53 protein-coding genes, 1 tRNA gene and 1 riboswitch (2 of these 55 running past the window's edge) are annotated in these 56682 nt (G+C 56.3%); of the genes, 34 read left to right on the top strand and 20 right to left on the bottom strand.

Translation table 11 applies throughout. From position 1 onward, the window contains the following. The 7 genes from ACO6TI_RS13735 to ACO6TI_RS13705 form a co-directional block, all read left to right on the top strand. On the top strand, positions 1–1597 hold the 3' portion of the coding sequence (locus ACO6TI_RS13735) for an acyl-CoA dehydrogenase C-terminal domain-containing protein (protein ID WP_196877700.1). It extends 200 nt beyond the left edge of the window; the window shows 1597 of its 1797 coding nt (coding positions 201–1797); its start codon lies beyond the left edge, outside the window; the stop codon is at positions 1595–1597. A gap of 105 nt (positions 1598–1702) precedes the next feature. Then, positions 1703–2341, top strand: a complete 639-nt coding sequence (locus ACO6TI_RS13730; RefSeq protein WP_055111551.1) for a glutathione S-transferase family protein — start codon at positions 1703–1705, stop codon at positions 2339–2341. A gap of 23 nt (positions 2342–2364) precedes the next feature. Beyond that, positions 2365–3573 carry an acetyl-CoA C-acetyltransferase gene (locus ACO6TI_RS13725; RefSeq protein WP_055111549.1) on the top strand — a complete coding sequence of 403 codons (1209 nt, stop codon included), beginning with the start codon at positions 2365–2367 and terminating at the stop codon, positions 3571–3573. A 3-nt stretch (positions 3574–3576) separates the two neighbouring features. Continuing rightward, positions 3577–3975, top strand: coding sequence for a cupin domain-containing protein (locus tag ACO6TI_RS13720; protein ID WP_282044631.1), 399 nt, complete (start codon positions 3577–3579; stop codon positions 3973–3975). Positions 3976–3992: 17 nt separating this feature from the next. Then, positions 3993–6203 carry a 3-hydroxyacyl-CoA dehydrogenase NAD-binding domain-containing protein gene (locus tag ACO6TI_RS13715; protein WP_281926487.1) on the top strand — a complete coding sequence of 737 codons (2211 nt, stop codon included), beginning with the start codon at positions 3993–3995 and terminating at the stop codon, positions 6201–6203. Between the two features lie 144 nt (positions 6204–6347). Next, positions 6348–7481, top strand: a complete 1134-nt coding sequence (locus ACO6TI_RS13710; protein WP_082442734.1) for an AraC family transcriptional regulator — start codon at positions 6348–6350, stop codon at positions 7479–7481. Positions 7482–8012: 531 nt separating this feature from the next. Then, the gene (locus ACO6TI_RS13705) at positions 8013–8288 is read left to right on the top strand and encodes a DUF6460 domain-containing protein (protein WP_055111543.1); all 276 of its coding nucleotides are present in this window, start codon (positions 8013–8015) and stop codon (positions 8286–8288) included. 15 nt (positions 8289–8303) lie between these two features. On the opposite strand, the gene ACO6TI_RS13700 is transcribed toward ACO6TI_RS13705, so the two are convergent. Both ACO6TI_RS13700 and ACO6TI_RS13695 read right to left on the bottom strand, forming a co-directional pair. Further along, the gene (locus tag ACO6TI_RS13700; protein ID WP_104703529.1) at positions 8304–9221 is read right to left on the bottom strand and encodes a histone deacetylase; all 918 of its coding nucleotides are present in this window, start codon (positions 9219–9221) and stop codon (positions 8304–8306) included. Between the two features lie 79 nt (positions 9222–9300). Further along, positions 9301–10038: a hypothetical protein gene (locus ACO6TI_RS13695; RefSeq protein ID WP_422385113.1), complete on the bottom strand. Its 738-nt coding sequence runs from the start codon at positions 10036–10038 to the stop codon at positions 9301–9303. 88 nt (positions 10039–10126) lie between these two features. Between ACO6TI_RS13695 and ACO6TI_RS13690 the strand changes: the two genes are divergently transcribed. Both ACO6TI_RS13690 and ACO6TI_RS13685 read left to right on the top strand, forming a co-directional pair. After that, complete coding sequence (locus tag ACO6TI_RS13690; protein WP_055111537.1) at positions 10127–10468, top strand: winged helix-turn-helix transcriptional regulator; 342 nt, start codon at positions 10127–10129, stop codon at positions 10466–10468. 52 nt (positions 10469–10520) lie between these two features. After that, positions 10521–11873 (top strand): MATE family efflux transporter, encoded by a 1353-nt coding sequence (locus ACO6TI_RS13685; RefSeq protein ID WP_104703400.1) that lies wholly within the window; start codon positions 10521–10523, stop codon positions 11871–11873. On the opposite strand, the gene ACO6TI_RS13680 is transcribed toward ACO6TI_RS13685, so the two are convergent. Next, positions 11870–12964 (bottom strand): quinone-dependent dihydroorotate dehydrogenase, encoded by a 1095-nt coding sequence (locus ACO6TI_RS13680; RefSeq protein WP_422385112.1) that lies wholly within the window; start codon positions 12962–12964, stop codon positions 11870–11872. The genes ACO6TI_RS13685 and ACO6TI_RS13680 overlap by 4 nt on opposite strands. Beyond that, positions 12961–13305, bottom strand: a complete 345-nt coding sequence (locus tag ACO6TI_RS13675) for a DUF952 domain-containing protein (protein WP_196915590.1) — start codon at positions 13303–13305, stop codon at positions 12961–12963. Before ACO6TI_RS13675 ends, ACO6TI_RS13680 begins: the two co-directional genes overlap by 4 nt. A 227-nt stretch (positions 13306–13532) precedes the next feature. Between ACO6TI_RS13675 and ACO6TI_RS13670 the strand changes: the two genes are divergently transcribed. Continuing rightward, positions 13533–14438, top strand: coding sequence for a thermonuclease family protein (locus tag ACO6TI_RS13670; RefSeq protein ID WP_422385111.1), 906 nt, complete (start codon positions 13533–13535; stop codon positions 14436–14438). A 150-nt stretch (positions 14439–14588) separates the two neighbouring features. Next, positions 14589–15392 (top strand): pyrroline-5-carboxylate reductase family protein, encoded by an 804-nt coding sequence (locus ACO6TI_RS13665; RefSeq protein ID WP_422385110.1) that lies wholly within the window; start codon positions 14589–14591, stop codon positions 15390–15392. A gap of 47 nt (positions 15393–15439) precedes the next feature. On the opposite strand, the gene ACO6TI_RS13660 is transcribed toward ACO6TI_RS13665, so the two are convergent. Continuing rightward, positions 15440–17098, bottom strand: a complete 1659-nt coding sequence (locus ACO6TI_RS13660) for a lysine--tRNA ligase (RefSeq protein ID WP_422385109.1) — start codon at positions 17096–17098, stop codon at positions 15440–15442. A 254-nt stretch (positions 17099–17352) separates the two neighbouring features. On the opposite strand from ACO6TI_RS13660, the gene ACO6TI_RS13655 reads away from it, so the two are divergent. Continuing rightward, positions 17353–17724, top strand: a complete 372-nt coding sequence (locus tag ACO6TI_RS13655; protein WP_055112654.1) for a tellurite resistance TerB family protein — start codon at positions 17353–17355, stop codon at positions 17722–17724. 73 nt (positions 17725–17797) lie between these two features. Here ACO6TI_RS13655 and apaG read toward each other — a convergent pair whose 3' ends face one another. Then, entirely contained in the window at positions 17798–18199 is a 402-nt protein-coding gene (gene apaG, locus ACO6TI_RS13650) for a Co2+/Mg2+ efflux protein ApaG (protein ID WP_029063944.1), read from the bottom strand. Between the two features lie 149 nt (positions 18200–18348). On the opposite strand from apaG, the gene ACO6TI_RS13645 reads away from it, so the two are divergent. Then, entirely contained in the window at positions 18349–18957 is a 609-nt protein-coding gene (locus ACO6TI_RS13645) for a CDP-alcohol phosphatidyltransferase family protein (RefSeq protein ID WP_104703405.1), read from the top strand. A 33-nt stretch (positions 18958–18990) separates the two neighbouring features. Here the strand turns inward: ACO6TI_RS13645 and ACO6TI_RS13640 are convergent, their stop codons facing one another. Then, positions 18991–19884: a LysR family transcriptional regulator gene (locus ACO6TI_RS13640; protein WP_108874544.1), complete on the bottom strand. Its 894-nt coding sequence runs from the start codon at positions 19882–19884 to the stop codon at positions 18991–18993. Between the two features lie 86 nt (positions 19885–19970). On the opposite strand from ACO6TI_RS13640, the gene ACO6TI_RS13635 reads away from it, so the two are divergent. After that, a complete protein-coding gene (locus ACO6TI_RS13635) occupies positions 19971–20591 on the top strand; it encodes a LysE family translocator (protein ID WP_196877690.1) in 621 nt (206 codons plus the stop codon). 5 nt (positions 20592–20596) lie between these two features. On the opposite strand, the gene ACO6TI_RS13630 is transcribed toward ACO6TI_RS13635, so the two are convergent. Both ACO6TI_RS13630 and mddA read right to left on the bottom strand, forming a co-directional pair. Beyond that, positions 20597–21394 carry a Stf0 family sulfotransferase gene (locus tag ACO6TI_RS13630; protein ID WP_209016542.1) on the bottom strand — a complete coding sequence of 266 codons (798 nt, stop codon included), beginning with the start codon at positions 21392–21394 and terminating at the stop codon, positions 20597–20599. A gap of 278 nt (positions 21395–21672) precedes the next feature. Further along, positions 21673–22431: a methanethiol S-methyltransferase gene (gene mddA / locus ACO6TI_RS13625; RefSeq protein ID WP_196890915.1), complete on the bottom strand. Its 759-nt coding sequence runs from the start codon at positions 22429–22431 to the stop codon at positions 21673–21675. A gap of 184 nt (positions 22432–22615) precedes the next feature. Between mddA and ACO6TI_RS13620 the strand changes: the two genes are divergently transcribed. Continuing rightward, positions 22616–23311 (top strand): winged helix-turn-helix transcriptional regulator, encoded by a 696-nt coding sequence (locus tag ACO6TI_RS13620; RefSeq protein ID WP_422385108.1) that lies wholly within the window; start codon positions 22616–22618, stop codon positions 23309–23311. Positions 23312–23474: 163 nt separating this feature from the next. Here the strand turns inward: ACO6TI_RS13620 and ACO6TI_RS13615 are convergent, their stop codons facing one another. Next, positions 23475–24674 carry an O-succinylhomoserine sulfhydrylase gene (locus tag ACO6TI_RS13615; protein ID WP_055112650.1) on the bottom strand — a complete coding sequence of 400 codons (1200 nt, stop codon included), beginning with the start codon at positions 24672–24674 and terminating at the stop codon, positions 23475–23477. A gap of 44 nt (positions 24675–24718) precedes the next feature. Then, positions 24719–24798, bottom strand: a riboswitch (SAM riboswitch). 128 nt (positions 24799–24926) lie between these two features. Here ACO6TI_RS13615 and ACO6TI_RS13610 point away from each other — a divergent pair. Together ACO6TI_RS13610 and ACO6TI_RS13605 are read left to right on the top strand one after the other, a co-directional pair. Continuing rightward, on the top strand, positions 24927–26063 hold the full coding sequence (locus tag ACO6TI_RS13610) for a 2'-deoxycytidine 5'-triphosphate deaminase (RefSeq protein ID WP_422385107.1): 1137 nt from the start codon (positions 24927–24929) through the stop codon (positions 26061–26063). A gap of 6 nt (positions 26064–26069) precedes the next feature. Then, on the top strand, positions 26070–26618 hold the full coding sequence (locus tag ACO6TI_RS13605; RefSeq protein WP_422385106.1) for an IMPACT family protein: 549 nt from the start codon (positions 26070–26072) through the stop codon (positions 26616–26618). A gap of 138 nt (positions 26619–26756) precedes the next feature. On the opposite strand, the gene ACO6TI_RS13600 is transcribed toward ACO6TI_RS13605, so the two are convergent. After that, positions 26757–27254 (bottom strand): hypothetical protein, encoded by a 498-nt coding sequence (locus tag ACO6TI_RS13600; protein WP_422385105.1) that lies wholly within the window; start codon positions 27252–27254, stop codon positions 26757–26759. A gap of 270 nt (positions 27255–27524) precedes the next feature. On the opposite strand from ACO6TI_RS13600, the gene ACO6TI_RS13595 reads away from it, so the two are divergent. Both ACO6TI_RS13595 and ACO6TI_RS13590 read left to right on the top strand, forming a co-directional pair. Further along, a complete protein-coding gene (locus ACO6TI_RS13595; RefSeq protein WP_035899561.1) occupies positions 27525–28007 on the top strand; it encodes a DUF992 domain-containing protein in 483 nt (160 codons plus the stop codon). A 162-nt stretch (positions 28008–28169) separates the two neighbouring features. Continuing rightward, positions 28170–30092: a hypothetical protein gene (locus tag ACO6TI_RS13590; RefSeq protein ID WP_422385104.1), complete on the top strand. Its 1923-nt coding sequence runs from the start codon at positions 28170–28172 to the stop codon at positions 30090–30092. A gap of 89 nt (positions 30093–30181) precedes the next feature. On the opposite strand, the gene ACO6TI_RS13585 is transcribed toward ACO6TI_RS13590, so the two are convergent. Continuing rightward, complete coding sequence (locus ACO6TI_RS13585) at positions 30182–31636, bottom strand: gamma-glutamyltransferase (protein ID WP_422385103.1); 1455 nt, start codon at positions 31634–31636, stop codon at positions 30182–30184. 56 nt (positions 31637–31692) lie between these two features. Next, a complete protein-coding gene (locus tag ACO6TI_RS13580; RefSeq protein WP_055111504.1) occupies positions 31693–32493 on the bottom strand; it encodes an ion transporter in 801 nt (266 codons plus the stop codon). A gap of 163 nt (positions 32494–32656) precedes the next feature. Between ACO6TI_RS13580 and ACO6TI_RS13575 the strand changes: the two genes are divergently transcribed. Then, positions 32657–32730: transfer RNA gene (locus ACO6TI_RS13575), tRNA-Gly, on the top strand. Positions 32731–33352: 622 nt separating this feature from the next. Here the strand turns inward: ACO6TI_RS13575 and ACO6TI_RS13570 are convergent. Both ACO6TI_RS13570 and ACO6TI_RS13565 read right to left on the bottom strand, forming a co-directional pair. Then, positions 33353–34975 (bottom strand): GMC family oxidoreductase N-terminal domain-containing protein, encoded by a 1623-nt coding sequence (locus tag ACO6TI_RS13570; protein ID WP_104703415.1) that lies wholly within the window; start codon positions 34973–34975, stop codon positions 33353–33355. Then, the gene (locus tag ACO6TI_RS13565; protein ID WP_422385102.1) at positions 34972–35685 is read right to left on the bottom strand and encodes an FCD domain-containing protein; all 714 of its coding nucleotides are present in this window, start codon (positions 35683–35685) and stop codon (positions 34972–34974) included. The genes ACO6TI_RS13570 and ACO6TI_RS13565 overlap by 4 nt, the downstream gene beginning before the upstream one ends. A gap of 225 nt (positions 35686–35910) precedes the next feature. Here ACO6TI_RS13565 and ACO6TI_RS13560 point away from each other — a divergent pair, with 225 nt between their 5' ends. The 8 genes from ACO6TI_RS13560 to ACO6TI_RS13525 all read left to right on the top strand — a co-directional run bounded on the left by ACO6TI_RS13560 (position 35911) and on the right by ACO6TI_RS13525 (position 44880). Next, complete coding sequence (locus tag ACO6TI_RS13560) at positions 35911–37380, top strand: aldehyde dehydrogenase family protein (protein WP_422385101.1); 1470 nt, start codon at positions 35911–35913, stop codon at positions 37378–37380. 52 nt (positions 37381–37432) lie between these two features. After that, entirely contained in the window at positions 37433–38407 is a 975-nt protein-coding gene (locus tag ACO6TI_RS13555) for an ABC transporter substrate-binding protein (RefSeq protein WP_055112645.1), read from the top strand. A 62-nt stretch (positions 38408–38469) separates the two neighbouring features. After that, positions 38470–39990, top strand: a complete 1521-nt coding sequence (locus ACO6TI_RS13550; RefSeq protein WP_422385100.1) for a sugar ABC transporter ATP-binding protein — start codon at positions 38470–38472, stop codon at positions 39988–39990. Then, the gene (locus tag ACO6TI_RS13545) at positions 39987–40970 is read left to right on the top strand and encodes an ABC transporter permease (protein ID WP_055111499.1); all 984 of its coding nucleotides are present in this window, start codon (positions 39987–39989) and stop codon (positions 40968–40970) included. The genes ACO6TI_RS13550 and ACO6TI_RS13545 overlap by 4 nt, the downstream gene beginning before the upstream one ends. A 28-nt stretch (positions 40971–40998) precedes the next feature. Then, positions 40999–41976, top strand: a complete 978-nt coding sequence (locus ACO6TI_RS13540) for an ABC transporter permease (protein ID WP_055111497.1) — start codon at positions 40999–41001, stop codon at positions 41974–41976. After that, positions 41973–43070: a mandelate racemase/muconate lactonizing enzyme family protein gene (locus ACO6TI_RS13535; protein WP_055111495.1), complete on the top strand. Its 1098-nt coding sequence runs from the start codon at positions 41973–41975 to the stop codon at positions 43068–43070. The genes ACO6TI_RS13540 and ACO6TI_RS13535 overlap by 4 nt, the downstream gene beginning before the upstream one ends. Positions 43071–43078: 8 nt before the next feature. Beyond that, entirely contained in the window at positions 43079–44113 is a 1035-nt protein-coding gene (locus ACO6TI_RS13530; RefSeq protein ID WP_281926471.1) for a zinc-dependent alcohol dehydrogenase, read from the top strand. Next, positions 44110–44880: an SDR family NAD(P)-dependent oxidoreductase gene (locus ACO6TI_RS13525; protein ID WP_055111491.1), complete on the top strand. Its 771-nt coding sequence runs from the start codon at positions 44110–44112 to the stop codon at positions 44878–44880. The genes ACO6TI_RS13530 and ACO6TI_RS13525 overlap by 4 nt, the downstream gene beginning before the upstream one ends. 284 nt (positions 44881–45164) lie before the next feature. Here the strand turns inward: ACO6TI_RS13525 and ACO6TI_RS13520 are convergent, their stop codons facing one another. Then, a complete protein-coding gene (locus tag ACO6TI_RS13520; protein WP_422385099.1) occupies positions 45165–46013 on the bottom strand; it encodes a PfkB family carbohydrate kinase in 849 nt (282 codons plus the stop codon). Between the two features lie 90 nt (positions 46014–46103). Here ACO6TI_RS13520 and ACO6TI_RS13515 point away from each other — a divergent pair, with 90 nt between their 5' ends. The 6 genes from ACO6TI_RS13515 (at position 46104) to ACO6TI_RS13490 (ending at position 51774) form a co-directional block, all read left to right on the top strand. Continuing rightward, positions 46104–46970 carry a dihydrodipicolinate synthase family protein gene (locus ACO6TI_RS13515; protein ID WP_282044648.1) on the top strand — a complete coding sequence of 289 codons (867 nt, stop codon included), beginning with the start codon at positions 46104–46106 and terminating at the stop codon, positions 46968–46970. Further along, positions 46967–47620 carry a GntR family transcriptional regulator gene (locus ACO6TI_RS13510; protein WP_422385098.1) on the top strand — a complete coding sequence of 218 codons (654 nt, stop codon included), beginning with the start codon at positions 46967–46969 and terminating at the stop codon, positions 47618–47620. The genes ACO6TI_RS13515 and ACO6TI_RS13510 overlap by 4 nt, the downstream gene beginning before the upstream one ends. A gap of 43 nt (positions 47621–47663) precedes the next feature. After that, positions 47664–48659, top strand: coding sequence for a TRAP transporter substrate-binding protein DctP (gene dctP, locus ACO6TI_RS13505; protein WP_055111483.1), 996 nt, complete (start codon positions 47664–47666; stop codon positions 48657–48659). Positions 48660–48714: 55 nt separating this feature from the next. Beyond that, on the top strand, positions 48715–49278 hold the full coding sequence (locus ACO6TI_RS13500) for a TRAP transporter small permease (protein ID WP_422385097.1): 564 nt from the start codon (positions 48715–48717) through the stop codon (positions 49276–49278). After that, positions 49275–50570: a TRAP transporter large permease gene (locus ACO6TI_RS13495; RefSeq protein WP_055111479.1), complete on the top strand. Its 1296-nt coding sequence runs from the start codon at positions 49275–49277 to the stop codon at positions 50568–50570. The genes ACO6TI_RS13500 and ACO6TI_RS13495 overlap by 4 nt, the downstream gene beginning before the upstream one ends. A gap of 298 nt (positions 50571–50868) precedes the next feature. Further along, positions 50869–51774 carry a sterol desaturase family protein gene (locus tag ACO6TI_RS13490; RefSeq protein ID WP_196999169.1) on the top strand — a complete coding sequence of 302 codons (906 nt, stop codon included), beginning with the start codon at positions 50869–50871 and terminating at the stop codon, positions 51772–51774. 145 nt (positions 51775–51919) lie between these two features. On the opposite strand, the gene ACO6TI_RS13485 is transcribed toward ACO6TI_RS13490, so the two are convergent. The 4 genes from ACO6TI_RS13485 to ACO6TI_RS13470 form a co-directional block, all read right to left on the bottom strand. Next, positions 51920–52819 (bottom strand): hypothetical protein, encoded by a 900-nt coding sequence (locus tag ACO6TI_RS13485; RefSeq protein WP_196877681.1) that lies wholly within the window; start codon positions 52817–52819, stop codon positions 51920–51922. 356 nt (positions 52820–53175) lie between these two features. Next, positions 53176–55320, bottom strand: coding sequence for a hypothetical protein (locus tag ACO6TI_RS13480; RefSeq protein WP_422385096.1), 2145 nt, complete (start codon positions 55318–55320; stop codon positions 53176–53178). A gap of 17 nt (positions 55321–55337) precedes the next feature. Further along, positions 55338–56462, bottom strand: a complete 1125-nt coding sequence (locus tag ACO6TI_RS13475; RefSeq protein ID WP_196890939.1) for a phosphatase PAP2 family protein — start codon at positions 56460–56462, stop codon at positions 55338–55340. A 23-nt stretch (positions 56463–56485) separates the two neighbouring features. Beyond that, positions 56486–56682, bottom strand: the final stretch of a protein-coding gene (locus ACO6TI_RS13470) for a hypothetical protein (protein WP_055111470.1). 1444 nt of this gene lie beyond the right edge of the window; only the last 197 of its 1641 coding nucleotides appear in the window; its start codon lies beyond the right edge, outside the window — the gene reads right to left on this strand; it ends in the stop codon at positions 56486–56488.

The raw sequence follows: 56682 nt of genomic DNA, 5'->3' as shown, positions 1-56682 counted from the left end.
CCACGAAGACGGAACCGTGACGACGCCAACAGGTTTCCTGGAGGCCTACAAGGCGTTTTGTGAAAACGGATGGGGGACATTGTCTGCGGATCCAGACCATGGTGGCCAGGGTCTTCCCCATACGCTTGCGACCATTTTCAACGAATTTGCGTCCTCGGCGAACATGGCCTTTTCCATGTATCCGGGCCTGACTGCCGGAGCCGTCGCTGCGCTTACAATTCACGGAACCGAAGAGCAGAAACAGACTTACCTGCCCAACATGATCGCCGGGACCTGGACCGGAACCATGAACCTGACCGAGCCGCACTGCGGAACCGATCTCGGCCTGATCCGTACAAAGGCCGTGTCACAGGCGGACGGGTCCTACAAGATCAGCGGAACCAAGATATTCATCTCGGCCGGCGAACATGACATGTCGGACAACATCATCCATCTTGTTCTTGCCCGCATCGAGGGGGCTCCGGAGGGTGTCAAAGGCATTTCGCTGTTCGTGGTCCCCCGCAACACAATCAATGAAGACGGATCGGTGGGCGACAACAACGGCGTCTCATGCGGGTCGATCGAACACAAGATGGGCATTCACGGCAACGCGACCTGCGTGATGAACTATGACGAGGCCACCGGCTGGCTCGTCGGCGAAGAGAGCAAGGGCCTGAAGGCCATGTTCGTCATGATGAACGAAGCCCGCCTCGGAGTTGCGGTACAGGGATTGTCCCAGTCCGAAGTCGCCTATCAAAACGCGGTAACCTATGCAAAAGACCGCTTGCAGGGCCGCTCGCTGACGGGTCCGAAGGCTCCGGACAAGGCTGCAGACCCGATCATCGTGCATCCGGATGTACGCCGCACCCTGATGTCCATCCGCGCCTTCAACGAGGCAGCACGGGCGCTTGTCATCTGGACCGCGCTTCATGGCGACAACTCACATCGCTCGGACGATGAAAAAGACAGGCAATATTCCGACGACATGATGGGTTTGATGACCCCGGTGCTCAAAGGCGTCCTGAGCGATACCGGTTTCGCCAATGCGGTCAACGCGCAGCAGATGTATGGCGGTCACGGCTATATCGCAGAGTGGGGCATGGACCAGTTTGTGCGCGATGCACGTATCGCCATGATCTATGAAGGGGCGAACGGCATCCAGGCACTTGACCTTGTGGGCCGCAAGTTACCGGCGAACGGCGGCCGAGCCGTCATGAGTTTCTTCAACGAAGTCAATACGTTCCTGAAGGACAACAAGGACAACGAAGACCTGGCAGCGTTCACGGCCCCGTTGAAAAAAGGAGCGGACGACCTGCAGGCCGCGACCATGTGGTTCATGAACAATGCCATGAAGAATCCGGACAATGCGGGCGCGGGCGCTGTCGACTACATGCACCTGTTCGGTCTTGTCGCGCTTGGCTACATGTGGGCCAAGATGGCCAAGACCATCAGGGATCAGCTCGCAGAAGGCGCTGGTGACAAAGCCGACTGGCTGCAAAACAAACTGGCCTTCGGCACCTTCTTCATGGAGCGTACCCTGCCGGAAACGGCCGCTCATCTTGCCCGGATCTCCTCTGGCTCGGAAACGATCATGTCTATGGACGCAGACGCATTCTAGGACCGACCGGTCCGGACTCGCCGGACCGGAACTTCACCCGCGCGAATCCGCAGTCGCCGGTGTAGGCTCTCAGCCGACAAGATTTGCCAGGGAGATGAAACAGGTATGGCCGAACACGTTCTTTATTGCATGGCCCAGTCAGGCCACTCTTACAAGGCGGCCCTTATGCTGGAATTGTGCGGCGCCGACTGGGAACCCAAATGGGTAGACTTTTTCGGCGGCGAGACGCGCACGGATACATTCCGCAAAACCGTGAACGAGATGGGAGAAGTTCCCGTTCTGGTTCATGGCTCGCGATCCCTGTCACAGTCCGGTGTCATTCTGGACTATCTCACGGACGTTTTTGGCAAGTTCGGCGGGGCGGATGACGATGAGCGCCGCGAAATCCTGCGCTGGACCATTTTCGACAACCAGAAGGTTTCGGGTGTGGCCGGCCCGCTGAGATACATGCGCACCCTCGTCAAGACCGGTGAAAACGACGTTACCAAATTCCTAGACGGCCGGCTGAAGGGAGCGCTCGCCATTCTTGAAAAGCACTTTGAAAGTCACGCGTTCGCCATCGGTGACAAGCCGACCACCGCCGATTTTTCACTGTGTGGATACCTTTATGTCCGGGACGAAATCGGGACCGATTTTGCACCCTACCCCAATGTCATTGCCTGGCTTGAGCGGATCAAGGCACTGCCCGGCTGGAAACATCCCTATGATCTGATGCCCGGCCACCCCATGCCGGATGCCAGGTAAGTAACCGTCCGAAGGAGGACCAGATGGCTGAAGCCTATATCTTCGATCACGTGCGGACCCCGCGGGGCCGCGGCAAGAAGGACGGCGCACTCCATGAAGTGCCGTCGGTGCGGCTGGCCGCAACCGCATTGGAGGCAGTCCGGGACAGGAACGGTCTCGACACGGCCAAGGTTGACGACGTCGTTCTGGGCTGCGTCGACCCGGTCGGGGAAGCAGGTGGCGACGTCGCCCGCGCCGCAGTGTTTGCAGCCGGATACGCTACCTCCGTTCCCGGCATGCAGATCAACCGCTTCTGCGCCTCTGGCCTCGATGCAGTCAATATGGCGTCAGCCCAGGTCATGTCCGGCCAGCACAAGCTGGTTATTGCCGGTGGGGTGGAGAGTATGAGCCGGGTCGGCATCGGCGCTTCCGGGGGAGCTTGGCCCATTGAGCCCCAGGTGGCCGTGCCGTCCTATTTTATGCCCCAGGGCGTGTCGGCGGATCTGATCGCTACCAAATACGGTTTCAATCGTGACGACTGCGATTCCTATGCCGTCGAAAGCCAGAAACGTGCCGGCAAATCCTGGGAAGAAGGCCGGTTTTCGAAGTCTGTCATTCCAGTCCGGGACATAAACGGCATTACAATTCTCGACCGGGACGAACACATGCGGCCGGAAACAGACATGCAGTCTCTCGCCGCACTCAATCCTTCCTTCGAGTTGATGGGCAATATGGGCGGATTCGATGCAGTCGGCATTCAGGCCCATCCGGAAATCGAGGCCGTCAAACACGTGCACCATGCAGGAAACTCTTCCGGCATTGTAGATGGCGCTGCGGCTGTCCTGATCGGCTCCAGCACGGCCGGCCGATCCTCGGGCCTCAAGCCTCGTGCCCGGATCAAGGCATTTGCCAACATCGGATCTGAACCCGCGCTCATGCTTACAGGCCCGGTCGACGTCACCGAGAAACTCTTGAAAAACGCCAAGATGGACATGAAGGACATGGATCTCATCGAGATCAACGAAGCCTTCGCCTCCGTGGTGCTGCGCTATCAGCAGGCGTTCGATCTGGATCCGGACATCGTCAACGTCAATGGCGGTGCTATTGCCATGGGGCACCCGCTGGGCGCGACCGGCGCGATGATCCTCGGCACCGTGCTCGATGAACTCGAACGCCGCGACCTCAACACGGCTCTGGTCACGCTTTGCATTGGTGCAGGCATGGGTACCGCCACCATCATTGAACGGGTCTGAGTGATGATCAGCAACATTGACGCGGAATTCGCAGAGATCACCGAATACTGGTCGCCGCGCGTGGTTGCGGATGTGAATGACCAGAGTGTCAAACTCGCAAAGCTGAAAGGCGAATTTGTCTGGCACGACCATGAGGATGAGGACGAGTTGTTCTTCATCGTGAAGGGCAGCCTGACCATTCGCTACCACGACAGGGAAAATGCGGTTCTCACCGCCGGTGATATCCATGTCGTACCCAAGGGTATCCAGCACAATCCGATCGCAGAAAGTGAGTGCTGGGTGATGCTTTTCGAACCGGCAGAAACGAAACACACGGGCGATGTTGTCGCCGAAGGCACCAGGTCGGCCGCGCAGCAGCGCGCCCATTTGCAGTCGAACGATCTGCATTCGAACGGTGTCTGAATCGAGGAGATATTCCCATGAGCTACAAGAATTTCACGATAGAGACAGACGACGACGGCATCGCTCTCATCACCTGGGACATGCCCCAGAAATCCATGAACGTCATAGACCTGTCGGTCATGGACGAACTCGAGGCGATCGTTGATCAGGTTGCAGGAGACGTCGCAATCAAGGGCGCCATTATTCAATCCGGCAAGGCGGCCTTTTCGGGTGGCGCGGATCTGACAATGATGGAAGGTCTTCTGAAAGACTTCCACGTGAAGCGCGGAAATGATCCTGAAGGCGCTGCCAAGGCACTTTATGAAGGCTCTCGCAAACTCACGCTGGTCTATCGAAAGCTTGAAACCTGCGGCAAACCCTTTGTGGCCGCCGTTTGCGGCACATGCATGGGTGGCGGTACGGAACTGGCTCTGGCCTGTCACGCACGCATTGTTGACGAAGGCCTGAAGATGGGACTTCCCGAAGTCAAGGTCGGACTGTTTCCAGGTGCTGGCGGAACGCAGCGCGTCATGCGCATGACCGACGGCCAGCAGGGCATGCAATTCCTCCTGCAGGGAAGAACCCTGCGCGCACCGCAAGCAAAACAAATGAAGCTGGTTGACGAGGTCACGGGCACCAAAAAGCTTGTTGCAGCAGCCAGAAAACTGCTGAATGCCGGGCTCGACCCGGTCAAGGACTGGGACAAGAAGGGTTACAGGCTGCCCAACGGTAAAGTGTATTCCCCGGCAGGGTTCCAGTTCTGGCCGGCAGCCAACGCGATTTACCGACGCGAAACCCATGACAACTATCCAGGTGCACGCTACCTGCTTCATGCCGTGGTCGAAGGCCTTCAGTTGCCGATGGACCTCGCCCTTCAGGTCGAGAGCCGCTATTTTGCCAAGGTGCTTCAGACGCCAGAAGCTGCCAACATGATCCGCTCCCTGTTCGTTTCCATGCAGGAATTGAACAAGCTCGCACGCCGTCCGGAAGGTCAGCGTCCGAACAAGATCAGGAAAGTCGGTATCCTGGGTGCCGGTTTCATGGGCGCCGGCATCGCCTATGTCTCCGCCAAGGCGGGGATCGATGTCGTTCTGATTGATCGCGAACAGGAGGCAGCTGACAAGGGCAAGGCGCACTCCGACGAATTGATGAGCAAGGCGATCAAACGCGGCAGGGCCAGCGAAGAGCAGAAGCAAAAACTGTTGGCGCGTATCAATCCAACCGTCGACTATGAGGCGCTGGCAGACTGCGATCTTGTCATTGAAGCTGTTTTCGAGGACCGCGACATCAAGAAAACGGTTACCGAGAAAGCCGAAACCGTGATGAAATCGCGCGCGATATTCGCCTCCAACACCTCGACGCTGCCGATCACGTCACTGGCACAGGCCTCGAAGCGTCCGAAAAACTTCATCGGCATCCACTTCTTCTCTCCGGTCGACAAGATGATGCTTGTTGAGGTGATCCTCGGCAAACGCACATCCGACCGGGCGTTGGCAATGGCTCTGGACTACATCAAGGCGATCAAGAAGACGCCGATTGTTGTCAATGACAGCCGTGGTTTTTATACGTCACGCGTCGTGATGACCTATATCCGCGAGGGTCTGATGATGCTCGCCGACGGTGTTCCCGCCGCGATGATCGAAAACGCGGGCAGAATGGCCGGAATGCCGGTCGGTCCGCTGTCTCTTGGTGACGAGGTGGCACTCGACCTTGCCTGGAAGATTGTTTCGGCCACCCGCAAGGATCTCGGTGTTAAATATGTTGAGGGACCGCTCGACAACATCCTAGAGGCAATGGTGGTCAAGCAGGAACGGTTCGGCCGCAAGAATGGCAAGGGGTTCTACGACTACAAGGGCAAGGACAAGACTTTGTGGCCCGGGATCACGGATGTAACCGGTCAACCCAAACCGGCGGAAAACTTCAACATCGAGGAACTCAAGCAGCGGCTTCTGGTCATGCAGGCGCTGGAGACGGCACGGATCTTCGAGGAAAAATGCCTGACGGATGTTCGCGAAGCCGACGTCGGTTCCATCCTCGGCTTCGGCTTTGCGCCCTATACGGGCGGAACGCTCAGTTACATCGACATGATGGGCACCGCAACGTTCGTGGACCTCTGCAAGAAGTTCACCCGCAAATGGGGACCGCGCTTCAAGCCCAACAAGCTGCTGCGCGATATGGCCAGGGAAAACGAGTCCTTTTACGGGAAGTTCCCCCCCAATCCAGAACAAGCAACTAAAGACGCTGCGTAATTGACTCTCGAACCATCTCCTGCATGGAGATGGTTCATCCCTTAGTCTGAAATAGCAATGTTATTATCCATCGTGTCTTGATCCGCGTTGTCATGTCATGCAGAGTTTGCGATACAACTGTGCACGGGTTGGCCGGAGAAAAGAATGCCGCTTGAAGGCGAATGGGCACGCGCGGACGTGTTCCGGGTATTGCGGGATTTCAGTTCAAACACCGATTTGAACTGGCCGCATATTGCCGAGCTGTACAACTTTGATCTTGCTTGCATCGAGGATCCTCAAGGTACCGTTCCCATTACAGCCTGGCATGGCGTTTTTGAACATGTTGCCAAGGCGCTTGGCGACGACGGCGTCATGTTCGATCTGTTCAATAATGTTGAAATCGGCTGTTTTTCCATCTTCGACTATCTGTTCTCCTGTGCACCGACCCTCCGGGATGCGTGTGTTGCCTGGATAAAGTTCATTCCGATCCGCACCAACGCTTACCGGTTGACTTTCGAAGAGGGCGAGACCGGCGGGTACGTCGAGTGGCCCATTCTGGAAGGCCGCGGCGAATGGCGCCAAAACATGTTTGCGAGAACCGGATGGGCAACCCAGCAACTTGAACGTGCCCTGGACATGCAGGTTCCTCCCATTCTCATCGAACTGGCGACCACGGCACCGCAAAATACTTCGGCCTTTCAGAAAAAGTATCAGGGGCGCCTGAAATTCGGTGCGTCACACAACAGGATCTTCATACCACGGTCACTGCTGTCACGACCGCTGCAACGCAGCGATACTCACCTTTACGAGATCATTCTCAAAGCTGCGATGGAGGAACTGGACCGCTTCGGACAGCTTGAATCACCCCTCACGAGAATTGCAAACGAGGTGGCATCCAACCTCGCCCATGGCGCGTGCACCCTGCCCCACATTTCGGCCAAGCTCGGCATGTCGCAAAGAGCCGTGCAAAGACTTCTTGAAAAGGAAGGCACAAGTTTCCGCAAGTTGAGCGAGGAAATCCGTCGCTCGGCCGCCGAGCGATATCTGCGAGGCACTGATCTGCCAATGAAGGAAATCGCCTACCTCATCGGATTTTCGGAGCTCAGTACGTTTTCCAGGGCCGTCAAGTCCTGGTTCGGCATGTCACCGCGCAAATTCCGGGAAGGATCAGCAAAAAACGCCGAAGGTGGCGGCGGTCAGCGAAAAAGAGCCAGCCTTGTCCGCCTCTCCAAGATGCCCCATCCCGCGAGTCGTTCAAAAGAACTAACCGAGCGAAAGACGCGAATGCGTGCCGACTAGATTTTCTGATCCTGTCGGTGCACATTTCAGCCGGAGAATTTCGGCACGGTGGCGGTTACGGGCTGTACCACCGCCGTGCCAGAGATAATTCAAAGGTCCTTGAAACGCCCAGTACTCCCTGACTGACGCTTCCCCGGAATAGATGCCCTCAAACTGCGAGAGGTGTACCATCCCGTCCCGGACCGGTCCTGCAACGTGCCTCTTTGTAGTCCGTGCCGGATTGAACCGGTGCGGGATTATCTTTCGCTGCAAGCAGAGGTAACCTGATCGAAAGCAGAAGTGGGCATTCCGCAAACGAAAAATCTCAGCTACCCGATTTCTTTCTTACGCGAGCGCGACTAGCGTGTCTTTGGCTTGAGACCTCAAGGATTTAACTATTCACGACACGTCTTGCGGGATATTGTAACAATTCGCAGTGTTCTGTTTCGTGGACACCTTTCAAGATGCTGCTGGAACCACGTTGTAATTGTCGTCAATTGATCTTAACTAACCGGGATAGCTAACTACCGATTTCACATTCCGGAGGAACACATGTCCGACAGCGGCCTGAGCAGATTTCTAGGTGGGTCTCCCGCCCAGGTTCTCCTGCGGCTCGTGTTTCTTTCCTTTGTCGTCGGGATAATCCTTTCCGCACTCAACCTGGATCCTCTCGATCTGGTCAATATGACCGTCAACTTCTTCGAGCGACTTTGGAACATGGGTTTTCACGCAATCGGCAGACTTGGCAGTTATCTGGTGGTCGGGGCGATTGTGGTTGTTCCCATCTGGATGATCACACGGCTCCTCGCTATGGGCCGGTCACGCTGACCCCCCGGAGCCGGGTCACTCCCGGCTCTTTGCTGCCAAATCCCTCGCAGTCCTGTGCAGCGTGACGTGGCGGTCCGCGAGTTCATCAATATCAGTCGAGTACCCTCCGCCCAGCACACAGGCGATCGGCAGCCCTTGGGATCTTACCTTTTCGATCACGTACCGGTCCCTCTGTCGCAGCCCGTCCCGCGACAATTTCAGCCGCCCGAGACGATCGTGCTCATAAGGGTCGACACCGGCATTGTAGAAAACAATGTCCCAACGTTCGCGTTCAAGAAGGTCCGGTAAAACAGCGCACAGCGACTTCATGTAACCCTCGTCGCCGGTTTCATCCGGCAACCCGATGTCAAGATGCGAGGGGACCTTGCGGACCGGGTAATTTTTCTGGGAATGCATCGAGAAGGTGAAGACGTCAGGGTCTCCTTGAAAAATGTCCGCAGTGCCGTCGCCCTGGTGGACATCAAGATCCAGGACCAGCACCTTTCGGATGGCACTGTCGGCCTGCATGACCCTGATTGCCACGGCTACATCGTTGAATACACAGAAGCCGGCACCATGGAGACGGCGCGCATGGTGACTGCCGCCAGCCGTGTTGCAGGCGATGCCATGCTCAAGAGCAAGATAACCGGTCAAAACAGTGCCACCTGTGGCACATTGCGCGCGCAACGCAATGTCGGCACGCATTGGAAATCCGATTTCCCGGGCGACCTTCGCCGGAACTTTGCCGTTGAAGACCTGATCGACATAAGCGGGATCATGCGCAAGGGCGATCCATTCAAATGGAGCAGGCCGCGGGCGGAAAAACGGTCGCCCGTCAAGCAGGCTTTCCGCGCGGATCAAATCCGCAACCGCTCGAAACTTGTCCATGGGAAACCGGTGATTTGCGGGCAAATCGGCGCAATAGGCCGGGTGATGAACGATCGGCAAAGGCATCAGGTGCACTATAGTGCTTCTCTCAATTCCTGCCAGTCCGGCAAATGCCGCCGGCGGCTATGCGCCGGCGGTCGCTTTGTCATGCGGTAACCGTTTTTTGGCGAGCCGCGCGGCGGAGCTGCAGGATCGAAAAGACGTGTGCGGCGAGAAAAATCGGAACAAAGAAGGCTGGAAACAGAACAAGCGGGTAGTTGTTGATGATGTTCGGTTCTTCCAATGCCATGACGTGCAGGAAACCTTCCGAGGTCAGAACGCCGGTCAGGACTGCAATTGCGAAATCGGCAAGACCGATAATGTTGGCTCGCCAAACGAGTGCGTTTGCATTTGCCCTGCCCTGTTCAAGCGCCTTGAATGCCTGCCATCCAGCAATTCCGGCCCAGATGTCGCCGACCCCGGCAGGCAGTGCAAATTGCCAGGGAATTTCGCCGAAGGCCCAACCGACAAGGAACACAAATCCCATAACCCGTGGCACCTGGAAGGCGATCATCTCGCGCTGATCTGCACTTTCGGCAATTCTTCGCCCGACATGCGTCGCGGTACCCAGCAAAACAAGCAAACCTGCCCCGCCGAACAGGAAGATCAGAACGTAGGGTATACCAGTTGGCGTCTGGGGCGGCATCAGCAGCCCGAGCTCGCCCGCTCTTGCTGCCAGGGCGTACCAAAGACCCAAAACAATCCCGAGCACCGACAGTGCAATCGCGGTTTTGCGCAAGGACAATTTTGCCCTTTGTGCTGCGATTGCAACGGTAATGACGGCGAGGACCGGCAGCAGCGTAGCGAACGCGCGGACATAAAATTCAAGGAATGTTGAAAACATGCACTTCCCTCCTTACTTCCATTTGTGAAGTGACTCCTAATTTCGTAGTTACTTCACAAATTGCAATGGGTCACCTACATTTCAGTTCATGAAAGATATTTCCCGCGCTCACTGCCCTATCCGCCGGGCGACAGATATTCTGACAGACCAATGGTCTTTTCTGATCCTCCGGGAATTCTTCCTGGAAGGAAGAAAGCGAAGATTCCAGGACCTGCAGCAGGAATTGGGATTGTCGCCGAACACACTTTCCAACCGTCTCAAGCACCTGGAAAACACGGGCATACTGGAGCGTCGACTTTACTCCAGTCATCCTCCGCGCGCCGAATACGTTCTGACGGAAATGGGTGCCCGGTTTGGACCGGTTCTCGAAGCGCTCTATGATTGGGGAACCAGTTACCCGGAAACGGACAAAAAACCGAAAAGCGATTGACGAACGCGTTGTCGCTGGACATGAAGGGTCCTTATTCAGATCAGAGCCCCTCATGCCCCATTCCAATGGCACGGACGATCCGTCCCGCCTATCCTTCGCAGTGACGCACCGTTCCGTGCTGGCCATCGCCATTCCGATGACGCTCGGCTATTTGTCGACACCGCTTCTGGGCGTGGTCGACATGGCTGTCATTGGACGGCTCGGCGATGCCGCGCTGCTCGGCGGGATCGCGCTTGGCGGGATCATATTCGACCTGGTGTTCACCACATTCAGCTTTCTGCGCGCTGGAACGACCGGACTGACGGCTCAGGCCGCCGGAGCACGTAACGATGAGGAGATAAAGGCAACCCTTTTGAGAGCGCTTGTCATTGCGCTTGTGGGAGGTGTTCTGGTAATTGCGCTCCAGTCACCTATCCGGGAAACCGGCCAATGGTTTCTCGGTGGCAGTGCCGATGTTCGATCCGTCACAGCCCGCTACTTCGACATACGTGTGCTCAGCTCACCTTTCCTTCTTGCGAACTTCGCCATACTCGGATGGTTCATCGGACTTGGCCGGGCGGGCACCGGGCTGCTGCTGCAGCTTGTCCTGAACGGGTTGAACATTGTTCTCAGCATCTGGTTTGTCATGGGACTCGGGTGGAGCGTCGAAGGTGTTGCGGCGGCGACCGTCTTGAGCGAGGCAGCGGCAACACTGCTCGGCCTTTTCCTGATATTGACCAGCGTCCGGCGCGGAACCTGGCCGAAACCCGCGATCATTTTCAACCGGCGGCTTCTGTTGCGCATGATGGCTCTAAATCGGGACATCCTGATCCGGTCCTTTGCGCTTCTTTATGCCTATGCATTCTTCATGGCACGCTCGGCAGACCAGGGTGATACGGTGCTTGCTGCCAACGCCGTCCTCGAAAAGTTCATACTGGTTTCCGGATATTTCCTCGACGGACTTGCAACCGCTGCCGAGCAACTGGCAGGCCGGGCCGTCGGAGCAAAGTTCCGCCCCGCCTTCGACCGGACACTCAAACTGACCGCATTGTGGAGTTTCGCGATGGCAGGTTTGCTGTCTGCCGTCTTCGTGATTTTCGGGTCCGCCCTGATCGATTTCATGACGACTTCCGACGAGGTTCGGGCGCTTGGGAATACCTATCTCATCTGGGCTGTCCTGGCGCCTTTGCTCGGCGTTCTGGCCTTTCAGATGGACGGAATTTACATCGGCGCAACCTGGTCAGGCACAATGCGAAACATGATGCTGCTGTCTCTCGCAGTCTATATCGCCGCTTACCATGTCCTGTTTCCACTGTTGGGAAATCACGGTCTCTGGCTCGCGCTGTCGATTTTTCTGGGATTGCGCGGCGTGACGCTTCTGGCCGCATGCAGGCGGCGCGCCGACAAGGCCTTTGCGCAGGTCTAGATCTCTTCCGAGGCCCAAACATCCACATTCAGGTCCCTTGCTTCCCGCAAGGACGCATAGCCATAGTGGTCGAGATTGTCCGCAAGTCCCGACAGGATCTCGCCGATCAAGGCCGGTCCCTTGAAGACAAGTGACGAATAGAGCTGCAGCAAATCAGCACCGGCAGTGATTTTTGTCCAGGCGGTTTCGGCACTATCGATGCCACCAACGCCGACAATGGGAAGGTCCGGACCCGCCAGCTTGCGGGCGCGTGCCAAGACGGCCGTCGATTTCCTGAAGAGCGGTCTGCCGGACAGCCCTCCTGTTTCCTGATGAGGTCCGGTTCCAGCCAGTTCGTCTCTGCCGACGGTCGTGTTGGAGACGATCAATCCGTCGAGGGACTTTTCCAGCACCTCTTCGACAATGTCCTTCAGATCTTCATCTACGACATCGGGCGCAATCTTGAGCAGCAACGGCACTCGGCGTTCCGCCTTGTCTGCACACAGATCGCGCGCCGAAACGACAGCCTGCAGCAGATCGGCCAGAGCCGAACGCGCCTGCAGATCCCTCAGGCCCGGCGTGTTCGGCGACGAAATGTTGACAGTGAAATAGGAAGCCATGTCGGCGAATTCGGTTATTCCGGCGACATAGTCGGCAATTCGATCAGAGGCATCCTTGTTGGCACCTACATTGATGCCGACAATCCCATCGTTCCGCTTTCTCGACAACAGACGTTTGCGCATTGCCGTGTGGCCATCATTGTTGAAGCCATAGCGGTTGATGACGCCTTCATCAACTGGCAGCCGAAACACGCGCGGCCGCGGATTGCCAGGTTGAGGTCTGGGCGTCACGGAGCCGACTTCCGTAAAGCCAAATCCCAGGTTCAGAAGTGCATCGGGCACTTCGGCGTTTTTGTCGAACCCGGCTGCCATACCGAGCGGATTGGGAAACTCCAGATCCCAGAAACTCGAGGTGAGACGCGGGTCGGCCGACGTGTAGCCACCCGATATCAACCCTGCTTTCAGGGCAAGTACTGTTACACGGTGCGCATTTTCCGCATCAAGAAAATGAAGTCCCCTGAGTGCAACACCTTCAATCCAGCCGGATCTCATCCGTCAAGCTCCGGAAAGACGTGTGTTCCCTTGTCGGACAATGGCAGCTCACGAACCCAGATTGCATCTCCCGGCCGCAAATCATCATACAAATGCGGAAACAGCGCTCCCCCTCGCGAGGGCTCCCATTTCAGGGCCTCGCCGAGTGTTTCGGCGTCAAATGCTGCCAGCAGCAGATCTGTCTGACCGCTGAAGTGTTTTGCGGCTGTTTCCCGGGCCTGCTGTGCTGTCGAAAAGTGAATGAATCCGTCGGTCAGATCGATCGGCGCACCCTTGAAGACACCCGCGTCGACGGCTTCCTGCCACATCGTTCTCGGGACGATCTTGAAAATCAGTGTCATGACTGCCTATTACCGTGACTGTTCCTGTTTTGCCGATCTTTTGCGGGACCGGCCTCGATCCGCGCGGACACTACTCACAGGGCTGCCGCCAAACAAGCCGGACCACCGGACTTTCTTGAGGAATGACAAATTCCCAGGGAAAATGCAGTATGGCGTGGCTTAAAATTCTCGGAATTCGTTTTTCCAGGCCTTATGATTGCACTCCAAAAGGAAACAAGTGACTCGCGATGAAGCTTCGGCCTTTCCTGGTGCCTGCTCTCTTGCTCACCGTCTCCGGCGGTGTGGTTGCCTGGTTGCTGCTGGCAGAACCGCCCGAAGCTCCGGAATCCCAGATTGCCGATGCGCTGAGACCTGGTCTTGCGGAAACGACGGACGTAATTTCCGAGCCCGAAATTCCGACTGAGGGAAAGTTGTCTTCGGATGATCCGGCCGCGACAGCAGCACCGCTCCCGGTGGACATACGCAATGTCTCACCCGACGGGGTTTCCGCACCTCAGGTCAGCGGTGGCTTGAAGCGCATAGAACCTTCCAAGCGGTTTCAGGAGCTCGTCAATCCACCGGTCGAACCGGTCCCAGACGGACCACTTGAACTCATTCGGGTGCAGGTTCTGGACGGAGGCCGGATAAAATCGAAGAAACTGGTCGTTACGCTCGCGCATATCGAGCCGATGAAGATAGATGAAACCTGCATCGCCCAGCAAGGCGGCGTCTGGCCCTGTGGCACGCGCGCCAGAACTTTTTTGCGCGGCCTGATCCGGCAATTCAAGATCACGTGCGAAAAGATTGCAGAAACCGGACCGCAAGAGATATTGGCGACCTGCAAGCGGGGCAAGATCGACTTGAGCACCCGTCTTGTGCGCTATGGTTGGGCGGATCCGGCGCCCGGCGCCCCTGAGGGATTTCAGGACTTCGCACTTCTGGCGAAACAACGCAAACTCGGGAAGTGGCAGGACCAGTGGCAATTTGCGACCCCGGACTCGCGGTGGGATGCCGATCCGAATGCACCCCTGCCCGGTCTTGAGGACCTTGAACCGGAAATCGTCGAGTGGAGCCAGCGAACGGAATCGGCCGATCCGAACCAGGAGTTCTTCGGATTCGAACCGGACGTCGCTGAAGATCTTCCACAGCAATGATGCAAGGCCGGACGGTTCGGGAACACATTGTCAAACTGCGACGACCGCCCTGCACTGTCGCATCCCATTCGGAAGACGTCGATTAACTTACCTGCGTTTCGTAAACTTGCCTCTAGGCTCCAAAAAACCTGTCGCTTATCGGAGACCGCCATGTCACACAAACTCAAGGTCGGGATTGTCGGTGGAACGGGTCAGCTTGGTGCCGCCATGGCAACCGGCTGGCTTGAAAGCAATCACGTCAATCCGCAAGATCTCTGGATCTCGAACCGGTCCGGTAAGGCAAGCGGCTTTGCCGATTGGCCGGAAGTCAATTTCACCGCCTCAAACCAGGTTCTTGCCGAAGCCTGTGACGTGATCGTTCTGTCCGTCCCGCCTGACCAGACTGGCAAATTGAATGTTTCCGCCAGCGACAAGCTGGTTATTTCGGTTATGGCAGGTGTCTCGCACAAGCAGATTCGGGAATTGACGGGAACACGCAAGGCCGTGCGCGCAATGTCGAGCCCTGCTGCCCGGCAAAGGTCAGCCTATTCCGCCTGGTTTACAAAAGATGGACTGGATGCTGCCGACCGCAGAACTGTTCAAGGACTATTGTCCGCAATTGGCGCTGCGGATGAAGTTGCGGACGAAGGACAGATAGAGGTTTTCACAGTCCTCACAGGTCCTGTGCCCGGCTTTGCCGCCTTCTTTGCCGATTGTCTTGTGCAATTTGCCCTGGCAAACAATGTCGCCCCGGATGCGGCCGTGAAGTCGGTCAAGCAGCTGTTTCTGTCGAGTGGTCAACTTATGTCGGTCAGTGACCACTCACCTGATTTTTTTGTGACGGAAATGGTCGACTACGGGGGCACGACCGCCGCAGGCCTTGTGAAGCTTCAGGAACTCGGGACTGTCAGATTAATTGAAAAAGGCCTCGATGCCAGCCTGGAACGTGTTCGGACAATCGCGTCGTCCGATTGACAATCTGGAGTGAAGACCAAATCTCCACCCCTTTTTGTTCACCTGGCTCAAGCAGCCAGTTCGCCGCCCAATGCCTTGCGGATCATCTCGCGTGTTTCGTCAATGCCGTAAAGGGCGACGAAAGACCCGAAACGCGGGCCCTTCTCCTGCCCCAGAAGCAGTTGGTAGAGCGCGGAGAACCAGGCCACCGACACGCCAGGACCGCCGTCCGGCCCCTTCTTTTTCGGGTCCTGATAACGTTCGATTGCGCGGGCAACGTCCAGGACCGCGTCCTGGATTTCGGCCCCATCCGCATTCTCAGGAAGACCGGCCAGTTTTGCGTCCAGCTGTTCGAGCGCCATGCGCTCGGTGTCATCGGGAACCTTGAAGGATTTCGTCGGTTTGACGAAATCATCGAAGTAGCGGATCGCATAGCCAACCAGCGCGTCCAGTTCCGGGTGCGTTTCGGCCGTCACGCCGGACGCGTAGCGGGAAATGAAGGCCCAAAGCACCTCTTTGTTTTCCGCATTCGACGCGGAAACAAGGTTCAACAGCATGGCGAAGGGAACCGGCATATCTATCTTCGGAATGTTTCCGGAATGGATGTGCCAGGCCGGATTCTGAAGTCTCTGCTCCACCGGCATCTGCTCATATTTCTGGACGAAGGTATAGTATTCGTCCACGGCCTTCGGAATGACATCGAAATAGAGCTTCTTGGCTGTTTTCGGCTTCTGAAAATTATACAGCGCAAGACTTTCCGGCGACGCATAAGTCAGCCATTCGTCGATCGACAGACCGTTGCCCTTCGACTTTGAGATTTTCTCACCGTTTTCGTCAAGGAAGAGTTCATAGACGTAGTGCTCCGGAGCCTTGCCACCCAGGATGTTGCAGATCTTGTCATAGATCGGTGCATTGGTCTGGTGATCCTTGCCGAACATCTCGAAGTCGACATCAAGAGCCGCCCAGCGCATCCCGAAATCCGGTTTCCACTGCAGCTTCACCTTGCCGCCGGTCACGGACAGGGTGATTTCCTCTCCGGTTTCATCGTCAAATGTGATCGTCCCGTCCCTGGGGTTCACGTCTTTCATGGGCACATAAAGAACACGGCCCGAGGTCGGCGAGATCGGCAGAAATGGAGAATAGGTGGCCTGACGTTCCTCACCGAGTGTCGGCAGCATCACATCCATGATCTTCCGATACTTTTCGGTCGCCCGGACAAGCACTTCGTCAAATTTTCCGGACTTGTAGTACTCGGTCGCACTTGCGAATTCATAGTCAAAGCCGAATGTGTCCAGGAACCGGCGCAGCATAGCGTTGTTGTGCGCTGCAAAACTCTCGTAGTCGCCGCCAAAGGGGTTCGGGACGGTGCTGAGCGGCATCTGCAGGTAAGGCTCCAGCGCTGCACGGTCCGGAACGTTTTCCGGAATTTTGCGCATGCCGTCCATATCGTCGGAAAAGCACAGAAGCCGTGTCGGAATCTTGTCCTCGGTCAACAGGCGAAAAGCCGTCCGCACCATGGTGGTACGCAGTACTTCGCCAAAGGTACCTATATGAGGCAGCCCGGAAGGGCCGTATCCCGTTTCAAACAGAACCGGTTTTTCCGAATCCCGACTTCCGATGCGTTTGACCAGTTTTCGCGCTTCTTCGAACGGCCACGCTTTCGATTTGATGGCCGCCTCGACAAATTCTTGCGAAAGGTCAAGCGAAGGCAGGGATTGGTCGGTCATGTTCGGGTTTCATTCTGCTAAATTGGAAGAAGTCAGTGCAATTCCGGCTGGTTTACTGACGCGAAGCCGTATGTTGCGGCGCGACACTAGAAAAGCACGACGCAAACGTCAATCGATAGTCGCCTTTCCGTGACTTGAAGCTTTCCTGACAACCCTATAAACCGGGCCTTCGATTTGCCCAAAACCGGCGCACTGGAGATTGAATAGTGTCTAGCAATGAACCGATCAGCGTTCAGGAAGCCCTCATCTACGTGATGGTGATTGTGTCAGCGTCAGACAACGCTATGACGGACAAGGAACTGGCCACGATCGGTGACATGATCAAAATGTTGCCGGTGTTTGAAACCTACAACGAAAACAGGATCATTCCGGCCGCACAACGGTGTGGCGACATCCTTCAGGAAGAAAACGGCCTGTCGCTTGTCCTGGAACTGGTCGGCGACGTCCTGCCTGCGAAACTCTACGATACTGCCTATGCTCTGGCGGTGGAGGTTGCTGCAGCCGATCTACACGTCGAACAGGAAGAACTCCGTGTCCTGCAGATGCTTCGCGACCGTTTTAGCCTCGACAAACTGACTGTTGCGGCCATCGAACGCGGCGCGATTGCCCGTCACCGCAAGGTCTGACCCAGCTGTTCAGCGTGTGCCGGTAAGGTTGACCGCGGGGCTGACGATATGCTCCGCGAACCGGCGAGCGCTGTCAATTCAGGCTGCGGATCGCGTCCGGCAGGTCCAGGGAAAATGGTGGGATGGCGACGTGAAAACGGCTGCCGTCCGGCCGTTCCATGGCGTACGAGCCCGCCATGATACCGTTGTCGGTCGAAAGCGGGCAATGTGACGAATATTCATATGTTTCGCCGGGTTCGATCACCGGCTGTTCCCCGACAACACCCTCGCCGTTTACTTCCTCCAGACGGCCGAAGCCATCGGTGATCTGCCAGTGCCGCGTTTTCAACTGCACCGGTTCGGAACCGCTATTGTGGATCTCGACCATATACGCCCAGATGAATTCGCTCTCTTCCGGTTTCGATTCATCGTCGAGATAAAACGGCTCGACAGAGACTTCGATTCCCTGCGTAATGGCGCTGTAACTGCCTGACACGGTTGTTCCTTCAATCCTGGGGCGGTTATCCGCAACTTCAGGAAGGGCTTATAGGGCGAATGACATAAGCGTGAAAGAGACTTACTTGTGATTTCCGAAAGGATTTTGCATTTACAGCGCTGATTTGTCCAAGTCAGGAACCTCAATTAGTGTTCGACGCCCGTATCCGACCCTTGATCGACCCGCTCCTCAACCGCCTGGGCCTCGCTCTTGCCAATGCCGGTGTCGGTCCAATCTTCGTCACGCTGGTCGGATTCGCAATGGGAATGGGGGCCGCGGTCGCAATTGCTGCGGGTTATTTTCTCCTTGGCTTTGTCCTGATCGCGTTCAACCGCATTGCAGACGGTCTGGATGGTGCCGTTGCGCGGGCGACCCGGAAAACCGACCTGGGCGGTTATCTCGATATTACGCTCGATTTTGTCTTCTATGGCGTCATTCCGCTGGCCTTTGCGCTCCAGGACCCGGCTGCCAATGCCTTGCCAGCTGCAGCACTCCTTTGCAGTTTCTACGCCAACGGCTCTGCGTTTCTGGCCTTTGCGATCATGGCGGAGCGCCGCGGGCTTTCAACCGACAGGCAGGGTCAGAAATCTCTCTATTATCTTGGCGGTCTGGCCGAAGGTACCGAGACGATCGCCCTGTTCCTGCTGATGGCTTTGCTGCCTGACTGGTTTCCAGTGCTGGCGTGGGCATTTGCAGCTGTCTGCTTTGTTTCGGCGGGCGCACGCGTGATGATCGGCGTAAAGTCGCTCGACCGTTAGAAGCGGTCGAAAACACATTCAAATGGGAGGTGTTCAGGCCGAAAACCTTTGACAGAAACTCCAGAACCTGGCTGCCGCTGCCGAACGCGGTGTGTCTTCCTTGCGTGCGAAGCCGATTGATCGCGGTGCGTCGGGTACCAGCGGCAGAACCTTGCATTTGCCGGGCGTTTCGGGCAGCGCAAGCTCCGCGATGACAGAGACGCCGAGATTTGCCTCGACCAGCGCGATTATCGAGTTCACCTGCAGGATCGTGTGAGCCACCCTTGGTGTGTGTCCGGTTTTCATGAACCAGTCCTCGACCAACGGGCCGCTGCCGCCTCTGGTCATGATGAAGGGGTCCCCCGCAAGATCTTCGGCTTTGAGCGTGTTTCTGTCTGCCAGGGGATGATCCGCGCTCACCAATGCGACAAGCTTGTCATTTGCGATTTCAATGACATCCAGACCTTCGTCCGACCCAAGGGACAAGACCGCCAGATCGACGAAATCCTCTTCCAGAGCCTGACGAAGTTCCATGTCCGGATATTCCTGGATTTCGACGTTTATCCCGGGATAGGCCCTTGCGAATGCCGCCAGTGTCTTCGGCAGGATATGAAATGACGCAGAGGACCCGAAAGACCCGAGCCTGACGCTTCCCTGCCTGTTGTTCCTGGCATCATCGAGCTTACGCAGCACCTGTTCCTGAACAAGGTCAGCACGCTCAGCGTATTCCGCAAGCGCTGTTCCTTCCTCTGTCAGAAGGATCGGCCTTCCGCCCCGCCGCAACAGTTGCGTCCCCAGACGCTCCTCCAGCTGCGCAATACCCTTGCTTATCGCAGGCTGACTGATGCCGAGAGAACGTGCAGCAACGGATACACTTCCCGAGGTCTGGATAAACCTCAGCGCTCTGGCAACTGTAATCGGGATGTCGGCTTCGGGCGATCGTCTCATAAATACATAACCTGAAGTTATTTTCTTATGTTTTTTATATCTGAGAATTATTGAACTTCCAATCCATTACGCAACCGGAACACTTCATGTCCCTCGAAACCTGGCTGGCCTTTGTTGCCGCATCACTCCTGCTGACCATGACCCCGGGTCCAAGCATTCTTCTCGGCATGGTGCACTCTCTGCACTTCGGGGCCCGGAGAACACTTTTCACGGCCCTTGGCGATGTCAGTGCGAACATGATCCAGATGATCCTCGTCGCAATCGGCCTTGGTGTCGTGCTCGCGCATTCCGCACTTGCCTTCCAGATCATCAAATGGACAGGCGTCGGGGTTCTGCTCTACATGGGATGGCGCGCATGGCACGCTCCTGCCTTGCAAAAACCGGAACCGGACAGCCATCTTGGCGGCAAACCCACACGTCTCTTCACAGCGGGATTTCTGGTCGCCTTCAGCAATCCCAAGGCGCTTATCTTCTTTACCGCCTTCTTCCCGCAATTCATCGACCCGGAAAGGGACCTGGTTACACAACTTATGCTGATGTGCCCGACGATGACGTTTCTCGATTTTTTGTTCGTCATGCTGTACGCGGCAGGTGCAAACGGTCTGGCCGGGCATCTCAAGCAGCATCCGAAGGCACTGAACCGCGTGAGCGGATCCGTCCTGATTAGCGCCGCCGGTCTTATGGGTCTGATGACCCAAGGGTCGTGAAGCGGTCAGTCGTGACCGGGGATATCCGGATCGGATTGCGTCTCTGAACGGAAGCGTTCGATCCATGCCCTGTTGACCCCGTCCGACAGGCGGGCAACGGGCAAATCAATGTTTTTCGCGTGTGCCGGATCCCGTCCAATCCGGACAAGTGTCTCTTCGATGACCGTTTCCGGGTCCCTGGAGAGATCATCGTAGGTTATCCGGAGCGGCATGATGTTCTCCGCCTTGAACCAATCCGCCCACGCAAGATCGTAGGCAGTCATAAGATCAACATGTTCCCGGATCAGCGCCGCGTCATAGTTCGGCTCGCGCGGTGGTGCCAGTCTTTCCAGTTCCGTGCCGTCCGGTGCCTTGTGCCATAGCCCAGTCTGGCTGGCCTTGACGAAGGAAACCGCTTGAGCAAGTTTGTCGCTTCGCGTCAGGTGAATGAACAGCGTCTTTCCGAAGACTGCTTCAAAGCGCCCGGAATGGGTTTCCCTGCCCGGACACAAGATCGCAAGCTGGCGGACGAAATAATCGAAACTCTTGCGTTGCAATCTCAGGCCGAAGATTCCGCTCCCGGCAGTCCCTTTGTTGCGCGCCGTCTCAAGGACTGTCGTTAACTGCTCTTTTTCATTGGCGAAAGACGTTTCATCCAGTCCGAGTGACCTCTGCCAGTCCCCGACATCCGCATTGTGGAAATAGGATCTTGGATCACCCGCCTGACCTGTTGCAGCCAGTAACTTGCACAACAGGGTGCTGCCACTGCGCGGCGAGGTGCAGATGACGTAGGCCTGATAGCCTGTTTCCGGCTGCATCGTCATGAACTGGTGTCCCAAGTCAAAACTGTCAGATCGATCACTGTCGAATATCTCAATGATCTGAATCGGTTCTCTGACAGAATTCAACTTGAAGTACAAGATGAATTGCCTCGAAACGACACCGGGCAAGCCGCCGCCTGAATTGTCTCCATATACAGAGGTCTGCCATGCGGGCGACGCGAAGCTTGCGCCCGCATCGCCCGCTTTTGTACCCAGGCGATACCAATCTTGGGCACTCAGTTCAGTCAGTAAAGGAAAATGAGGGAGCAATCCGGGTGCCGTCAGGCTGCGTGCTTTGACGGCGCTCTGGAAAACAACCGAAGAGGATTGGGCAGCAGCATTGGGACACGAGCCTGGTAGTCCCGATAGTTGTCGCCGAACTCCCGCACCAGCGCGCGTTCTTCAAAATAGAGACCGATCAGGACGTAGCCGGTCATGGCGACTGCAAAGAACAGATGCCCGACGGTCATATGAGGCGTTGCAAAGAACGCGAGCATGACGCCCAACTGCATCGGATGACGCACCAATTTATAGAGCAGCGGGGTGCGGAACCGCGGCGACGGCATCGAGGAACCCCTCCCTGCAGACCAGACCTGGCGCAGGCCGAACAGTTCGAAGTGATCGATCAGAAATGTCGACAACAGAAGAATCGTCAAGCCAATCGCGAAGACCAGATAGACGGCTACCGCACTCCAACCCGTGACGGACCAGATTTCTGCCGGCATCGGTTTCCAGAACCCCATGAGGAGCGACAGGAACGCCGCAGCCTGAAGAACATAGGTACTCCGCTCGGCTTCAACCGGAACGAACCTGGTCCACCAATTCTTGAACCACTGCCGCGCCATCAGGCTGTGAAAGAAGCCAAACAGAAAAATCAGCCCGAAATTTGTGACCACGGCAATTCCAAGGGATGCGACATTGCCTTCATTGATGGACTTCGGAACACCGACATCCAAAAGGAACCCTGCCAGATACAGGAAAGAAATATTGAAAGCGGCATAGCTCACGATGCCATAGAGTAACAGTACCGGACGTTTCATTTCGGGTCTCCGATTGCGTAAAGGCGCAGAGCATCGATGCAATGATCGGGCGCCTTCACTGATTTCATCCATGCAATTCAGGTATTGGATGTCGGAGGTCGGAGATACTTCAGCAGGCGTAGTATCGAACTACGGATTGCGTAGTTGGCCTGTTCGTCCTAAGATTTTCTCACGAAGGAGCGCAATGAAAAGATACGGACAATTCTGCCCGATCGCGAAAACGGCCGAAATTCTGGGCGACCCGTGGTCTATCCTTATCGTGCGCGAACTCCTGCTTGGCAGTTCTCGATTTTCCAGTCTGCAGCGCGGACTTCCGAAGATTTCACCGACAGTTCTGAACACCCGGCTGAAGGACCTTGAAGCCTGTGGCGTAATCACCAAGCGCCCGATCAACGGTCAACGCGGGCACGAATACAGGCTGACACCCGCAGGCAAGGAACTTTCATCGGTTGTCGACGCACTTGCTGTCTGGGGTATGCGGTGGGCACGTGATGAGATGGATGACGACGATGTCGACGTGACCTTCCTGATGTTCGACATTCAACGCAACATCTTGCTGGATCAGCTGCCGGATGGAGAAACTGTCCTCTGTTTCCAGTTTCCGGATCTGGACCAGTTCGGGACCTGGTGGCTGGTCTGCACCGAGGATGATGTCGATCTGTGTCATCAGGACCCGGGAAAGGATGTGAATGCCTACATCACATGCCAGTCCAGGCACATGATGGAGATCTGGATGGGCGACCTGCCGCTCGCGGCGGCCTTGAAAAGCGAGACAATAAAGCTGCTGGGTGAAATCGCCGTTTGCAAGCGCTTTTCGAAATGGTTTCCTCTGTCGCAAGCGGCGGTCATCCCAAGACCGACTGCAACCGGTCTCGCCTAGCCCGCCATTTGCAAATCGTCGAGGCCTGAATGCTGCGGAAACCCAGACCTGGAAAACTCAACCTCATCCGACATTACAGCCTGTTGTTCCCTGCCTTCCTTTTTCCCTGCCTTCAATTCGGGTCGAGGCAAGGAAATCTCTTTCAGCCGGTCGGGACAAAGCCTCAAACTGCGTTGAGGGCCTTTTCGACATCCTCCAGGAGGTCCTGCGGATCCTCCAGGCCAACGGACAGGCGCAGAATGCCATCGGTGATGCCAAGTTCTGCACGCGCTTCTTCTCCGATCGACTGGTGCGTTGTCGTGGCCGGATGCGTGATCAGGCTCTTTGCGTCACCGAGGTTGTTGGAGATCCGGATGATGTCCAGTGCATTGGTGAAACGGAAGGCTGCTTCCTTGCCTCCCTCAACTTCAAGTGCGAGCATCGTCGAGCCCGCACGCATCTGACGCCTGGCGAGTTCTGCCTGCGGATGATCGTCGCGGCCCGGATAGACCAATCGTTTGACCTTGGCCTTCCCGGCCAGATGGTCCGCGATCTTGCGGGCTGTATCTGTCTGGCGCGCGACACGAACATGGAGCGTTTCCAACCCCTTCATGAGCACCCATGCATTGAATGGGCTCATGTGCGGTCCGGTGTGCTTGACAAAGGGCATGACTTCCTCGGTGATCCACTCCTCGTCGGACAGGACCACACCGCCAAGGCAACGGCCCTGGCCGTCAATGTGCTTGGTTGCCGAATAGACGACCACATCGGCGCCAAGCTTGAGGGGCGACTGGTAAAGCGGCGTCGCAAAAACGTTGTCGACGACCAGACGTGCACCGGCCTCCCTGGCAATATCTGCTACCGCTGAAATATCGATGACTTCCAGCGTCGGATTGGTCGGGCTCTCCAGAAAAAGCGCCCGCGTGTTCGGACGCACCGCAGCTTTCCACTGTTCGATATCCGTGCCGTCGACAAGGGTGCTCTCCACACCGAAACGCGGCAACAGCGTTTCGCAGATATAGCGACAGGAGCCGAACAGCGCCTTGGCTGCGATCACATGATCACCGGCCTTGACGGAGGCCATCAGGGCCAGATTGACAGCGGCCATGCCACTGGCGGTTCCACGTGCGGCTTCGGCACCTTCCAGCGCCTTTATGCGGTCCTCGAACATGGAGACCGTCGGATTCGCGTAACGTGAATAGACGAAGCCCGGGTCCTCGCCGTTGAACCGTGCCTCCGCAGCCTCTGCATTGTCGTAGACAAAGCCCTGGGTGAGGTACATGGCTTCCGAGGTTTCACCAAAAGGCGACCGCATGGTGCCGCCGTGAACCAAAGTGGTTTCAGGACGCCAGTTCTTGTTTCCGGTCTTGGTGGTCTCAGTCATCTTCTTGTTCGCTCCAAACGCAAAAAACCCCAGCCTCAAGACCGGGGTTCGCACCTCCGGCCTATTTAGCAACTTGTTTAACGTGGCTGCAAGCCGGCCGGCCCAAATCACCACGAAGTGCGTTTGTCGTACGGGAAAACGCGTCACCGGTCAATCATCTTTGTCGAAAGTGCCTGCCGCGTGACAAAGCCTGTTGGCGTGGGCCACCCTATCCTTTAAGGATTCTCCTCTGGAAAGATGACGGGAATTCTCATGAACGTGACAGCAGGTCAGGACCTGAACGGAAGCGCAACTCTTGCAGCGAACGGCATTCTGCCTGAGCGGATCATCAAGGCCATGTTTGCAGCTGGAGAAATCTCCGCGACAACGCCACCTGTCAGCGGACAGATCCAGCCTGCAAGTCTCGATCTCCGGCTTGGCGCAGTCGCCTATCGTGTCAGGGCAAGCTTCCTGCCCGGACCCGAAATCCGGGTCGCTGACCGATTGGAAGAACTCAAACTTCATACCGTCGACCTCGAGGACGGCGCCGTGCTCGAAACAGGCTGTGTCTATATCGTTCCGCTGCAGGAAGCTCTTGCCCTGGCAGCCGACATTTCAGCAACCGCCAATCCGAAGAGTTCCACAGGGCGTCTTGACGTCTTTACCCGTGTGATCACGGACAACGGCCTTGCGTTTGATACCGTTCCGGCGGGATATGCAGGTCCCCTTTATGCGGAAATTTCACCCCTTACCTTTCCAATCCTCCTGCGCAGTGGCTCGCGGTTGAGCCAGATCCGGTTTCGCCGGGGCCAGTCACTGATACCCGATGCGACACTGGAAGAAATTCACAAGTCCGAAACCCTGATGAGCGGCGGAAACGAGCGCATCGGCGGTGGGGTTCAGCTTTCCATTGATCTGGAAGGTGGCGGACCGGACAGCCTGATCGGCTATCGTGCGAAACACCATTCGGGCCTGATTGACGTCGATGCGGTCGGTGCGCAGGATCCGCTCGATTTCTGGGAACCGATCTACCGGCGTAACAGGGGTGAACTTATCCTCGATCCGAATGCGTTCTACATCCTGGTCAGTCAGGAAGCCGTGCACGTACCGCCGGACTACGCGGCCGAGATGGTGCCCTTTGATCCGCTTGTCGGCGAATTCCGGGTTCATTACGCCGGTTTCTTCGACCCCGGTTTCGGCCACGCAGGAGCCGGAGGTGTCGGATCGCGGGCCGTTCTGGAAGTGCGCTCGCATGACGTGCCGTTCATTGTCGAACACGGCCAGACCATCGGAAGGCTGGTCTACGAGCATATGGCCGAACGTCCGGCGAGCCTCTACGGCGAAGGCATCGGCTCCAACTATCAGGGCCAGGCACTGAAGCTGTCGAAGCATTTCATGATGCCGACCTGAGGTCTCATGTCCTTCAACACCGTTGCAACCGAATACGAGGGGTTCCTGGAGGACCGGAAATCCCGGTTCCTGGCGCACCTGGTACCACTCGATCATTTCGAGCGGAGACTGGACGAGCTGCGCAAGGAACACCGGAAGGCCAATCATGTGGTCACGGCGCACCGCAAACTTCTCGATAACGGTGGGATCGAGGAAAGCGGAAAGGATAATGGTGAACCGGCTGGAACCTCCGGGATGCCGACCCTCAGGGTTCTGCAAGGTGCCGAACTGATCAATTGCGGTGTGCTGGTCGTGCGCTACTTTGGCGGGACCAAACTCGGGGGTGGCGGTCTCGCCCGTGCCTATTCCGGCGCCGCCCAGGACGCCATTGCCAATGCCAAGCTGGTGCCCTATCGAAAAATTCTTTCCAGGAAAGTCAGTGCTGATTTTGCACTCAGCTCGGACCTCGAGCGCCGGGTCGACAGTCTGGGGCTGGTCGTGCTTGCCCGTGACTACACCAAAGACGGCGTGGAGTTGACGGTGGAAGGACCTGAGGACGCCATCAGCCGGCTTTAGCGCTCCCGAAGTTGCCCGGCTCGTTCACATCCTTATCGCATCTATCCAGATTTCCGGGCCTGGCGCCGAGTTATCCGGCCTTTGGAGAAAAAGGGTCGGAGTCGGCCAAAAGCTCGACGGGCACGAATGGCCGTCCCGTCAGGGCGTCCCGTCCGGAATATCCGGATCATCGATCTGGGAAATCAGGTCTGACCTCATGCGCATCAGTGTCCTGACCACATCCTGGTTGATCTTGAGGAGCTTGCGGGCTTCCGACTTGTCGATCACACCATCCGCGATAAATTGCGCCCAGTCCCGGAACAGCTTGGAGAATTCCTCTCCGGTTTCGATGATGTCGATATGAAGCTGCGACTTTCTGTCCGTGAAATCGACCTTGTACATGATGTAACCGGACTGATCTGCCAGATATTCCGTTACAGCTGGAAACTCTGCATGCGTTTCAAGTTCCGTCACGATGTCGACGGGCATGTTCTTGCTGGAATTGGTGGCACTGTCGTCGGTGTAGTTGAAGAGCGTAGTGCTGGTTACACGACAAAACTCTGCTGCTGCAGCCGGTCCACCACACATTTGCACCAGAGCGGACTGAGCCTCCTTCAGGGTTCCGGTTTTCCTCTTCTTGTAGGTCCTGTCGATCATCTATCTTCCTTCGTCGGGCTTCCGTCAGTCCGGAAGTCCTTCGTTTCCCGTTGAAGTCCATAGGTTTGTCAAATTTCGGCTCGGACCGCTAGGGGAATTTCAAGCGCTGAAATTCCCCCCGCAGGGAATAACTGCATTGATGAACCACTTTTTTCAAACAGCTGCATTTTGCATTTTCCGATGCGGGTCATCCGGACAAGCGCCTCAACGGGCACACGGTCCGGCCAAAAAGGATCCTTGTTTTGACAAGCATATGTAAGGAATTGCCACATGTTGAATTTCGCCAGAATTGCAGCCGTTTCCGCGATAACCCTGTTCGCAGGTGGACACGTTTTGGCCGAAGAAGCCAAATCCACAAAACTCGGCGTCCTTGAGTGCACAATCGAAGGTGGTTTCGGTCTGCTGCTGGGCTCGAGCAAAAAAGCCACCTGCAGCTTTGAACACGCGGACGGCACCACCGAACAATATACCGGCGAGCTCAGCAAGCTGGGTCTCGACATCGGGGTTTCGGGCGAATCCTACATGACATGGATCGTCTTCACCCCGATCGGCAACGAAATCGGCTCCCACGCGCTGAAGGGCAAGTATGCCGGCATTACGGCAGGCGCTTCTGTCGGCCTTGGTGTTGGTGCAAACGCACTGATCGGTGGATCCAACGAAAAAATTGCGCTCCAGCCCCTGAGTGTCGAGGGCAAAACCGGGCTGAATCTTGCTGTCGGCCTGAGTTCTCTTCAGCTGACGCCTGCCGGTTAACGGACCGGTTGCCCCGTGATTGTTCGACCCGCGCCACAAGTGCGCGGGTTGGCCATTCGGCATTTTCCGACTGGAGCCATGTTCATACCTAAATTTCAGATCAATTTTTGACGAATCCAACTATTACTGTGATCGGGCGAAGCTGAGGATTTTGAGATTACCTTGAACGTCATGACATTGCTGAAACAAGAGGACTGCGCTGACAAGCCGGTATCAAAGGACACTCATTTGCTGCGCGGGCATAATCCCGTGCCCAGTGCGTGTCTCCGCCAGCGGGGGGCTGAAACCCTCACGACCGGTTCGGAATGCGCGCTAGCAGCCGCAACTTTGTGCTGGGAGCTTTCGACGCCGCGTTCCGCTACTGCAGGTCGTCGTATTTCTGCGAGTTCCGGCATCTGGACAGAATTTGCCCCCTACTTGTTTCTCCTCGTGCTCACTTTCCTCACGTTGCTGACTTCAGTCGCCAACGCACAGATTGAAGTACCAGGAAGCGATACGCCAAGCGCACAGAATGACGCCGAAATCTCCGCATCCTTGAATGCAATCACGAGTATCCTTGTCGCCCAGGACGCGAAGCGGCAAATAGCCGGCGAATTGCGAAAGGCAATTGAAAATGCCGGCACCGAAGTGGATCGAGCAGAACTGAGCGAACGCCTGAAGACAGTCAACCTGGAACTTGTCCGGCTGGAAAACCAAATCGTCAGCCTGGCCACCGGTTTCACCGAAAACGAACTGAATCCGGCAGACGCTTCCTTCGAGCTACAGGATGAAGTCGAGGAACTTATTCGCCCGTTTATCTGGACGCTGAAGTCGGCGACCGAAAATGCCCGCGAAATAGAGCAACTCAAACAAACCATACTGGCGACGAGCGAAGCAACGGATCAGGCGGAAAAGGCGATCGAACGCGTCAAGCCGATGATCGAGCGCGCACCCGCCGACAGTATCCTGCGTGAGCGACTCGAACTCATTCTTCAGGACTGGGAAACCCGGTTGATCCTGGCACGTGATCAGTCGATCACCGTGGAACAGCAATTGCGGTCGAGGCTCGACCAAAAAGTCGACCCCAGCGATGTTGCAAGTCAGGCATTCACCTCCTTCTTCAGCGATCGGGGGCGAAACTTTTTCATCGGGCTGTTCGCCTTCGTGCTTGTGATTTTTGTCTCGCGCCTCATGAGGCGTGTCCTGCTTACGTTGATTGGCAGAAGCCGGAACCGCAGTTTTCCGGTTCGTCTGGGCACCTTGATTTACGATGCCTTGACGCTTTGCCTTGCATTCGGGACCACGATCGCAATCTTCAATTTCTACAACGACTGGTTCCTGACGGGCGCCATGCTCCTGGCCTTTCTCACCATCGGCTGGTTTCTTCTGAAGTCGCTCCCAAGCCTGATCGAACAAGTTACCCTGCTGCTCAACCTGGGTGCCGTTCAGGAGGGGGAACGGGTCGTCATCAACAATGTTCCCTGGCGCGTCAGCAGGCTTGACCTTTATTCGGAACTTGAAAATCCAAGTCTCAGAGGTGGACACTACACGGTGCCGGTGCGCGAATTGAGAGGCCAGCATTCAAGGCCCATGGACGGCAATGAAAAGTGGTTTCCTTCCGAGGAAGGCGACTGGGTCCTGCTCGACAATGGCTTGTGGGCCGAAGTGATCCTGCAAAGTCCGGAAGCGGTTCACCTGCGCGAGGAAGGCGGCGCCGTTTCCCACTTCACGACACCGGCTTATCTGGATCAGAACCCGAAGAACCTGTCCGACCGCTATCGGGCAACGATTGAATTCGGCATTGACTATGCGCATCAAGCCGACGCCGCTACACAGATTCCGGAAAAAATGCAGGCCTATATCGACGGTGCGCTTCGCGCCAAGTTTGGCGAGAAAGGCATCCTTTCAACCTATGTCACGCTGTTTCGGGCTGGTGCCTCATCACTTGATTTCGAGATCGAAGCCGACGTCGGTCCCGGCATGGGTCATGTTTATGAAACCGTCGAGCATGCATTGGCGCGCTTCGCCATTGAATGCTGCACCCAAAATGGCTGGACGATACCGTTTCAGCAACTCGTTGTTCATCGAAGCGCCGACGGCTCCTGAAGGAAACCTTACACTCGATTTCGAGGTCAGCTCTGCTGCGACAGTGCCGTCAATGGCGAAGCGCGCACAGCTTCATGCAGGCTCCAAAGTCACTCAACGATCACCGCGGCGCCTTCCCTGCGACTGTCTCCAACACTCTCGAACCGACTGTTGCCGTCAGTTGAAACGGCATGCACTCCTCCGAAAAACATGTTCTTTTCCGGCCAAATGCGATGGTCGGGGAAATGGTCTTTCAGTTGCGATATCCCGCTATCAGTATCAAATACCTCAACGTCCAGTTGCCCGTTCTCGATATGCAGCCGCGGCGCACGGACAGCCTCTTCCAGTTCGGCAGATCCGAGGCACAAGCGCGCGACAACCTGGAGGATTGCCGAGCGGATCCTGCTGGACCCGCCCGAGCCGAGCGCTACCAAACGACCACCCGGTGCATCGATCAGGGCCGGACACATCATGGATGCAAGCCTGGTATCCGTGGGCCAGTCCGCTGAACCATGCGGGTTCACATCCTCTTCTCCGAGAATGTTGTTCAGCATGAACCCATAGCCGCCCACAACCTCGCCGTTTCCGGTCCCGTTGGAAACGGTGACCGAACAGGCATTTCCCTTAGCATCCACGGCTGAAATGTGAGTTGTTCCCTTCTGGCGCAAGGGACGGTCCAGAAGCCTGCCGAGGTCTCCGCAGGCCGACAGCCGCGCCTGGTCGGTCAAGTGAAGCGCTCTTGCGAAAGCCGGCAAATCGCAGCCATCAAGACGGGAGAGTGCGTATCGGATCAGTACCCCGCAGGCTGCGGGTGGCGGGTTCAGGAAAACATCTGCTCCGCCCAGAGCAACGGCAAGCGGTTCTCGGGCGACCACTTCATAGGATTCCAGATCTTCACGGCTCAAGTGGCCGCCATCGCTTTGCTCTGCCAGCAATTGATCTGCGATGCCGGTTTGCAGCCAGTCCGTGCGCGCCAATTCGCAATACAGATCGGCGAGCCCGGGATTGTAGAAAAGCGAATTGACAGCCGGCAGTTCCCCGGAAGGCGCAAAAAGGTTTTGTGCGGCCGGAGTTGCAGTCAGTATCGGCCGGACCACCGTCGACAGATAATGCTGATATCCGGTGACGCGATGCCCGGATTTTCCAGCGTCTATTGCGGGTGCGAACAGATCCGCCAGAGGCAATGTCCCGCCGTTTTCATGAAGCGCAGTCAGACCCGCGAAAAATCCCGGCACGGCAACCGTTGCCGGCCCGATGTGAAAAACCTGCGTTGCCGACCCGAAATCGGCGGTAATACTGTGAAACCCGCTGGAACAATTGCCACGTTTTTGTTTCGGGGTTTGCGGGAAAAAGTCGAGCAGCGTGGTCCTTCCGCTCTGCCCATCGCGAATCATGGCAAATCCGCCACCGCCCGGTGACGCCAGAACCGGCTCGCACACACAAGCCATCGCCAGTGCGGCTATTGCGGCATCAAAGGCGTTGCCGCCCTCACGCAACATTTCAGCCCCTGCATCGGCCGTAAGCTGATGACCGGCCGCGATGGTTCCCTTTGGTGCCTGTGCCATGGTTTGGTCAAATCATGCGCTTCAAAGAAACGCAAGCGCAGCCTGCTGGATATGCCCTAAGTCGATTTTTCGGAGACTTTGCCGCGCAGTTCCTTCAGCTCCAGACGAAGCGCCTTGACCTCTTCCAGGATCTGGCTTGTCTCGTCCTGGATTGCCTGCCGGTTCGCGTCGGCCTCCGCTTCGTGCTCCTCCTGCATGGCCGAAACGATGATACCGATAAAAAGGTTGAGCACCGTGAAGGCTGTGCACAGAATGAAGGGAACGAAGAAAAGCCAGGAAAGCGGAAAGACTTCCATCACCGGACGCACGATGCCCATGGACCAGCTTTCAAGCGTCATGATCTGGAAAAGCGTGTAAAGCGAAGCCCCGAGATCGCCGAACCATTCGGGAAATGCCTGTCCGAACAGTTTCGTTGCCATGACTGCAAATACGTAAAAAACAAGCGCCATCAGCACGACAATCGATCCCATGCCCGGCAGTGCAGCGATCAGACCGCCGATTACGCGGCGCAACGAGGGAACTACGGAAATCAGGCGCAATACGCGCAAGATGCGAAGCGAGCGGAGCACGGACATGGCTCCGCTGGAAGGTATCAAGGCAATTCCGACAATTACGAAATCGAAGATGCTCCACGGGTCCTTGAAGAAACTCAGGCCATGGGCGTAGAGCCTTAGGACCAGTTCCACCACGAATATTCCGAGAATGATCTTGTCGAACAGAACAAGCCATCCGCCGATGCTGTCCATCATAAACGAGCTTGTCTCAAGCCCCAGCGTCACCGCGTTCAAAACGATGATCGAAATGATGCAGAATTCCCAATTGCGCGAGGTGACCAGCGCCCTGACCTGATTTCGCATTTACCTGACCCGGGGTTCGTTCGTTCGATGATAAATCCGCGCTGTTGCGCCGGCGCGAACATGGCGATTTCTTCGCCGCAGCGCAAGATCACGTCTCCTGGGAAAAGGAAAGTCCCCAACTTGACAGGTCTGGCAAGTCGGCGCAGAAATCAATCCGGTCGAAGCGGGTGTAGCTCAATGGTAGAGCAGAAGCTTCCCAAGCTTAAGACGAGGGTTCGATTCCCTTCACCCGCTCCATTTTTTCAGTTTCTCCGAGCTCGTTCAACCAAAGGCTATTTTTCGCGGATGCACCGGGGAAGCATGAGGCAGTGTTTCGTGCGCCCACTATCCCGCTACCCATTCAACTCAAGACACTAAAGAAAACCTGTCGTGCGGGCAGTCCAATCGGCCGTCCAACTGAATGCAAACTTGGTCAGCGTGCCGCGTCGGATTGGAAAAGAGACGGGAAAGGAATGGGAAAGAAAACTGGCAGCTCAGGTATGTCGGTCAAACAAATCCGGTAGTCCTGCCACCTGGCATCGTGGTATTTATTTGCCCTGGCGCTCATTGAGAAAACCCGACCGCCCCCCGCTTGGCTCCCTCATTTTGGACGAGCACATAAATTCCGGTCTGTTTCCAACAGCGGAGAAAGTTCGCGAAGCAATATCTCGCCTGATTGTCGCGAAGCGGATGTAAGCAAAAGTCATGTTCGATGACTGAAAGACGCCGAAATCAGAAAAAAGGTTTTGTCAGAAGCGGTACACGGGTTCTTTCCTGCCGCTGTCACACGACGTTTTCCCATCCTGGGCAGAAATTCGACCGGCCCGAAACTTCAGCGGAAGGTAGCATGCCAGATAAAAGTGACGTTTCTATGCGACCGTCAGTTTTTCGATGCCAGCACAAACTCGGCGCATCGTGATCCAATCATCATTGCAGGCGCGTTGGTATTGCCAGCATTGATATCCGGCACAGCGGACATGTCGCATACTCTCAGGGCCTCAATTCCACGCACCTTCAACCGGGCATCGAGTACTGCCATCCCGTCGCCATCGGCACCCATGCGAGCCGTTCCGGCAGGATGGTAGTTTGTCTTTACAAACCGCTTGCAGTGATTTCTCAATGCCATGTCCGAATTGTCCCCGGGATCCGGGATCGCGACATTCCTAATCTTCGATGCCAACGGCTCAGATTTGAACGCATCAACAAAAAAACGTTGACCAGCGATCATTTCCTGCATGTCCTCTTCTTCCTTTAACAGATTTGGACAAACGATCGGCATGTGAGACGGGTCTGCCGATGCGAGCCTGACTTCGCCTCGCGACTTCGGTTTCACGACAACGGTCGTGACGGTTACCCCGTACCCGTCCTTCAACTCGGTTTGAGCATCCCGGTCGAGATAAACGATGGGAACACAGAAGGCCTGTATTGTCGGTTCGGCATCCCGATTTCCTGGATTTACAAAGGCACCCGCCTCAACACCTGCAGAGGTCACGGGACCGCTGCCGAAAACCTTGAACTGAAGGCCGTTCCAGAGCATTCGCAAACCTTCACCCTGACGGTAGTACCCATGAGGTCCATTTGAATAGGCCGTGATTGGCACTTCCGGGTGATCGATCAGGTTCTGGCCGACGCCAGGCAAGTCACATTGGACGGCGATATCGAATTCCCTGAGATGCTCTGCCGGCCCGATGCCAGACAACATGAGGATCTTTGGCGTAACCAATGCACCCGCTGCTAGAATGACTTCACCACTTGCACGCGCTTCATGAGAGCCTGTGGGGTCTCGATACCTCACACCTACCGCCCGGCCGTTTTCGACAATCACCTTGTCAACGGAGGCCTCAAGCTTGATTGTCAGACGAGGATCATCCTTGATTGGCTCAAGAAACGCATAGGCAGTCGAACTTCTCCGACCGTGCCTGTTGGTGAACTGATAAAATCCCACACCGCGCTGGCTTGAGCCATTGAAATCGGAGTTGTAGGGCTCGCCAAGTTTCTGCACAGCCTGCACGAACCACCGCGACATCGTATCTATGTAACCCGGATCGGAAACCTTTACTTCTCCGTCCGTTCCATGAAGGTCGCCGGAAAGCCGGTTGTTTGCTTCCATCCCGGTAAAGTGCGGCAGCACATCCGACCAGGCCCAGCCTGGATTGTCGTTATTGCCACACAAGATCCCGTTCCAGCTGTCGTAGTCCTGCGGTCGGCCTCGCATATAGACCTGTGCATTGACGGATGATCCACCGCCAAGGACATTGCCTTGTGGAATTTCGTGCACTCTCCCGTCCAGATGCGATTGCGGTGTTGTCCTGTGGTATCGCATGTATTTGGATCCGTTGATCAATTTGAAAATGCCAGGAGGCATATCAAGCAACGGATGCCGGTGAGAGTACCCTGCTTCAAGAAGCAAAACGCGAGCACCGCCCGATGTGACCAACCTTGATGCGGCAACGCCGCCGCCAGATCCCCCTCCAACCACGATGTAATCGAATTCGGCCGTCATTCTTCCCCCCAATCGAACGTGACACGGACGAATTCCCAGGCCGCCTTCAGATGATTTGTGAGCGCCTCTTCGGCAGCCAGCGGATCACGTTCCATAATGGCGTCCAAAATGGCCTTGTGCGCCAGGTAATTCACTTCATTGCGCTCGGGTGAGCGCAGCATGCGATCCCACTGCGGTGCAAGCCAGGACGTATAGCCTTCGTGGATCGTGGGAAAGATCGGGTTCCTCGGTATCCGGTAAAGAACACCGTGAAAGGCAACGTCGGTCCGGTAGAATTCCGAGGAATCGGAAATGGCATTCCGGTTGTCTTCGAGCGCAGCCCTGAGATTGATAATGTCTTCCTTGCGCGCTGCCAAGGCAGCTTCCCGAACCAATGCGCGCTCGATGAAGACACGGCTGTCATAGAGGTTCTTTATGCCGGAACGTTCCGTCAAAAGGTGCTGAACGACATTGCCGCACGCGTGCAGAACGGTTGCATAATCCGGTTTGCGAACAATCGGCCGGAATCGCGGGCGCGTTTCTATCAAGCCCCTGCTGGACAGTTTGGAGATTGCTTCCCTGATGACGGTCCGGCTGGCACCGAACTGTTCCATCAACTCCCGCTCGGCCGGTAGTGGCGCCCGGTTTTCCAGTTCACCGGAAACAATCTTCGCTTCCAGCATCGCAACCACACTATCCGCCGCACGCCCCGTGTCGTTCCCGATGTCCATGAGGCATCAACTCTCCCGTGTCATCGTTTTCATCTATTTTGGTATGACATAAATATTTTTCTCGTAAAGCAATTTTTTCCAACTCCTTGAAATTTTCCCTTATTTTCTCTTGTTTTTCATATGTTTATTATTTTTAAGTACCAATTTGCCAATTTAAGATTGACTTTGGTCTCTTTTATCAACTTACTTATCTCAGTTTGGTCATACCAAAGGCAATACAATCTCGTGTTCGACATTACCCTCAGTTCCGAAATGCCCACAGCCGCCGAGATGTTCATCAACGGCCAATGGGTCGAACGTGGCCAGACGAACGCGCTGGAGGTCGAGAACCCCTCGAACGAAAACGTCATTGCGACAATCCCGGACGGGAACGCCGAGGATGCCCGCAAAGCACTTACATCAGCCAAAAAGGCACAAGCGGCCTGGGCGGCAATGCCTTCCGTCGAACGCGGCAGCCTTGTCGCCTCGCTCGCCGATCAGGTCGCGGCACAAAGACAACACCTCGCGCGACTTGTTACCCTTGAACAGGGCAAGCCGCTGAGCCACGCACTTCAGGAGATAGATGCCGGCATCACCTTCCTGAGATACGCCGCGGAAAACGCTCGCAGGGTCGAAGGCGACATCGTCACATCGGACAACCGTTCGGAAGAGATCCACATCAGACGTCACCCCTACGGCGTTGTGGTTGGATTGACCGCCTGGAACTATCCCTTCGCACTGGCAGCACGAAAGCTGGGTCCTGCACTGGTAGCCGGAAACACATTCGTTTTGCTCTCACATGAGGCGACCCCGTTGTCGGGTCTCGCGCTTGCGCAATTGAGCGACAAAGCCGGTTTCCCGGCAGGAGTGTTCAACGTGGTCACCGGCCGCGGACGCGTCGTCGGAGAAGCGCTTGTCCGAAGCCCGCTATCCGATCTCGTCACGATGACCGGAAGCACGCGTGCCGGGCGCGAGATTTACAAATCCGGCGCGGAGGATATCAAGGTCATCCGTCTTGAGCTTGGAGGCAAGGCACCCTTCCTCGTCATGGAAGACGCAGACATCGACAGCGCGGTCTCCGCGGCGGTTGCGGCGCGGTACACCAACTGCGGACAGATCTGTACCTGTAACGAGCGCATGTATCTTCACCGCTCGATTGCAGACGAATTCCTGGAAAAATTCATTGCTGCGTCAGAAGCGCTGAAAATCGGCGATCCACTCGGCAATGTGGACCTCGGTCCCAAGGTCAGCCGCGTGGAAAGGGACAAAGTTGCCGACGTCGTCGCTCAGAGCATTTCCTCAGGTGCCGACATTCTCCTCAAGGGCGGCATTCTGGAGGACGGTCCCTTTGCGAAGGGACACTGGCTCGCGCCCACCGTTCTTGAAGCAACGCGAAATGACAATCCTGCCGTCCGGGAAGAAATATTCGGCCCCGTGGCAACTGCTGTAAGGGTCGATGATTTCGACATGGCGGTCGCATATGCGAACGACACGTCATTCGGACTGTCCGCGTACCTGTTCACCCGCGATTACAAACGTCTGGCCGAGGCACCCTACCGTCTGAAATTCGGAGAGCTCTATCTCAACCGGTCCAATGGAGAGGCGGTTCAGGGATTTCATACCGGATGGGGCCTGTCCGGACTGGGCGGAGAAGACGGCCGCTACGGCTTCGACGGCTACCTGCGCAAGCAGACAGCCTATCTGAATTGGGGTTAGTGCCTCAAAATCTCGCGACCGGGGGGATTCTGGTCGCACCAAAGTGGAGGAAATGATGAAACGGACACTCTTGCTGGCAACTGCCATCGCCTTCGGCGCGGTGACTTCGATCGCCTCGGCCGCCGGCTTGCCGCCCCTTGAGCAAAAGGATCGATACAAGGTCGGCTTTGCCCAGATGGAATCCAACAATCCGTGGCGGATCGCGGAAACCAAATCCTTTCATGATACGGCCGAGAGCTGCGGCTGGGACCTGATTGCGACGGATGCAGCCGGTTCTGCAGCCAAGCAGGTCGCAGACGTCGACAGCATGATCGCACAGGGCATCGACGTTCTGTTCCTGCCACCGCGCGAAGAAAAACCGCTCATTCCTGCCGTCAAAAAGGCAAAGGCAGCAGGCATACCGACATTCCTGGTCGATCGTTCCGTCGATCCGAATGCCGCCAAGCCGGGCGAAGATTTCGTTGCCTTCCTCGGGTCTGATTTCATCGATCAGGGTCGCCGAGTCGCGGAGTGGACCATCGCAAACTTCAAAGGTGACAAGGGCATCATCGTTGAGCTGGAAGGAACAACAGGTTCATCGCCGGCAAATGACCGCAAGAAGGGGTTTGACGACCGCATCCTGGAAGACGACCGCTTTGAGATCGTTGCCTCGCAATCCGGTGACTTTGCCCGCGATCTCGGTCGCCAGGTCATGGAAACGCTTTTGCAGGCACATCCCGACGTCAACATCGTTTATGCCCACAATGACGAAATGGCGATCGGTGCCATCCAGGCGCTTGAATTGGCGGGACGCAAGCCCGGCGAAGATGTTCTGGTCGTCTCGATCGACGGCACGAGGGATGCGCTTCAGGCGATTATCGACGGAAAGATGGGCGTAACCGTCGAAAGCTCGCCGTTCTTCGGACCGCTGGCCTGCGAAACCATGAAACGGTACGCCGCCGGTGAATCCATAGAGCATTGGGTGCAGGTCAAGGACCGTATCTTCACCACTGACAATGCTGCGGCGAATATCGACGAAGCCTATTGATGCCATCTGCCGGAAGAGACCACTCTTCCGGCTTTTTTCCTTCCGTGCCGACAGGAATCCACATGGCCCCCTTGCTCACGATGAACGGGATCAAGAAACATTTCGGCGGAGTACCTGCTCTGCGAGATGCGTCTCTTGAAATCGAACCCGGCGAAGTTCATGCACTGATTGGCCAAAACGGTGCGGGAAAATCTACCCTGATCAAGATCCTTACCGGGCTTTATCGCCGCGACGAAGGTGAGGTTGAATTTGCCGGTGCACCCAGCCATCTGTCGTCACCGCGAGGAGCGCAAAGCGCCGGAATCGCGACAATTTATCAGGAACTCAACCTCGTTCCGCTGCGTTCCGTCAGCGAGAATGTCGTGATGGGTCAAGAGCCGAAATCCTTCGGCTTCATGATCAACTGGCCGGAAGCGCACAGGCGCACCCGAGAAATCCTGTCCCGCTTCGGCATTGAAATTGACGTTACCGCACCGCTCGGCAGCTATTCCACCGCGATCCAGCAGCTCGTGGCGATCGCGCGTGCCGTTTCCATGGACGCCAAGCTTGTCATCATGGATGAGCCGACTTCGTCGCTGGACAGTTCCGAGGTCGAAATCCTGTTCGGTGTCGTCAGGGAGCTGAAATCATCTGGCGTTTCCGTGCTTTACGTATCCCACTTTCTCGACGAACTGTTCCAGATCTGTGATCGCGTGACAATCATGCGCGACGGCAAGACGGTTGGCTGCCGCGAAATCGCCGATACGACGAAACTTGACCTGATCGCAGCCATGCTTGGGCGCAACGCCGATGAGATCGAGGCGGAGGGGCTGACCGAACTGGCGGGCGGCAGTACTGCCTTCGACGAAGTCGTGCTCGATGTCGACCATGTTGCCACCGGACCACGACTGTCGGAATTTTCAATGTCTCTCCACCGGGGTGAAATCGTCGGCCTCGGCGGCCTTCTCGGGTCGGGGCGCACAGAGGCTGCAAGAAGTATTTTCGGTCTGGATCCCCTGACCTCCGGAACCCTCCGGCTGAATGGCAGGGAGTTCAAACCGGCAGAACCTTCCGAAGCGATCCGGGCCAGGATCGCTTTCCTGACGGAAGACCGGAAGGCGGAAGGCATCGTTCCGGATATGTCCGTACGGGAAAATCTGACACTCGCGCTCTTGCCGAGCCTGCGAAGAAACGGGCAAATCGACAGGGAACGCGAAAAGGAGCTTGTCGGTGAGTTCATCAGAAAACTCGGCATCAAAACCTCACACATGGATCAACCCATTCGTGAGCTTTCCGGAGGAAACCAGCAAAAGGTTCTGCTTGCCCGCTGGCTGGCCACGAAACCTGACATTCTGATACTCGATGAACCGACACGCGGTGTCGATGTGGGTGCAAAACGCGAGATCCAGGCGATCATCCGGACCTTCGTCGACGAGGGGCACGCTGTTATCCTGATCAGTTCCGAATTCGAAGAGCTGGTCGAAGGCGCCAACCGTATCGTCGTGATGCATGAAGGCAAGTCGGTATCCGAGCTGACCAATCCGGGCATAACTGAAAACGCCCTGGTCAGGGCGCTTGCCCACCACGAGGATGCAACGCCATGACCACGGTGACATCGGAAGAGACCATGCGCACAGACTATACGTCCCGCCTCAAGGATCACGGAGGCCTGATCGCGCTGGCGATTATTCTGGTCTTCAACATCCTCGTGACGCCGAACTTCCTCCACACACAGACGCTCGCGGTCAACATTTCCCAGGTCGCTACAATCGCGATTGTCGCCATGGGCATGACGCTGGTGATTGCGACGGGCGGGATCGACCTGTCGGTCGGTGCGGTCATGGCCCTTTCAGGTGCCCTGGCACCTTTGATCTTTCTGTCCGATTTCGGACAGGCCTATCCGGTCCTCGGACTGATTGCAGCACTGTTGTTCCCGCTGTTGGCTGCGCTGGTGTGCGGCATGTTCAACGGCATCATCGTGTCGGTGCTCAAGGTGCAGCCGATCATCGCGACGCTTATTCTGTTCATTTCGGGCAGAGGCATCGCGCAGGTTCTCACCAACGGAAACCTACAGACGTTCTCCAATCCCGAATTCAGCTATCTGGGTACCGGCAAGATCCTCGGATTTCCCTTCCAGGGATGGCTGGCGCTGGCGATCGCCTGCCTGCTGTTCTGGGTGGTGAATCGGACGATCTTCGGCCGTTACCTACTTGCAATCGGCGGCAACGAACGGGCTGCAAGGCTTGCCGGCGGCCCTGTTCGCGGCGTCAAGATCGGCGCCTATGTCATCTGTTCCGTTCTGTCCGGCCTCGCCGGTCTGATTGTCGTTGCCATCAATTCCGCCTCCGATGCGGCGCGCAACGGCAATCTCATGGAGCTCGATGCGATTGCGGCAGCCGTGGTCGGCGGCGCACTGTTGCAAGGCGGCAAAGCGCCGATCTTCGGTGCCATTCTCGGCGCAGTCATCATCCAACTCGTCAAATACACATTGCTGGCCAACGGCGTTGAAGACGAGGTCGCGCTCATCGCCAAGGCCGCGATCATCCTGGCTGCCGTCTACATCCAGCAAGCGCGAAAGGAATAGGACAGTGCTTGATCAAAACGCCTTTGACATGCGCAAATACATCTCGCGCAACCCGCAATCGGTGGCGGTGTGGATCGCGCTGTTCGTGCTCATCGTCTTTGGATTACTGCGCTACGACAATTTCGGCAGCGCCTACAACATCACGTCATTCCTGAACTACAACGCGATGTTCATCGCGATCTCCGTCGGCATGTGTTTTGTCATCCTTACAGGTGGCATCGACCTTTCCGTGGGATCCGTTGCCGCCTTCACCTCGGTCGTCGCAGCCTATCTCAGCCCCTATGGCATCGAAGTGGCGATGCCGCTTGCCATTCTCTCGGGTGTCGGTTTTGGCCTCTTCAACGCGGTCTGCATCGTCTTCGGCAGAATACCCCCGTTTATCGCGACGCTCGCAACAATGCTGGGTGCAAAGGGTGGCTCGCTCGTGATTTCCGGAGCCCAGACAATTGCCGTCGACTGGGGGTCGAATTTTACACATCTCGGCATGGAAAAAGCCATGGGGATCGTGCCCTGGACAATCGTGCTGGTCGGTATCCTGATCATTGGCCTCTGGATTGTCCTGGAGATGACCAGTCTCGGACGAACGATCCTGGCGGTCGGCGGCGGTGAAGACGCTTCCGTCATGATGGGTCTGAAGGTCAACCGTGCCAAGATCTTTGCCTACGCGCTTTCCGGCGGCTGCGCGGGGCTTGCGGGTGTTTTTCTGGCATCCGGGTTCGGCGCCGGACAACCGCTGGAAGGCGTCGGCTGGGAACTCTCGGCCATCGCATCGGTCGTGGTTGGCGGCACACTTTTGACCGGTGGTCTCGGATCGATCCCCGCAACTGTTGCAGGTGCGCTGCTTCTGGGTCTTGTGTTCAACATCCTGAACTTTGAAAACGGCAAGGGCTGGATCAGCTTCAGCGCCTATTGGCAAATGGTGATCCGCGGAGCTTTCCTGTTCGCCGTGATTCTCTTCCAGACGCGTGTCATGTACCGCCGACCCAATGTGGAGTTCGCCAAATGACTGCGATCAGGGAGATCCACACGAAACTGTTCCACGTTCCCCTTGCGGAAGTACTTGTCGATGCCAAGCATGGCGACCACACCCTCTTCGAACTGGTGACCGTCACCATTGTACTCACCGACGGAACAGAGGGCACGGGCTACACCTATACGGGTGGAAAGGGTGGTCACGCGATTGCCGCAATGGTTCACCACGACCTGGCCCCGTTTCTGATCGGCCAGGATGCCAGTGCGGTCGAAGATCTCTATGACGGCATGCAGTGGCATATTCATTATGTCGGGCGCGGCGGAATTGCCTCCTTCGCGATTTCGGCCGTCGATATTGCGCTCTGGGATATTCGAGGCAAAAAACGCGATTGGCCGCTCTGGAAACTGGCAGGTGGCGCAGACAATCGCTGCAAGGCCTATTGCGGCGGCATAGATCTCAACTTCCCGCTGCCCAAGCTGCTCAAGAGCATTCAGGGATATCTCGATCGCGGGTTCAACGGCGTCAAGATCAAGATCGGTCAGCCAACCATCGAAGCCGACCTTTCACGCATTGCAGCTGTTAGGGAATTCATCGGTCCGGACATAGCGTTCATGGTCGACGCAAATTACTCCATGTCTGTGGACGAGGCGATCACCGCAGCACAGGCGTTTGCGCCGTATGATATTCTCTGGTTCGAGGAGCCTACCATTCCGGACGATTACAAGGGATACGGCAAGATAGCGAACGCAACGGGTTGCCCGCTTGCAATGGGTGAAAATCTTCACACGATCCATGAATTCGAATATGCGTTCAGGGATGCCAAACTCAGCTTCATCCAGCCGGATGCTTCCAATTGCGGCGGCGTGACCGGCTTTCTGCAAGTTGCCGATCTGTCGCGCGAGCACAATTTGCCGATTTGCAGTCACGGCATGCAGGAACTCCATGTCAGCCTCGTGTCCGCTCAGGTTAATGCCGGTTGGATTGAGGTTCATTCCTTCCCGATCGATCAATATACAAAGCAGCCGCTCAGGGTAGAGAACCATCTGGCGCTCGCCCCGGAGGCACCCGGTATCGGGGTTGACTTCGATTGGGCGCTTCTTGAACCCCACAATATTCTTACCCTTTAGAGGTTTCCATGATCAGCAATGCTGCCGTCTATCGCGGCGACAAGACGTTTTCCCTCGAGCAAAAGCATGTATCCGCGCCGGGATCCGGTGAAGTTCAGGTCAAGGTGGCCTATTGCGGTATCTGTGGAACCGATCTCCATATTTTTCTCGGTCACATGGACCAGCGTGTCGGCTTCGAACGCACGATCGGACATGAGATGTCCGGCACAATCGAGGCCGTCGGAGAGGGTGTCGATGGCTTGGCACCGGGAGACCGGATCGTGGTCAGACCACTCGATCACTGCGGTGAATGTCCCGCCTGCCGTGCGGGCCATGATCATATCTGCCATAACCTGAAGTTCATCGGGATCGATACGGAAGGCGCATTCCAGGAGTATTGGAACGTCCCGGCACACACCATCCATGTTCTTCCCGCAGACCTTGACCTGTCTCACGCCGCCCTGATCGAACCGCTGGCAGTCGCATGTCATGACGTGAGCAGAGCCCGGGTCAGGCCGGGCGAGGACGTGCTTGTGATCGGCGGTGGCCCTATCGGCCTTCTGGTCGCCCTCGTCGCACGCAATGCCGGTGGCAACGTCGCGATCAGCGAGATCAGCGAAAGCCGGCTTGCCTATGCGAACAAGCTGGGTTTCACAACCATCAATCCGAAAACGTCCGATGCTGCCGAACAGGTCAATGATCTGACCGGTGGCAAGGGAGCGGACGTGGTGTTCGAAGTCTCGGGCAGTCAGCCCGGTGTGGACCTGATGACCGATGCGGCCGCCGCACGTGGCCGTATCGTGATGGTGGCCATTCATGCGAAAAAACCGGACGTGGACATGTTCCGCTTTTTCTGGCGTGAACTGGAGCTTTTCGGAGCGCGCGTCTATCGGCCCGAGGACTACGAACAGGCCATGCGGCTTCTGGCCGAGGGTGTCGTCGAATGCTCGAGCTTTATCACCGACATCCAGCCGCTTGAGGATATCCAGGGCGCTTTTGAAGCGCTGACACAGAATCCGAGCGCAATCAAATCCATGATCCAGATAACCAGGAACGACACATGAGTGTTTTGGACAGTTTCAGCCTTGCGGGAAAAACCGCCCTTGTCACGGGCGCCAAGCGGGGGATCGGCAAAGCCATGGCAGTGGCACTCGCAGAAGCCGGAGCGGACATCATCGGTGTCAGCGCCAGCCTGGAAAGCGCGGGCAGCGCGATCGAAGCTGATGTGAAGGCGCTCGGCAGAAGCTTTCACGCCTACCAATGCGACTTCGGTGACCGGAGCGCATTGAAGGCCTTCGCAGCGAAGGTCAACGAAGAACACCCGGTCATCGACATCCTTGTGAACAATGCCGGCACGATCAAGCGGGCACCCTTGACCGAACACGACGATGACATCTGGGATGAGGTGATTGAAATCAATCTTTCCTCGCAGTTCCTTCTGACCCGCGAAGTCGGATCCCGCATGGTTGCGCGCGGTTCCGGCAAAATCATCTTCACGGCATCCCTGCTGACGTTTCAGGGAGGCATCACCGTTCCGGGCTACGCTGCCTCAAAGGGAGGGATTGGCCAGCTCACGAAGTCCTTTGCAAATGAATGGGCCGCAAACGGGGTAAACGTGAACGCCATTGCACCCGGTTACATTGCAACGGACAACACCGAAGCGCTGCGAAACGATCCGGCGCGCTCAAAGTCGATTTTGGAGCGCATTCCGGCAGGCCGTTGGGGCAAAGCCGTGGACTTCGCCGGTCCGGCTGTTTTCCTTGCCTCGGCAGCTTCCGACTACATGAACGGATCCATTGTGACTGTCGACGGTGGCTGGATGGGTCGATGATGGCCGCGCTGCAACCGAAATCCGCTTCCCGTTCTCAGATATTTGCTCGAAATGGAACGAATGCCGGCTTTCGGTAGCAGGCGGACAACAGACGAACGTCCGTTTCGAGGGTGCGAAGCAGACAAATGACAAGCCTCTGGATCAGGGCCTGTCACTCGTTTTTTCGCGTCCCCTCACCGCGTGGGGCCGAATGGAAATTGCCGGATGTCACCCGGCATATTGGTAACCGGATGGCGCAGATGGTTCCTGCACCCAATCCCGGCATCCTCAAAGCCGGCAATATCTCAGTTTTCGAGTTTTTCCTGGACCTCGTCATAGGTAGGAAATCGCTCCTCTCCAATGCGCGAGACGAACAGCGCCGCTGATGTGTTGGCAAATTCAACAGCGTCCGGCTCGTTGAGCCCGTCACCCAATGCAAAGGCAAAGGCACCGTGCCAAACATCGCCTGCTCCCAGCGTGTCCAGTGATGTCACCTGCGGCGGGGCAATTGTGCTCCCATCATGAATTTGCACCTCGGCTGCTCCGCGCGTCACGCACGCCCAGCATTGGTTCTGTGCTGCGATCCCGGACAACGATTTGCCACCAAAGTCAGCCAACCCCTGTTCGGAAAGTGCAAGGTGGCTGACAAAAGGCAGGAGATCCCGAGGCAATGGTGCCTCACCGTCCAGAACCGCGGGCCTGCCCCGCTGTTTTGCCACCCCAAACAATTCTATCGCCAGATTGCAGCACCGCGTATCTGCCAGAACGACGTCGAATTCGGGAACATCGGCCGTCAATTTCATGTCACGCAGATGATCCGGTCTCTGATTGACAATGGTGCGCTCACCATCAGCGGTAACGAATATTGCGGAATGGGCCGTTGCCTCGCCCCTCAGGGTTTGAACAAGAGCATCATCAATTCCACGCCGCGTCATTTGACCGCGAAGGTACTGACCGAACAGATCGTCACCTATGGCTCCGGCGAGCTGGGCCGTCCCACCCAATCGCGCAATTGTCGTTGCCGCGAGCAGCGCACCGCCACCGGGTAACAGCCGGGCAGAGCTTGCCCTGACCTTGCTGCCTTCCTGCGGATAAGCGACCAGATCGTATACCGCATCGAGAGTTATCAATCCGGCGCAGATGACGGTTGGCATGGTGGCCTCTCTAAAATTTACACGTAACATGTTAGCCTGTACATGTTTAAAATGTCATGTATTATGGAGTAGTTCAATCCAGGGAAACCGATGGCACAATTTGGCGTTCTGACAGCATTGCTGACCCCGTTCACAGATGATGGCTGCATTGACGTGGCGCGGCTTGCCACTCATGCAGCTTCGGTAGTCAGCCGGGGTGTGTCTGGCGTGACTTTGTTTGGCACCACGGGTGAAGGTGCTTCGATTGCCGCAAGCGAGCGGCAAATCGGGATCAGTGCGCTGCTCGAAACCGGCTTGTCCTGCAATCGCATCGTATTGGGTGTTTATGGGTCGGCAGCAGCGGATGTTGCGGCCCAGATTGACGAAGGAATGCGAGCCGGGATCACTCGCTTTCTGGTGCCGCCTCCCTGCTACTTCGGCAATGCTGGTGAAGATGGCGTCTTTCGGTGGTTTGCCGAGCTCCTGGCCTTAAGCAACTCACAAGCCGGGATCATTCTTTACAATATTCCTCAGGTTACCGGTGTCGGCATATCGTCGTCCCTGACCAAGCGCCTCAAGGAAGCCAACCCTGAACGGATAGTCGCCATAAAAGACAGCTCCGGTGACTGGGCAAACGCCGTTCGATTGTTGGAAAGCAAGCTGCTGCCGGTTTTGATAGGCGATGAACGCCTGTTGCACAAAGCTGTTCCAATGGGTTGTGTCGGGTCCATCACGGGCGTTGCCAATCTGTATCCCGAAAGGCTTTGCAACATCATCACCTCTTCAACCGAAGACACGATGCTTACGCAAACCGTTGACCGGATTGTGGCCCTGCCTGTTATCCCGACCCTGAAGGTGTTGTTGGCCAATGCGTTGGGTGATCCGGTCTGGGAAAACGTGCGTGCACCCCTGACCCGGTTAACGGCGGAACAGAAGTCCGAAATTCTAGCGGCGGAAGGAAAGGGCATGGCCGCATGAACAGGACCGAACGCCGCCTTCGCGATGACGCTTACTCCAGTTTCACCGAAAAGCTCCTTGCGCGTGATATTCAGCCAGGGCAGATCGTGTCTCAACGGGAACTTGTCGACCTCACAGGGATGCCCTTGGGCGCAATACGCGAGATGATCCCCCGGCTTGAGGCGGACGGTCTGATCCGCACGGTCCCCAAACGGGGTCTGCAGGTTCTCAATATCGATCTGGAACTGATCCGCAATGCTTTCCAGCTGCGCCGGATTATCGAAAGCGAGGCCTTCGCGTGTTTTTGCGAAAATGCACCGGATGCCGAGATTGAGCGCATCGCAAGCGAACACCGTAATACATTGAGTGAAGCGGAGCGCGGCGTGACGCCGGAATTACTGTCGCGTGCACAGCATATGGATTGGGCATTCCATGATTTTGTCATCGATTTTCTCGGCAACCGGATCATCTCCGACATTCACCGGGTGAATGCGATCAAGATACGCCTGATCAGAAACTCCGACACACGCATGTTGCCGGAATTGGTGGAGTCCGTAATGACCGAACACCTGGTGATCATCAACGCACTTGAGGTTCGCGACGTTGGGAAAACTGTTGAAGCTGTGCATGCTCACGTGGACAGCGCAAAACGCCGGGCCCTTGGGGTTTGACGAAGAATGCGGGAAACACCGCAATGACTGAGGAGGAAGTAAAATGAAATCGTCTTTTGTTCTTAATAGCTTAGCCGCATTGACGGCTTTGGCGATTGCCACGTCCGCAGTGGCTGACGACAAGGTTACGCTTCGCATGTCGACGCCGGCATCCGAAACCGACCAGCGGTCGGTCGCCTTGGCAGAAGTATTTGCACCGGAAGTGGCGGAATTCGCGACATACGAGCCCCATTACAATGCGTCATTGATCAAACAGAATTCGGAGCTTGAAGCCATCGCTTCGGGTGACCTGGAAATGTCGATCGCATCCGCCCAGGAACTCGCACAGTATTTCCCCGAGTTCTCGATTTTTGCGACTGGCTATGTGCATCAGGATGCCGACCATCAGGTGCGTGTTTTCAACGATCCATTGATGGACCCGTTCAAGCAGAAGGTGGAAGATGAACTGGGTGTGAAACTTCTGGCCGTCATGTATCTGGGCCGCCGTCATGTCAACTTGCGGCAAACCAAGGATGAGTTGACGGTCAAAACCCCGGCTGACCTTGCCGGTGTAAACCTGCGGATGCCGGGGACCGATGCATGGCAGTTCCTGGGCAAAGCCCTGGGTGCAAACCCGACTCCGATGGCTTTCACGGAAGTTTATACCGCATTGCAAACCGGTTCTGTCGACGGGCAAGACAACCCACTGCCGACCGTGGTGGATGCAAAGTTTTTCGAAGTCACCAATCAGATCGCACTGACTTCGCATCTGGTGGATTTGAACTACGTGGCGTTCTCAAAGGCTGTCTGGGATGAACTCACTCCGGAACAGCAGGCGAAAGTGAAAGCTGCAGCGGAAGCTGCCGCCGAAAGCGGTCGCAACGCCCAGCTTCAAAAGGAAGCTGAACTGGTATCGTTTCTGGAAGAAAAAGGTTTGGCGATTTACGAACCGGACCTGAATGCCTTCCGTGACCATGTGCAGTCTCAATATGTCGGTTCCGAGTTTGCTGCCTCCTGGCCTGACGGTGTGCTTGATAAAATCAACGCACTGGGCAACTAACCCAGGCAGGGCAAGGGTGAAGTTTCGCCCTTGCCCAAATTGGTGAACGGCAAACATGAAACAGATTGCTGCAGGTCTGAGACACGCCGCCCAGGCGGCCGCAGCGGCCATGATGGCCGTTATGTTCCTGACCTTCTTACTTCAAATTTTCATCCGTTATTCGGCACGCCTGGAGTGGCTGCCTGAATATCTTCCTTTTCTTGAACCGACGCAGTTTGGCTGGACCCTGGAGCTTTGCCTTGTCATGTGGCTTTGGCTTGTTTTTTGGGGCAATGCCTTTGTGGTTCGCGAAAACGATCACGTGCGTTTCGACATCTTGTACAGCCGGGTCAACCGGAAGCTGAGGCGCATCTTCGTGATTGTCTTCGGCTTGTGCATTGCCATTGGCCTCGCCGTTTCGATTGAACCCACCTGGTCCAAGTTCTACATACTGAGGCTCAAGAAAACCGCCACGCTCTCTTCATTGTTCGGCGACTGGATCAGAATGCGTGACCTTTATGTGGTCTACATGCTGTTTCTCGTCGCAGTCTCGGCGCGCTACTTTTGGACTGTCTGGCAGGCTTACCGCCATGGATTGCCTGAAATGCCCGAGCAAGACGGCCGGAGACAGAGCGAATGAGCATTCAATTTCTGCTGTGCCTCGGAACACTGTTTCTGCTGGCAGGCCTCGGTGCGCCGATCGCGTATGCCATCCTGGTCTCATCGCTGGTCTATCTGTTTGCTGCAGGACAAGACATCGGCCTTGCCGGAAAAGTGCTCATGGACGGGCTTTATTCCAGCTTTGTGCTTCTGGCTGTTCCCTTGTTCATCGTCGCCGCAAACATCATGAATGCAGGAACGATCAGCGATCGGCTTCTGCAGTTTTGCATCGCACTTGTCGGCCGCTTCCGTGGAGGGCTGGGCCACGTAAACATTGTTGCGTCCCTGATCTTTTCCGGAATGTCGGGATCCGCCGTGGCCGACGCGGCAGGGATCGGCAAGATCATTATCGAGATGATGACCAAAAGCGGTCACTACACGCGCGGCTATGCAGCCGCGATCACCGCCGCGTCCGCCACCATCGGGCCAATCATTCCCCCATCGATCCCGATGGTGCTCTATGCGCTCGTTTCCAACACCTCGATCGGCTATCTGTTTCTGGGAGGAATTGTTCCGGGCTTGTTGATGGGAGCCGTGCTGATGGGGCTCAACATCTGGCTGTCGCATCGCCGGAATTTCGCACTGGAGCCGGCGGTTCCCCTGGTAGAGTTGCCGCAACTGACCGTCAACGCCTTCCCGGCCCTTCTGATGCCCGCGATCCTGCTCTACGGAATTTATGGCGGCGTCACGACACCAACCGAAGCTGCCGCGGTCGCCGCCTTCTATGCGCTTGTCCTGGCAGGACTTTTCTACCGGGCCCTGTCGCTTCGTTCGCTTTACGGGATCCTCGTTGAAAGCGCGCGGTCTTCCGCGGCGGTGGGCATCGTGATCGGTGGCGCGTTGATCCTGAACTACATCGTTGCTTCAGAGAACATCCCGACACTCATGGCGGCGCAACTGGTTGGCCTCGACATCCACCCGCTGGCCTTCCTGATCATGGTCAATATTCTGCTCCTGCTTCTGGGATGCGTTCTGGATGCAACGACGATCATCCTCGTCATCATTCCGCTTTTCATACCGACATGCCGCGAGCTTGGCATCGACCTCGTTCACTTCGGCGTGGTGGCAGTCGTGAACTGCATGATCGGATTGATTACCCCTCCCTACGGCATCCTTCTGTTTGTCATCAACGCGGTCACCCGCATCCCGCTGAATGAAATCATCAGGGAAATCTGGCCTTTTCTGGCAGTGTTGCTGGCAGCACTTTCCGCGTTGATCCTGTTTCCGGGTCTTGTGCTCTGGTTACCCCGAACATTCGGTTATCTGAACTAGGTTCCAGCCTTGAAAACGAGGGGACACTTCGGAATCGCCCAAACCAGCAAACTTCGGCAGTTGCTGATCTGGTTGACGCGCCGCTCCAATAGAGCGATCACATCAGAGTTTGGACCCCATAGCGAGGCAAATTGGCCCTTGGTCTCGTGGATGCTGTTCTCAGTACGCACGAAGACGGATGCAGGGCGCTGTTGACGAGACGTCCTTAGCGCCGGCAACCCCTTAAGCCAGCCTTAACACCCCGGCCGATAAGCTGTCACAGGCGATATTTTCCTGTTGTGCAAAGGCTTGTGGCTCAATGAGCGAAGCGCTGATCAATCTTATTGCGACCTCGATCGCGGCCGTCGTTTCGGCTTTCAAGGGACTGCTGGTGCCGATCATCTTTTTTTCGCTGCTCGCGATGCTCATGCGGCGGAAAAAAGCTCTGGGCGACCTGCGCCGGGCCCTGCCTGAAATCCACCTCAACGTCAAACTCATGCTGTTTGACGCGATGTTCATTGTGCCGATGATCATCATTCTCGGCACATTCCTGTCAGAACTCGTCCGTGACAATGGTCTGAGCCTCTTATCGCTGGACACCTGGTCGGAACTGCCGGGTTGGCTGACAATACTGATCGCAATCGCGATTGCCGATTTCGTCGGGTATTGGCGGCACAGGCTGGAGCATACCTGGGTCCTCTGGCCTGCGCATGCGGTGCATCACTCCGACACGCAGATGACCTGGATCGCGGTGCAGCGCTTTCATCCTATCAACCGGTTCACAACGTTTGTCATCGACAATCTTGCGCTTTTCCTCCTGGGAGTTCCCCCATTCGCAATCGTCGCGAACGGCCTTGTCCGGCATTATTATGGCGCGTTCATCCACGCGGACCTGCCATGGACCTATGGCCCGCTCGGCCGGATTTTCGTGTCGCCGGCCATGCACCGCTGGCACCATGCGACCGACCCAAGGGCCTTCGACACCAATTTCGCAACCGTATTCTCGCTCTGGGACCAGATGTTCGGCACCTGTCGTGTTCCAGGACCCTGTGACGTTCCCACGGGTGTTACGGACAACATGAAGCAGAGCCTTCGCGGTCAACTGATCTATCCCTTTACGAAAAAGGCCTATCCGCAGATTTTTGGCAAATCGGAAGCGGCGACCGAAGCACCTGCCCCAGAACAAAATGATGTTTCCACCGGCGCCCGCAGGCTCGAACATTAAGTCTCGCCTCAAAAAAATAAGCGGCGGGGACAAGCCCCGCCACCGAACACGATTAAAAACAAATTTCAGATTAAATGCCTAGCGCTTCAGGTCCTTTCGAACCGTCGGCAAAAGATCTGGTGCGGTTGCCCGCAAAACTGAAAACTTACACAAAATGATACCCGTCAATCACGTTTCGATAGTAACCGGCAATATCCTTTGATGCCTCGACTTCGGGGTGAAATTCGTCCGTCCAGCGACCGCGAACCATGTTCCGGATATCAACCACGGTCACGTTCGGAAACTGAGAATCGACATCGTGAAGGAAGCCGTAGAAACGGTCGACGAGATAAGTCAGGATCGCGTTGATCAGTTCCTTGTCAGCTTCGAAGCGGAAATTGCGCTTTGCGAAGGGACGACCGAACCATGGCCCGTCGCTGTGTGCGACCGGATAGTCGTATCCCTGGACAAGCAACTGCGTGCGCGGCGCCTGTTTCAGGACGTGTTCGGCAATCTCGACATATCCCTTTTTCAACTTCTCCAGAACCGCCTCCAGTCGATCCATGTGCAGATAGTCTTCCGGACGATCGGACCCCAATACCGCGCTTCTGTCCTTCAGCAGCCTGGAAAGAGCGCAGCCGCCCAGCAGCTCGTTGCCGCCGCCTGAAAACACGAAATAATCATAGACACCGGTATCCACGTGAACGCGGAAAGGCTTTTGCTCGATCAGGTCGTCGAAGGTGTATCCGGGCCAGGCAGAGCTTGCTGTCTGGTAGTAACATTCGAGGATGTCGAAGAAGGTCTTGTTGTAGCCAAGATACCGTGACACCTCGATCACAACGTTGATCCAGGAGTCACCACTTGCGCAGATGCGGATCGGCGACCGGCGAATCCTGATCGGGTGCGCATCTTCTCCCTTGCCTGACGCTGACCACTCAACAGCAACCTGCTCTTGAGTAAGTGGAACACGATTGTCATCCAGAACGTGATAGGCAAGGCATCTGTTGGGATCCTTTTCATATCGCGTGTTGTTCAAGACTGTCGCTTCCAGGATGTCGGCGTACATGATTACCTCCAAAGCTTTCGTCGATACGTTGTTTGAGGAAGCAGGCAGTCGATGGGGCTGTCTTCCTCGCGTCGGGCCTCGTGGCAACCGTTTCCCGGTGCATCGTGGCCCGCAAAAATCCGTTTCAAAGCCGGACGCTCAATCTTCCCTCTTCACGGAACCACCTTTCGAGGGATACTTCTGTCGCACTTGTTTCCGTCTCCGGAACGCGTCTGTGCTGTTGCTCTGTTCTTGAGGCTATTAGTTACAATATTCATTGCGCTCACGCGCGTGAGAAAAGCGTGAATTAAGTTCCGAACAAATGAAAAAGCCCGGCTAGAACCGGGCTTTTGAGTAAATTTTCAACTTTTACTAATTCAAATAACCAGAAATTCACCTAATCGCGCGCGACCCTCGACACTTTGATCCGATAATGCAATCGATTGCACGATCGGAAGGTAATTGTCTTTTTCCGCGTTCTTGATCTCCTGGTCCGAACATCTGGCAAATGCTTCCGAAAGTCGCCTTGCAACCAGCGGCGCGGCAACGCTTGTACCCTGAACAGAAGAATAAGAACCACTGCGGGTTCCTGCCCCGACGATGCCGGGAACTATGTTCGACCGGTCAGCCCGTGCCGTGCAATCGACGCCGCCGACCGCTGGACCGGAGGCGGTTTTTCCGGCGGAGCTGAAGGTCGATGCCATCAACTCACCCCTTTCGAAACGGGATCCGATCACCGGTCGCGATCCCGCAACGACCAAAGTGGTCGCGCCGGTTGCCATCCCGTTCAGGCTGCCGAAACGTTTCACATTGCTGTCTGGTTGATCGCTCTCTTCTTCAGCACCCTTTTCGCTTACGAGGCGATAGTCTTCATCGTGAAGATAGCTCTGACGGGAACCGGTCAAAAAGGGCTCCAGATCGATATCGCGTTGCACCCAGAGATAGATCGGTTCGTGATCCCTGGGGGCCACATCTCCGCGGCTCAGGACAATCTTCCATTCACCCGCAGGGGCTGCCGGCAAGGCAGGGTCATGCGGTTCACTGGGCGCAAGCGCGATCAGGACACGCCAGCGACCGGACTTCCTGTGATTGTCGAGACTGATCTGCCCGATGGCGTCGCCTTGATGAGGTGGATCGAGCTGAATTGACTTGAAGTTTCGCGGGTCGCCATGCTGGTAAGACGGATCGGGTTTCAACGCCATTTCAGCGCTGATTTTGCCAAACGGACCCTTGACTTCAATATCAAAGTCACCGGGATCCAGCTGATCGGGAAACCATATTTCGAGGTAGTTTGACGACAGGTCGTTCGGTTGGGTTTTCCAGCTGAATTCAAAAGACCCCGACCCCAGGTGACCGGATGTGATTTCCCCGTGCAGCCGATCCTGGAAAGTGTTTCCGGATGGTATGACGATCGCGGTCGGTCTGCCCAACTGGCGCCGCTTTGCGACGATCTCATCCATCGCAGCTTCCAGTTCTCCCTCCCCGTCATGGCGACCGGCCGAGAACCCGTAACTGATATTGATGGTTACGCGAATATCCTTGACCCCGTAACCTTCAGCAATCCGTTCTGCGCGTTCAAGGATGTAATGCACGGCGGACAGCATATACATGTCCTTGCCGAAACTGGACGTGTCCCAACCATAGGTGTTGGGAAGCTGCACGGCGATCAGACGGGTTTCTTCCGGTGGGGCGTGTCCCTTGTCCGGGTTTGAGCCAGCAGCAACATCCATGACATTCGAGCCATGGGTTGCAAGCCGGTTGATGGCCGCCCCCGAACCGAACTGCTGGTCGGAAGCTCCTGCCTCTGCATAAAGCGCATCCTCATCCTCCGGGTGCTTCGCGATAAGCTGTTCAATGGTTTCTCGGGTGAACTCCCGGCCAAACAGCACACTTGGATGGTCTTGCCCCTCTTTCTTGTGTGCCGATTGCAACCAGCAGAATTCCAGTCTGGTTCTCTTGCCATCGGCAGCACGGAAATTCCGGTGAGCAAACGGGATGCCGTCGTCGATCACCCCCAACACATTAATCGTCCTTTTGGGTCCATCGCCGGTCCCGACGCCTGTATCCGGTTTCCAGTCCGGATCAGCCGTCATTCGCCTGGCGTGGCGGTGCATCGCTTCCTCTTCAACAGGAAAGGCCATGCGAAAGCGTGCCTCTCCAATCGGGTCCGACGGCATCGCTTCCGTAAGGTTCAGGGCCAAGCTGTCTGGTGCAATGCCGTCATCTGAACGGTTTTCAACAACGATCGGCCAGAAGCGCAGGGCAACGTCGTCCTCCTTGCCCCAGACGGTCGGAAGCCACATTCCGTGACCATCGCTCGCCACACTATCAAGAAGAGAATGCGGCCTTTGCGGTTCTGGATGTTCCGCCAATGCCGACAAAAAACGAACGTCGTCACCGCGATAAGCTGGAAAAGCGTAGGCCTTGCCGAGACCAAAATTCCAGGCTTCGTAGGGGCCAAGATAGTTCTTGATCGCGACGGCGTCTGCGAGACCACCGTCATTTGTGCTTGTATCGGTCATGCTCGGTTCGCCCTTTCCTAGAGGTCAAACTCATCGACCGCACTCTTCCAGAGCCATTCAAACTGGTCACTCTTGTCGACAGTGCAAAGCTCCAGTTCGGAGACACCGTGAGCGCCCCATTTGGTCGGCTGATATTGCGAGATCATGAAGTCCGACTCCGCGCGGGCTTCGTATTTCAGCCCTCGCATTTCGGTCTGCACGCCACACTTGTTCAACACCATCTCGCCAACCATCTTGCCCAGCAACGCACCGGCCCAGCTGTCGACAGGGTAATGAACCCCGGCAACCGTCCGGCTGACGGCAATGCGTTCGGCCTGTTTGCGCAGCAGGTTCTTGCGCTTGTCTCCATCGGGATAATGAGACCCCGACGCATCAATCAGTCCCTCGAGCATACGCACGACCGCGAAGGCCTCGGTCGCATGCGCGCTCGGAAAGCTGCCATGACCCGGTGTCGGGATCATTGGCAGGATCGACACTCCAATTCGGTCAGGGCGCCGAATTGCCAGATGATGCTTCACGATCATCGCAACATGCGCTGCCAGAACCTGTGTCAGGGTGATCAGTTCAAGGGTCTTGTTGTTCCTGCCGGGGATGAGACCGATTATCATTGCGAAATAAGGGGTCGGGAACCCGAGTTGCGACGTAATTTCCGCAGTGCGTTCAGGGCGCTGGTCCATATAGGAACGAACAAGGTCCAGCTGTTTGTCGAACAGTTCACCATCGGGGCGGACCACGGAGAAGAACGGCTGCAGTGCACCTCCGCCGTGAGAGCGATAGGACAGCGTCACTTCATCGGTGGGGCCTTGTTTCGCTTCCCAGGAAAGTTCGCTCATGAAATCGCTTAAATAAAGGGATGCCCGGACCCAGTCCGCCCATTTGTCGAGGTTTTCGCTCGACGAAAAATTCATTTCCCTGGATGGATGAGTGGTTCCATCCCCGGCTGCATGACTTATCGCCTGGGCACTGGTTTGCAGACCTTGAATCGTCAGAGGGTCAAGCGCTCCACTGCCTCCAAGAAAGCTGCCGAGACCGGTTGCATTCAGGTTCCCGATGCCGCCAATGCCACCGATACCTCCAATTCCGCCTATGCCGCCAATACCACCAATTCCACCGATACCGCCAATTCCACCGAAATAGGCCATGATTACCCCCTTCAATTACTCGTCTAAAAACCAACCGCCCGCAGGGCGCGCATTGCATTTTGGCCAACCTGATAGTCGGCCGCCGGGTGTGCGTTCATGTAGCCCTCAACCGAAAATGTCGGCTGCCTGCGCCGTAATTCATCTGCAATTTCCTTTGCTTCCGCAGTTCGATCCAGGAAATGAAGTGCAATAATCTTTGCACGCAACGTTGAAAGGTGTC

This window comes from Roseibium album (assembly GCF_965233825.1).
Lineage (GTDB): Bacteria > Pseudomonadota > Alphaproteobacteria > Rhizobiales > Stappiaceae > Roseibium > Roseibium album.
This window is presented reverse-complemented; position numbering and strand designations above follow the sequence as displayed.

Coding starts and splice junctions, on each gene's coding strand:
- ACO6TI_RS13700 (WP_104703529.1), bottom strand. CDS start 9,221: ATGCCTTTGCCGATCGTTCATCACCCGGCCTATTGCGCCGATTTGCCC.
- ACO6TI_RS13545 (WP_055111499.1), top strand. CDS start 39,987: ATGACCACGGTGACATCGGAAGAGACCATGCGCACAGACTATACGTCC.
- ACO6TI_RS13555 (WP_055112645.1), top strand. CDS start 37,433: ATGATGAAACGGACACTCTTGCTGGCAACTGCCATCGCCTTCGGCGCG.
- ACO6TI_RS13500 (WP_422385097.1), top strand. CDS start 48,715: ATGAAACAGATTGCTGCAGGTCTGAGACACGCCGCCCAGGCGGCCGCA.
- ACO6TI_RS13515 (WP_282044648.1), top strand. CDS start 46,104: ATGGCACAATTTGGCGTTCTGACAGCATTGCTGACCCCGTTCACAGAT.
- ACO6TI_RS13490 (WP_196999169.1), top strand. CDS start 50,869: ATGAGCGAAGCGCTGATCAATCTTATTGCGACCTCGATCGCGGCCGTC.
- ACO6TI_RS13510 (WP_422385098.1), top strand. CDS start 46,967: ATGAACAGGACCGAACGCCGCCTTCGCGATGACGCTTACTCCAGTTTC.
- ACO6TI_RS13475 (WP_196890939.1), bottom strand. CDS start 56,462: ATGGCCTATTTCGGTGGAATTGGCGGTATCGGTGGAATTGGTGGTATT.
- ACO6TI_RS13640 (WP_108874544.1), bottom strand. CDS start 19,884: ATGAGACGATCGCCCGAAGCCGACATCCCGATTACAGTTGCCAGAGCG.
- ACO6TI_RS13655 (WP_055112654.1), top strand. CDS start 17,353: ATGGTGATTGTGTCAGCGTCAGACAACGCTATGACGGACAAGGAACTG.
- ACO6TI_RS13630 (WP_209016542.1), bottom strand. CDS start 21,394: ATGACGATGCAGCCGGAAACAGGCTATCAGGCCTACGTCATCTGCACC.
- ACO6TI_RS13685 (WP_104703400.1), top strand. CDS start 10,521: ATGCCCCATTCCAATGGCACGGACGATCCGTCCCGCCTATCCTTCGCA.
- ACO6TI_RS13665 (WP_422385110.1), top strand. CDS start 14,589: ATGTCACACAAACTCAAGGTCGGGATTGTCGGTGGAACGGGTCAGCTT.
- mddA (WP_196890915.1), bottom strand. CDS start 22,431: ATGAAACGTCCGGTACTGTTACTCTATGGCATCGTGAGCTATGCCGCT.
- ACO6TI_RS13610 (WP_422385107.1), top strand. CDS start 24,927: ATGAACGTGACAGCAGGTCAGGACCTGAACGGAAGCGCAACTCTTGCA.
- ACO6TI_RS13595 (WP_035899561.1), top strand. CDS start 27,525: ATGTTGAATTTCGCCAGAATTGCAGCCGTTTCCGCGATAACCCTGTTC.
- ACO6TI_RS13580 (WP_055111504.1), bottom strand. CDS start 32,493: ATGCGAAATCAGGTCAGGGCGCTGGTCACCTCGCGCAATTGGGAATTC.
- ACO6TI_RS13660 (WP_422385109.1), bottom strand. CDS start 17,098: ATGACCGACCAATCCCTGCCTTCGCTTGACCTTTCGCAAGAATTTGTC.
- ACO6TI_RS13620 (WP_422385108.1), top strand. CDS start 22,616: ATGAAAAGATACGGACAATTCTGCCCGATCGCGAAAACGGCCGAAATT.
- ACO6TI_RS13695 (WP_422385113.1), bottom strand. CDS start 10,038: ATGTTTTCAACATTCCTTGAATTTTATGTCCGCGCGTTCGCTACGCTG.
- ACO6TI_RS13495 (WP_055111479.1), top strand. CDS start 49,275: ATGAGCATTCAATTTCTGCTGTGCCTCGGAACACTGTTTCTGCTGGCA.
- ACO6TI_RS13535 (WP_055111495.1), top strand. CDS start 41,973: ATGACTGCGATCAGGGAGATCCACACGAAACTGTTCCACGTTCCCCTT.
- ACO6TI_RS13635 (WP_196877690.1), top strand. CDS start 19,971: ATGTCCCTCGAAACCTGGCTGGCCTTTGTTGCCGCATCACTCCTGCTG.
- ACO6TI_RS13705 (WP_055111543.1), top strand. CDS start 8,013: ATGTCCGACAGCGGCCTGAGCAGATTTCTAGGTGGGTCTCCCGCCCAG.
- ACO6TI_RS13485 (WP_196877681.1), bottom strand. CDS start 52,819: ATGTACGCCGACATCCTGGAAGCGACAGTCTTGAACAACACGCGATAT.
- ACO6TI_RS13480 (WP_422385096.1), bottom strand. CDS start 55,320: ATGACCGATACAAGCACAAATGACGGTGGTCTCGCAGACGCCGTCGCG.
- ACO6TI_RS13720 (WP_282044631.1), top strand. CDS start 3,577: ATGATCAGCAACATTGACGCGGAATTCGCAGAGATCACCGAATACTGG.
- ACO6TI_RS13550 (WP_422385100.1), top strand. CDS start 38,470: ATGGCCCCCTTGCTCACGATGAACGGGATCAAGAAACATTTCGGCGGA.
- ACO6TI_RS13600 (WP_422385105.1), bottom strand. CDS start 27,254: ATGATCGACAGGACCTACAAGAAGAGGAAAACCGGAACCCTGAAGGAG.
- ACO6TI_RS13540 (WP_055111497.1), top strand. CDS start 40,999: ATGCGCAAATACATCTCGCGCAACCCGCAATCGGTGGCGGTGTGGATC.
- ACO6TI_RS13605 (WP_422385106.1), top strand. CDS start 26,070: ATGTCCTTCAACACCGTTGCAACCGAATACGAGGGGTTCCTGGAGGAC.
- ACO6TI_RS13710 (WP_082442734.1), top strand. CDS start 6,348: ATGCCGCTTGAAGGCGAATGGGCACGCGCGGACGTGTTCCGGGTATTG.
- ACO6TI_RS13675 (WP_196915590.1), bottom strand. CDS start 13,305: ATGACACTGATTTTCAAGATCGTCCCGAGAACGATGTGGCAGGAAGCC.
- ACO6TI_RS13615 (WP_055112650.1), bottom strand. CDS start 24,674: ATGACTGAGACCACCAAGACCGGAAACAAGAACTGGCGTCCTGAAACC.
- ACO6TI_RS13520 (WP_422385099.1), bottom strand. CDS start 46,013: ATGCCAACCGTCATCTGCGCCGGATTGATAACTCTCGATGCGGTATAC.
- ACO6TI_RS13570 (WP_104703415.1), bottom strand. CDS start 34,975: ATGACGGCCGAATTCGATTACATCGTGGTTGGAGGGGGATCTGGCGGC.
- ACO6TI_RS13730 (WP_055111551.1), top strand. CDS start 1,703: ATGGCCGAACACGTTCTTTATTGCATGGCCCAGTCAGGCCACTCTTAC.
- dctP (WP_055111483.1), top strand. CDS start 47,664: ATGAAATCGTCTTTTGTTCTTAATAGCTTAGCCGCATTGACGGCTTTG.
- ACO6TI_RS13670 (WP_422385111.1), top strand. CDS start 13,533: ATGAAGCTTCGGCCTTTCCTGGTGCCTGCTCTCTTGCTCACCGTCTCC.
- ACO6TI_RS13680 (WP_422385112.1), bottom strand. CDS start 12,964: ATGAGATCCGGCTGGATTGAAGGTGTTGCACTCAGGGGACTTCATTTT.
- ACO6TI_RS13530 (WP_281926471.1), top strand. CDS start 43,079: ATGATCAGCAATGCTGCCGTCTATCGCGGCGACAAGACGTTTTCCCTC.
- ACO6TI_RS13725 (WP_055111549.1), top strand. CDS start 2,365: ATGGCTGAAGCCTATATCTTCGATCACGTGCGGACCCCGCGGGGCCGC.
- ACO6TI_RS13690 (WP_055111537.1), top strand. CDS start 10,127: ATGAAAGATATTTCCCGCGCTCACTGCCCTATCCGCCGGGCGACAGAT.
- ACO6TI_RS13565 (WP_422385102.1), bottom strand. CDS start 35,685: ATGGACATCGGGAACGACACGGGGCGTGCGGCGGATAGTGTGGTTGCG.
- ACO6TI_RS13525 (WP_055111491.1), top strand. CDS start 44,110: ATGAGTGTTTTGGACAGTTTCAGCCTTGCGGGAAAAACCGCCCTTGTC.
- ACO6TI_RS13715 (WP_281926487.1), top strand. CDS start 3,993: ATGAGCTACAAGAATTTCACGATAGAGACAGACGACGACGGCATCGCT.
- ACO6TI_RS13585 (WP_422385103.1), bottom strand. CDS start 31,636: ATGGCACAGGCACCAAAGGGAACCATCGCGGCCGGTCATCAGCTTACG.